Origin of the sequence: Campylobacter fetus subsp. fetus (assembly GCF_900475935.1) — a bacterium.
In the GTDB taxonomy this organism is placed as follows: Bacteria; Campylobacterota; Campylobacteria; order Campylobacterales; family Campylobacteraceae; genus Campylobacter; species Campylobacter fetus.
This window is the reverse complement of the sequence record NZ_LS483431.1, coordinates 1,323,537-1,381,207: the sequence shown is the minus strand read 5'-3', so window position 1 is coordinate 1,381,207 and position 57,671 is coordinate 1,323,537. Positions and strand designations below refer to the sequence as shown.

General features: G+C 33.0%; 57 protein-coding genes and 1 tRNA gene (2 of these 58 cut by a window edge). 42 read left to right on the top strand and 16 right to left on the bottom strand.

The genetic code is table 11. The features are described 5' to 3' along the window. Nucleotides 1-983: the 5' portion of a glycosyltransferase family 4 protein gene (locus DQN38_RS06865; RefSeq protein WP_002850277.1), read on the bottom strand. The gene continues 49 nt to the left of window position 1, outside the view; 983 of the gene's 1,032 nt are visible here — the first part of the coding sequence; the start codon lies at nucleotides 981-983; the stop codon falls past the left edge of the window. A gap of 87 nt (nucleotides 984-1,070) precedes the next feature. On the opposite strand from DQN38_RS06865, the gene DQN38_RS06860 reads away from it, so the two are divergent. Genes DQN38_RS06860 through DQN38_RS06840 form a run of 5 tightly spaced genes read left to right on the top strand, consistent with a single transcriptional unit; the run spans nucleotide 1,071 to nucleotide 6,494 of the window. Further along, nucleotides 1,071-2,378, top strand: coding sequence for a hypothetical protein (locus DQN38_RS06860; protein ID WP_002850276.1), 1,308 nt, complete (start codon nucleotides 1,071-1,073; stop codon nucleotides 2,376-2,378). Next, a complete protein-coding gene (locus DQN38_RS06855; RefSeq protein WP_011732193.1) occupies nucleotides 2,350-3,270 on the top strand; it encodes a glycosyltransferase family 9 protein in 921 nt (306 codons plus the stop codon). The genes DQN38_RS06860 and DQN38_RS06855 overlap by 29 nt, the downstream gene beginning before the upstream one ends. Then, on the top strand, nucleotides 3,267-4,322 hold the full coding sequence (locus DQN38_RS06850; protein ID WP_002850275.1) for a glycosyltransferase family 4 protein: 1,056 nt from the start codon (nucleotides 3,267-3,269) through the stop codon (nucleotides 4,320-4,322). The genes DQN38_RS06855 and DQN38_RS06850 overlap by 4 nt, the downstream gene beginning before the upstream one ends. Beyond that, complete coding sequence (locus DQN38_RS06845) at nucleotides 4,312-5,391, top strand: glycosyltransferase family 9 protein (protein WP_002850274.1); 1,080 nt, start codon at nucleotides 4,312-4,314, stop codon at nucleotides 5,389-5,391. The genes DQN38_RS06850 and DQN38_RS06845 overlap by 11 nt, the downstream gene beginning before the upstream one ends. Next, entirely contained in the window at nucleotides 5,388-6,494 is a 1,107-nt protein-coding gene (locus DQN38_RS06840; RefSeq protein ID WP_065843816.1) for a glycosyltransferase family 4 protein, read from the top strand. The genes DQN38_RS06845 and DQN38_RS06840 overlap by 4 nt, the downstream gene beginning before the upstream one ends. On the opposite strand, the gene DQN38_RS06835 is transcribed toward DQN38_RS06840, so the two are convergent. After that, nucleotides 6,439-7,557, bottom strand: coding sequence for a glycosyltransferase family 9 protein (locus tag DQN38_RS06835; protein ID WP_065843815.1), 1,119 nt, complete (start codon nucleotides 7,555-7,557; stop codon nucleotides 6,439-6,441). The two genes, DQN38_RS06840 and DQN38_RS06835, sit on opposite strands and share 56 nt — an antisense overlap. Before the next feature lie 56 nt (nucleotides 7,558-7,613). Between DQN38_RS06835 and DQN38_RS06830 the strand changes: the two genes are divergently transcribed. Then, nucleotides 7,614-8,384, top strand: coding sequence for a polysaccharide deacetylase family protein (locus DQN38_RS06830; RefSeq protein ID WP_002850271.1), 771 nt, complete (start codon nucleotides 7,614-7,616; stop codon nucleotides 8,382-8,384). Here the strand turns inward: DQN38_RS06830 and rfaQ are convergent. Genes rfaQ through waaC form a run of 4 tightly spaced genes read right to left on the bottom strand, consistent with a single transcriptional unit; the run spans nucleotide 8,363 to nucleotide 11,967 of the window. Next, on the bottom strand, nucleotides 8,363-9,433 hold the full coding sequence (gene rfaQ / locus DQN38_RS06825; protein ID WP_002850269.1) for a putative lipopolysaccharide heptosyltransferase III: 1,071 nt from the start codon (nucleotides 9,431-9,433) through the stop codon (nucleotides 8,363-8,365). The genes DQN38_RS06830 and rfaQ overlap by 22 nt on opposite strands. Continuing rightward, nucleotides 9,430-10,125, bottom strand: a complete 696-nt coding sequence (locus DQN38_RS06820; protein ID WP_065843814.1) for a glycosyltransferase family 2 protein — start codon at nucleotides 10,123-10,125, stop codon at nucleotides 9,430-9,432. The genes rfaQ and DQN38_RS06820 overlap by 4 nt, the downstream gene beginning before the upstream one ends. Then, on the bottom strand, nucleotides 10,122-11,006 hold the full coding sequence (locus DQN38_RS06815; protein WP_002850265.1) for a lipid A biosynthesis lauroyl acyltransferase: 885 nt from the start codon (nucleotides 11,004-11,006) through the stop codon (nucleotides 10,122-10,124). Before DQN38_RS06815 ends, DQN38_RS06820 begins: the two co-directional genes overlap by 4 nt. After that, on the bottom strand, nucleotides 10,999-11,967 hold the full coding sequence (gene waaC, locus DQN38_RS06810; RefSeq protein WP_002850263.1) for a lipopolysaccharide heptosyltransferase I: 969 nt from the start codon (nucleotides 11,965-11,967) through the stop codon (nucleotides 10,999-11,001). Before waaC ends, DQN38_RS06815 begins: the two co-directional genes overlap by 8 nt. Nucleotides 11,968-12,026: 59 nt before the next feature. On the opposite strand from waaC, the gene DQN38_RS06805 reads away from it, so the two are divergent. From DQN38_RS06805 to pglD, 17 genes are all read left to right on the top strand, one after another. Further along, complete coding sequence (locus tag DQN38_RS06805) at nucleotides 12,027-12,845, top strand: 3'-5' exonuclease (protein WP_065843813.1); 819 nt, start codon at nucleotides 12,027-12,029, stop codon at nucleotides 12,843-12,845. A gap of 41 nt (nucleotides 12,846-12,886) precedes the next feature. Continuing rightward, nucleotides 12,887-14,104: a nucleotide sugar dehydrogenase gene (locus DQN38_RS06800; protein WP_011732189.1), complete on the top strand. Its 1,218-nt coding sequence runs from the start codon at nucleotides 12,887-12,889 to the stop codon at nucleotides 14,102-14,104. Nucleotides 14,105-14,113: 9 nt separating this feature from the next. Continuing rightward, nucleotides 14,114-15,172: an NAD-dependent epimerase gene (locus tag DQN38_RS06795; RefSeq protein WP_065843812.1), complete on the top strand. Its 1,059-nt coding sequence runs from the start codon at nucleotides 14,114-14,116 to the stop codon at nucleotides 15,170-15,172. Continuing rightward, nucleotides 15,169-15,987: a DNA ligase gene (locus DQN38_RS06790; RefSeq protein WP_081303752.1), complete on the top strand. Its 819-nt coding sequence runs from the start codon at nucleotides 15,169-15,171 to the stop codon at nucleotides 15,985-15,987. Before DQN38_RS06795 ends, DQN38_RS06790 begins: the two co-directional genes overlap by 4 nt. A 10-nt stretch (nucleotides 15,988-15,997) precedes the next feature. Continuing rightward, entirely contained in the window at nucleotides 15,998-16,240 is a 243-nt protein-coding gene (locus DQN38_RS06785) for a hypothetical protein (protein WP_002850252.1), read from the top strand. A gap of 78 nt (nucleotides 16,241-16,318) precedes the next feature. Next, nucleotides 16,319-19,618, top strand: coding sequence for an N-6 DNA methylase (locus DQN38_RS06780; RefSeq protein ID WP_197711709.1), 3,300 nt, complete (start codon nucleotides 16,319-16,321; stop codon nucleotides 19,616-19,618). 5 nt (nucleotides 19,619-19,623) lie between these two features. Next, nucleotides 19,624-20,175, top strand: a complete 552-nt coding sequence (locus DQN38_RS09015; RefSeq protein ID WP_181913236.1) for a restriction endonuclease subunit S — start codon at nucleotides 19,624-19,626, stop codon at nucleotides 20,173-20,175. Between the two features lie 62 nt (nucleotides 20,176-20,237). After that, nucleotides 20,238-21,230 carry a UDP-glucose 4-epimerase GalE gene (gene galE / locus DQN38_RS06775; RefSeq protein WP_111738227.1) on the top strand — a complete coding sequence of 331 codons (993 nt, stop codon included), beginning with the start codon at nucleotides 20,238-20,240 and terminating at the stop codon, nucleotides 21,228-21,230. Further along, complete coding sequence (locus DQN38_RS06770; protein WP_038453992.1) at nucleotides 21,227-22,555, top strand: UDP-glucose dehydrogenase family protein; 1,329 nt, start codon at nucleotides 21,227-21,229, stop codon at nucleotides 22,553-22,555. The genes galE and DQN38_RS06770 overlap by 4 nt, the downstream gene beginning before the upstream one ends. Nucleotides 22,556-22,709: 154 nt before the next feature. Beyond that, complete coding sequence (locus DQN38_RS06765; RefSeq protein WP_065843735.1) at nucleotides 22,710-24,224, top strand: oligosaccharide flippase family protein; 1,515 nt, start codon at nucleotides 22,710-22,712, stop codon at nucleotides 24,222-24,224. Nucleotides 24,225-24,240: 16 nt separating this feature from the next. Next, entirely contained in the window at nucleotides 24,241-25,293 is a 1,053-nt protein-coding gene (locus DQN38_RS06760) for a glycosyltransferase (protein ID WP_011732183.1), read from the top strand. Beyond that, entirely contained in the window at nucleotides 25,290-26,330 is a 1,041-nt protein-coding gene (locus DQN38_RS06755; RefSeq protein ID WP_065843736.1) for a glycosyltransferase, read from the top strand. The genes DQN38_RS06760 and DQN38_RS06755 overlap by 4 nt, the downstream gene beginning before the upstream one ends. Next, complete coding sequence (gene pglJ, locus DQN38_RS06750; protein WP_065843737.1) at nucleotides 26,327-27,448, top strand: N-acetylgalactosamine-N,N'-diacetylbacillosaminyl-diphospho-undecaprenol 4-alpha-N-acetylgalactosaminyltransferase; 1,122 nt, start codon at nucleotides 26,327-26,329, stop codon at nucleotides 27,446-27,448. The genes DQN38_RS06755 and pglJ overlap by 4 nt, the downstream gene beginning before the upstream one ends. Further along, nucleotides 27,432-29,708 carry an STT3 domain-containing protein gene (locus DQN38_RS06745; protein WP_002850224.1) on the top strand — a complete coding sequence of 759 codons (2,277 nt, stop codon included), beginning with the start codon at nucleotides 27,432-27,434 and terminating at the stop codon, nucleotides 29,706-29,708. The genes pglJ and DQN38_RS06745 overlap by 17 nt, the downstream gene beginning before the upstream one ends. A gap of 4 nt (nucleotides 29,709-29,712) precedes the next feature. Further along, complete coding sequence (gene pglA, locus DQN38_RS06740) at nucleotides 29,713-30,825, top strand: N,N'-diacetylbacillosaminyl-diphospho-undecaprenol alpha-1,3-N-acetylgalactosaminyltransferase (RefSeq protein ID WP_011732180.1); 1,113 nt, start codon at nucleotides 29,713-29,715, stop codon at nucleotides 30,823-30,825. Then, nucleotides 30,818-31,423 carry an undecaprenyl phosphate N,N'-diacetylbacillosamine 1-phosphate transferase gene (gene pglC / locus DQN38_RS06735; protein ID WP_065844720.1) on the top strand — a complete coding sequence of 202 codons (606 nt, stop codon included), beginning with the start codon at nucleotides 30,818-30,820 and terminating at the stop codon, nucleotides 31,421-31,423. Before pglA ends, pglC begins: the two co-directional genes overlap by 8 nt. A gap of 8 nt (nucleotides 31,424-31,431) precedes the next feature. Beyond that, nucleotides 31,432-32,010 carry a UDP-N-acetylbacillosamine N-acetyltransferase gene (gene pglD, locus DQN38_RS06730; protein ID WP_038453984.1) on the top strand — a complete coding sequence of 193 codons (579 nt, stop codon included), beginning with the start codon at nucleotides 31,432-31,434 and terminating at the stop codon, nucleotides 32,008-32,010. A 54-nt stretch (nucleotides 32,011-32,064) separates the two neighbouring features. On the opposite strand, the gene nusA is transcribed toward pglD, so the two are convergent. Next, a complete protein-coding gene (nusA, locus tag DQN38_RS06725; protein WP_002850218.1) occupies nucleotides 32,065-33,162 on the bottom strand; it encodes a transcription termination factor NusA in 1,098 nt (365 codons plus the stop codon). Nucleotides 33,163-33,363: 201 nt separating this feature from the next. Between nusA and DQN38_RS06720 the strand changes: the two genes are divergently transcribed. The 6 genes from DQN38_RS06720 to DQN38_RS06695 all read left to right on the top strand — a co-directional run bounded on the left by DQN38_RS06720 (nucleotide 33,364) and on the right by DQN38_RS06695 (nucleotide 37,617). Further along, nucleotides 33,364-33,606 carry an HP0268 family nuclease gene (locus tag DQN38_RS06720; RefSeq protein ID WP_002850216.1) on the top strand — a complete coding sequence of 81 codons (243 nt, stop codon included), beginning with the start codon at nucleotides 33,364-33,366 and terminating at the stop codon, nucleotides 33,604-33,606. Beyond that, complete coding sequence (miaB, locus tag DQN38_RS06715) at nucleotides 33,603-34,907, top strand: tRNA (N6-isopentenyl adenosine(37)-C2)-methylthiotransferase MiaB (RefSeq protein ID WP_011732178.1); 1,305 nt, start codon at nucleotides 33,603-33,605, stop codon at nucleotides 34,905-34,907. The genes DQN38_RS06720 and miaB overlap by 4 nt, the downstream gene beginning before the upstream one ends. Beyond that, nucleotides 34,891-35,502: a lysophospholipid acyltransferase family protein gene (locus DQN38_RS06710; RefSeq protein ID WP_011732177.1), complete on the top strand. Its 612-nt coding sequence runs from the start codon at nucleotides 34,891-34,893 to the stop codon at nucleotides 35,500-35,502. Before miaB ends, DQN38_RS06710 begins: the two co-directional genes overlap by 17 nt. 66 nt (nucleotides 35,503-35,568) lie before the next feature. Next, nucleotides 35,569-36,570 carry a DUF8569 domain-containing protein gene (locus DQN38_RS06705; protein WP_002850207.1) on the top strand — a complete coding sequence of 334 codons (1,002 nt, stop codon included), beginning with the start codon at nucleotides 35,569-35,571 and terminating at the stop codon, nucleotides 36,568-36,570. Next, a complete protein-coding gene (locus DQN38_RS06700) occupies nucleotides 36,567-37,094 on the top strand; it encodes a hypothetical protein (RefSeq protein WP_011732176.1) in 528 nt (175 codons plus the stop codon). The genes DQN38_RS06705 and DQN38_RS06700 overlap by 4 nt, the downstream gene beginning before the upstream one ends. Beyond that, on the top strand, nucleotides 37,081-37,617 hold the full coding sequence (locus tag DQN38_RS06695) for a hypothetical protein (protein WP_002850205.1): 537 nt from the start codon (nucleotides 37,081-37,083) through the stop codon (nucleotides 37,615-37,617). The genes DQN38_RS06700 and DQN38_RS06695 overlap by 14 nt, the downstream gene beginning before the upstream one ends. Here the strand turns inward: DQN38_RS06695 and tilS are convergent. The 3 genes from tilS to panC are packed head-to-tail and all read right to left on the bottom strand — an operon-like array spanning nucleotide 37,580 to nucleotide 40,711. Beyond that, the gene (gene tilS / locus DQN38_RS06690) at nucleotides 37,580-38,590 is read right to left on the bottom strand and encodes a tRNA lysidine(34) synthetase TilS (protein ID WP_065843738.1); all 1,011 of its coding nucleotides are present in this window, start codon (nucleotides 38,588-38,590) and stop codon (nucleotides 37,580-37,582) included. The two genes, DQN38_RS06695 and tilS, sit on opposite strands and share 38 nt — an antisense overlap. Further along, nucleotides 38,578-39,888 carry a 30S ribosomal protein S12 methylthiotransferase RimO gene (gene rimO / locus DQN38_RS06685; RefSeq protein WP_002850202.1) on the bottom strand — a complete coding sequence of 437 codons (1,311 nt, stop codon included), beginning with the start codon at nucleotides 39,886-39,888 and terminating at the stop codon, nucleotides 38,578-38,580. The genes tilS and rimO overlap by 13 nt, the downstream gene beginning before the upstream one ends. 1 nt (nucleotide 39,889) lies before the next feature. Then, nucleotides 39,890-40,711, bottom strand: a complete 822-nt coding sequence (gene panC / locus DQN38_RS06680; protein WP_002850200.1) for a pantoate--beta-alanine ligase — start codon at nucleotides 40,709-40,711, stop codon at nucleotides 39,890-39,892. Nucleotides 40,712-40,882: 171 nt separating this feature from the next. Here panC and prfB point away from each other — a divergent pair, with 171 nt between their 5' ends. The 4 genes from prfB to DQN38_RS06660 are packed head-to-tail and all read left to right on the top strand — an operon-like array spanning nucleotide 40,883 to nucleotide 44,096. Beyond that, nucleotides 40,883-41,992 (top strand): peptide chain release factor 2, encoded by a 1,110-nt coding sequence (gene prfB, locus DQN38_RS06675; RefSeq protein WP_002850199.1) that lies wholly within the window; start codon nucleotides 40,883-40,885, stop codon nucleotides 41,990-41,992. A gap of 45 nt (nucleotides 41,993-42,037) precedes the next feature. Continuing rightward, complete coding sequence (locus DQN38_RS06670; RefSeq protein WP_011732173.1) at nucleotides 42,038-42,361, top strand: hypothetical protein; 324 nt, start codon at nucleotides 42,038-42,040, stop codon at nucleotides 42,359-42,361. A gap of 9 nt (nucleotides 42,362-42,370) precedes the next feature. Next, a complete protein-coding gene (locus DQN38_RS06665) occupies nucleotides 42,371-43,687 on the top strand; it encodes a dihydrolipoyl dehydrogenase family protein (RefSeq protein WP_065843739.1) in 1,317 nt (438 codons plus the stop codon). A gap of 10 nt (nucleotides 43,688-43,697) precedes the next feature. After that, a complete protein-coding gene (locus DQN38_RS06660; RefSeq protein WP_002850196.1) occupies nucleotides 43,698-44,096 on the top strand; it encodes an SEL1-like repeat protein in 399 nt (132 codons plus the stop codon). 35 nt (nucleotides 44,097-44,131) lie between these two features. On the opposite strand, the gene accA is transcribed toward DQN38_RS06660, so the two are convergent. The 5 genes from accA to gpmI are packed head-to-tail and all read right to left on the bottom strand — an operon-like array spanning nucleotide 44,132 to nucleotide 48,825. Then, a complete protein-coding gene (gene accA / locus DQN38_RS06655; RefSeq protein ID WP_011732172.1) occupies nucleotides 44,132-45,064 on the bottom strand; it encodes an acetyl-CoA carboxylase carboxyl transferase subunit alpha in 933 nt (310 codons plus the stop codon). Then, the gene (locus DQN38_RS06650) at nucleotides 45,064-46,278 is read right to left on the bottom strand and encodes a beta-ketoacyl-ACP synthase II (protein ID WP_002850194.1); all 1,215 of its coding nucleotides are present in this window, start codon (nucleotides 46,276-46,278) and stop codon (nucleotides 45,064-45,066) included. Before DQN38_RS06650 ends, accA begins: the two co-directional genes overlap by 1 nt. Nucleotides 46,279-46,299: 21 nt before the next feature. Further along, entirely contained in the window at nucleotides 46,300-46,533 is a 234-nt protein-coding gene (gene acpP, locus DQN38_RS06645; protein WP_002850193.1) for an acyl carrier protein, read from the bottom strand. Between the two features lie 60 nt (nucleotides 46,534-46,593). Beyond that, nucleotides 46,594-47,337 carry a 3-oxoacyl-ACP reductase FabG gene (fabG, locus tag DQN38_RS06640; RefSeq protein ID WP_065843740.1) on the bottom strand — a complete coding sequence of 248 codons (744 nt, stop codon included), beginning with the start codon at nucleotides 47,335-47,337 and terminating at the stop codon, nucleotides 46,594-46,596. A 24-nt stretch (nucleotides 47,338-47,361) separates the two neighbouring features. Next, on the bottom strand, nucleotides 47,362-48,825 hold the full coding sequence (gpmI, locus tag DQN38_RS06635; RefSeq protein ID WP_002850189.1) for a 2,3-bisphosphoglycerate-independent phosphoglycerate mutase: 1,464 nt from the start codon (nucleotides 48,823-48,825) through the stop codon (nucleotides 47,362-47,364). 98 nt (nucleotides 48,826-48,923) lie between these two features. Between gpmI and mraY the strand changes: the two genes are divergently transcribed. From mraY to DQN38_RS06620, 3 genes are all read left to right on the top strand, one after another. Then, entirely contained in the window at nucleotides 48,924-49,988 is a 1,065-nt protein-coding gene (mraY, locus tag DQN38_RS06630) for a phospho-N-acetylmuramoyl-pentapeptide-transferase (RefSeq protein ID WP_111738226.1), read from the top strand. Nucleotides 49,989-49,991: 3 nt separating this feature from the next. Then, nucleotides 49,992-51,188, top strand: a complete 1,197-nt coding sequence (gene murD, locus DQN38_RS06625; RefSeq protein ID WP_065843741.1) for a UDP-N-acetylmuramoyl-L-alanine--D-glutamate ligase — start codon at nucleotides 49,992-49,994, stop codon at nucleotides 51,186-51,188. A gap of 92 nt (nucleotides 51,189-51,280) precedes the next feature. Next, a tRNA-Phe gene (locus tag DQN38_RS06620) sits at nucleotides 51,281-51,356 on the top strand. A gap of 148 nt (nucleotides 51,357-51,504) precedes the next feature. Here DQN38_RS06620 and DQN38_RS06615 read toward each other — a convergent pair. After that, nucleotides 51,505-52,029: an NAD(P)H-dependent oxidoreductase gene (locus DQN38_RS06615; RefSeq protein ID WP_042960245.1), complete on the bottom strand. Its 525-nt coding sequence runs from the start codon at nucleotides 52,027-52,029 to the stop codon at nucleotides 51,505-51,507. Nucleotides 52,030-52,269: 240 nt separating this feature from the next. Here DQN38_RS06615 and pglE point away from each other — a divergent pair, with 240 nt between their 5' ends. The 6 genes from pglE to DQN38_RS06585 form a co-directional block, all read left to right on the top strand. Continuing rightward, entirely contained in the window at nucleotides 52,270-53,364 is a 1,095-nt protein-coding gene (gene pglE, locus DQN38_RS06610) for a UDP-N-acetylbacillosamine transaminase (protein WP_011732168.1), read from the top strand. Continuing rightward, nucleotides 53,361-55,148 carry a UDP-N-acetylglucosamine 4,6-dehydratase (configuration-retaining) gene (gene pglF / locus DQN38_RS06605; protein WP_111738225.1) on the top strand — a complete coding sequence of 596 codons (1,788 nt, stop codon included), beginning with the start codon at nucleotides 53,361-53,363 and terminating at the stop codon, nucleotides 55,146-55,148. Before pglE ends, pglF begins: the two co-directional genes overlap by 4 nt. Before the next feature lies 1 nt (nucleotide 55,149). Then, on the top strand, nucleotides 55,150-56,055 hold the full coding sequence (locus DQN38_RS06600) for a PDC sensor domain-containing protein (protein WP_002850175.1): 906 nt from the start codon (nucleotides 55,150-55,152) through the stop codon (nucleotides 56,053-56,055). Then, on the top strand, nucleotides 56,039-56,650 hold the full coding sequence (hisH, locus tag DQN38_RS06595) for an imidazole glycerol phosphate synthase subunit HisH (protein ID WP_002850173.1): 612 nt from the start codon (nucleotides 56,039-56,041) through the stop codon (nucleotides 56,648-56,650). Before DQN38_RS06600 ends, hisH begins: the two co-directional genes overlap by 17 nt. Next, nucleotides 56,650-57,360 (top strand): 1-(5-phosphoribosyl)-5-[(5-phosphoribosylamino)methylideneamino]imidazole-4-carboxamide isomerase, encoded by a 711-nt coding sequence (hisA, locus tag DQN38_RS06590; protein ID WP_011732167.1) that lies wholly within the window; start codon nucleotides 56,650-56,652, stop codon nucleotides 57,358-57,360. The genes hisH and hisA overlap by 1 nt, the downstream gene beginning before the upstream one ends. Before the next feature lie 65 nt (nucleotides 57,361-57,425). After that, on the top strand, nucleotides 57,426-57,671 hold the 5' portion of the coding sequence (locus DQN38_RS06585) for a chemotaxis response regulator CheY (protein WP_002850168.1). The gene runs 120 nt beyond the window's last position; 246 of the gene's 366 nt are visible here — the first part of the coding sequence; it begins with the start codon at nucleotides 57,426-57,428; the stop codon falls past the right edge of the window.

The window sequence follows — 57,671 nt, the reverse complement described above, 5'->3', positions numbered from 1 at the left end:
TCTATGCTGAATTTTTTTGATAATTCTAAATTTGAAGTTTGTATTTTTGAAAGCAGTTTGTTGTCTTTTAAGATTTTTTCTATGAAATTTGCTATCTCAAAACTCTTAGGTTGATCCATGATAAAATCTTTATCAAGTATCTCGCTAGCACCGTTTTGTCTAGTTGTTATGCAGACGCATCCATAGCTAAGGGCTTCTAAAATAACGTTAGAAAACGGCTCATAATGAGTAGGAAATATAAACATATCAGCACCTTCATAAAAGTCGTTTACGACTCTTTGTTTGCCTGTAAATATGGCGTTTATGCCTAGTTTTTTTGCTAGATTTTTATATTTTTTTATATTTTTATCACTACCTACTATAATTGTGTTTATGGCTAGTGATATTTTTGAGATAATGCTTAGAAACTCGCTTACTCCTTTTCTTTTAAAACCGCTTCCTACAAAAAGTAGTATAGGAAGCTCGTAATTTAGCCCGAATTTCTCGCAAAGTCGCATTTTTGCACTTCCTTTTTCTACTTTTGTCGGAAGATTTATACCGTTGTATATAGTTGTTATTTTATCTTTATCGATACCGTACGTATCTATGATTTGCTGTTTTATCAAATTTGAGTTTGTGATTATGCTTTTGGAATTTAAAAAGCATCTTTTCTCAAGATAAACATATACAAAATTTAAAGGATTAAAAAACCAAAATGGTTTTAAAGATCTATAAACTTTATGCACCCCATCGCCCGCCCTGTAGATATCGGCTGATGTGACTCTGTCTAAACTGAAGTATATTTCATCTTCGTTTTTTTCGTTTTTTACTTGAGCATTAAATTTAAGTGCTTTTAGCCATGAACTTAACTTTTTATTTCCTTTAAAACTTCTTATCTCTGAGTTTATGCCTGAGTTTTTAAGGGCGTTTTTAAGTCGTGTCAAGTACCTTTCAGCCCCACCAGTAGCACTTGGATCTGTTCTTAGAAATACTATCTTTTTCATTCAATCATTTTAACATAAAAATAGCTGTTTTTACATTATTTTTTAATATAATGTTGGTTATAATACAATTATTTCATAAGGAAAATCGTGAGCAAAACAAGGCTTTTTAAATATTTTGATATAGTTATTTTGATACTTTTGGCGCTATTTTTTATAACTGAGCATCATTTTAAATTTACCGCCGTTAAAAATATATCTCTTTACCTATCATTTTTGCTTGTTTTTTGCTTGTTTTTGATAGATAAAAAAGCACTATTTTTAAATTTAAAAACAAATTTCAATAGTGCAAAACCAGCATTTTTGGCTATTATATTTTTTATTATCTACGTTGCCGTAGTATCGTTTTTTCCATATGATCCTAGATTTAATTCGTTTAAAGAGGCTTTTAGCGAGTTTGGAAGAGGCTCTGTATTTTTGATAGTTATTTTATGCTGGTTTGATGGTAGCAAAGATAAGATAAAATTTATGTTTTATTCTGTTATTTTAGCTTTTATTTTTGTTACGATTTCTTACTCTAAACCTCTGTTTTTTAATTTCAATGATATCGATGCGGAGACGTTTGAGAGCGGAAGGATTATTAGCAGAGCTTACGCTGATTACGTAGATAGATTTTTAGCTTTTGGACTAATATCTATGCTGTTTTTTAGATCAAATTCGATACGGTTTTTATCGCTGATTTTATGTATAATTTTACCTATAATTATGGACGTTTTAGCCGGAGCCAGAGGTAGTTATTTGGCTGGATTTGTCTGTATCGTTCTATTTTTTATTATTAGTTATCAAAATGGATTTAAAGAGATTTATAAGAAAAATTTAAAATACATAGTAGTTTTTGCAGCCATCTGCTTTTCTGCTATTTTTTTGATACTTTTTGACTCATCTATCGCTAAATACAAGCTTTCGCAAGGATCATATAGTTCCGGAAGAGATCTTATACTAAAAGAGAGACTTCCGCTTTTGCTAAATAGCCCAAGAGCTTTTGTCGGATTAGGGTATGGCAAAGATCAGTATGACTCATTTTTACGTGATGAAAATGACAAAGGAGCAAATATCTCTATGATGCAAATTCATAAAGATAGCGGGGAGAGATTTTGGTGGAACGATGAACCTTTTTTTGTGGGAAAATACTATTATTACGGTGTATTCGGCACATCAATGTTGGTTTTTATAGTGCTTTGGCTTGTTTTGGTATCTTACTCTAAATTTAAAACAACAAGAAATCTTATGTATCTAGCTATATTTTTGTCGGTGATTGCATATTTTGGAGTGAGAGGGCTATTTGAATCAATTAACTTACGAATATTATATATGTTTTATATGGTTGGATTTGTGATGATGCTTAACTCATACTATAAAAAGGATAGTGATGAAAATTTTGCTTATAAGAAACGATAATATAGGTGATCTTATCTGCACGACTCCTGCTATAGAGGCGCTTAGAAAACATTTTCGTAACGATCAAATCGATATAGTAGTAAATAGTTATAATGAATGCGTTATAAAAAATAATCCATTTATAAATAAAATTTATAGTTATACAAAACCAAAGCATAAAAAAGGAATCCTCCAGAAGCTAAAAGCCGTTTTTGGTAAAGCTAAAATGCTGTTTGAAATTTATAAAACCGGTTATGACACTGCGATTATATTTCGCACCGGCTACTCCGCTTCTGCCGAATTATTCGCTATAACTAGTAGAGCAAAAAAAATAATCGGAGTAGGTGACAAAAATGGCAAATCACACGTTAGTGATAAAATATTATTTTCAGGTGAGCATGAAGTTATGTTCTGTTTTGAGTGTTTAAAGTCGTTTGGAATATGCTATAACGGTGAAAAAACACTTTTCGTACCAGATAGTATGAGTGAGCAATATAAAGATTTTGTATTTTTTCATATTAGTTCAAGGATCCCTCAAAATATGCTAAATGACGAGCAGATTTTGGGCATATCTGGGTTCTTAAAATCCAAATTCGATAATGTTGTTATAACGGCTGAAGATTCTGATTTTGGACAAAATATATCCAAGAAAAGCGGTATAAAATACCTAAAAACATCAAGTTTTAACGAGCTTGCGAACTTTTTAAGCGGCGCAAAGCTGCTTTTGTCGTGCGATGGCGGTGTTATGCATCTTGGACCGGCGCTCGGTGTAAAAACTATAGGAATACTCGGAAAAACAAATATAAATCGTTGGTCGCCGTGGGGAGCAAAATGTCTTCAAGATGAGAGCCTAGTAGCTTCAAATTTAAATATACAAACGGTATTTGACGCAGTTAACGAGGTGATAAAATGATAAATATATTAGAGCTTGAAAGCTCACTTGGATTTGGTGGGCAAGAGCATAGAACTATGCGTCTTATCAACGCGCTTGATGAGAGTAAATTTAAAGTATTTTACGGATTAAACAGAGGGTCAAAATCTCTTGAAAAACCTATAAAATGCAGCTTCGTGGAGTTTAATCTGAAAAAAGTTTATAATATTTTTACTGTTATTAAAATTTGCTGGTTTGTTAAGAAAAACGGCATTAAGATTATTTCTACACATTCTGGAAAAGATGGAAATATCGGCTCTATCGTTGGTAAAATTTGCGGCGTAAAAGTCGTGCGTACAAGACACTTGCAAACTCCTATAAAATCACCGTTTAGTTATAATCTTAGCTCAAAAGTAGTAGCCGTTTCAAATGCTACTAAAGAGTCTCTAGTAAGACGTGGTGTAAAAGAGAATTTGATAGAAGTTATCCGCACAGGTGTTGATACTCAAAAATATACTAAAAATTTTAAATTGAATTTAAAAAAAGAGTTAGGGTTGAGTGAAGAAACTGTATTGATAGGCATAGTAGCAGTTCTAAGAGCGGCTAAAAATCATAAACTTTTAGTAGAAGCTTTTAACGAGTTAAACTTACCTAAAACAGCTTTGGTTATTATCGGCGACGGGCCTCAAAAACAGAACTTAGAAAATCTTATAATCGGTAGAAATAACATATTTATGCTTGGAAATAGAGATAACGTGAGCGAGTTTTTAGGTTCGCTTGATATCTTTGTGTTGCCATCAAATATGGAGGCTCTGGGCACTGCTATCTTAGAAGCAAGTAGCGCAGGAGTTGCTTGCATAGGAAGTAGAGTCGGAGGCATACCAGAAGCTATCAAAGACGCTCAAACAGGACTTTTGTTTGAAAACGGAAATTTAGAAAGTCTAAAAACAGCTTTGAAAATTTTGATAGAAAACACAGATCTTAGAGCTGAGTTTGCAAAAAACGGTATAAAATATGTAAAAGATAGCTTTTCTACTGAAGTTATGGCAAAAAAGACGCAACAAATTTATGAAGAGCTGGTAAATGAAGATTAATTTTTATGAGTTGGTCGTTAAATTTTTACTTAGAAATAAAAAAGTTATAAAAACCAACTTGGTAAGCGAATCTTTTAAAACCGTCTGTTTTTTTAGTAATACCGCCATAGGAGACACGCTTTTTAACATTCCTGTTTTTAGGGAATTTAAAAAGGTATATCCAGATAAAAAAGCCATAGCTCTTTTAAACCCATCAAACGCGGATCTGTTTATAAATAGTCCGTTTATAGATGAAATAATTTTATACAATGGTAAATGGAGCGGTTTTTTCAAGACTTTAAATATATTGAAATCCAAAAATATAGATATAGCTTTTTTGCTTCATTCAAATGAGCCTCAAGCTACGCCATTAGCGGTTCTTAGCGGTATAAAATATATTTTTAAATTGCCAAATTCTAAAAATGAATTCAACCATTTCCACTCAAACTCTACCTTGGCTTATGGCAAACTTAGGTATATTGTTCTAAATAGACTGGAGCAGCTTAGTTTTATAGGAATTAACTCTGATAATACGAGACTTGAGCTATTTTTGGAAGATAGTTGTTATAAAAACGTAGATAAAATATTAAAAAGAAGCGGCGGCGAGAAATTTATCGGTTTTCAAATGGGTGCTAGTACGGTTTCTAGACAGTGGTTTTTACAGCGTTGGAAAGAGCTTGGAGATTTGATTTTAAAACAGACTAATGCAAAAATAGTTTTAACCGGAAGTCCCAGTGAAAAGCATATGTGCTACGCTCTTGAGAAATTGCTTGATAGTAAAAATGTTTTGAATTTAGCTGGCAAATTTAGTATAAAAGAAGCAGCAGCGTTGATAGATAGGCTTGATATTTTTATCACTCCAGACACGGGACCGCTACATATAGCAGCTGCACTTAGAACGCCTACTATAGCATTATTTATCGTAGCAGAGCCTGAAAATTCAAATCCAAATTTTGATACCGATATACATAAATTTATAAAAAAAGAAAGAACTTGTGAAATTTGCGTTTCAAAAAGGTGTAAATATCAAGCTTGCATGTTACAAATAGAAGCAAAAGAAGTTTTTGATATACTAAAAGAGATGATATGAAAAAGATTTTATTTATAGATACCGGGCTTGAATATGGCGGCGGAACGAAAAGTTTTTTATATCTTTTAGGTGCTTTATTAGGCAAAAATGAGTATAAAATTTATGTATATTTTGAAAATGATTATATGGTTGGTGATAAAAAAATATCGCAGATAATCGATAAAATGGGTGCTACTTTTATATATTTTAAGCCTAAAAATAGGATTTGTAAAATGAAAAGAGAGATTTTAAGGGTGTTTTCGAAAAAACTTTTGGATAAAGTTTTGTATACAAATGATCTAAAATTTGCTTTTGATCTGCTAAAAAGTCTGAGCATCCATGCCGTGCATCTTAACAATCATTTTTCAACGAATTTGGCTTACAATGAAGCTGCAAATTTGCTTGGCATAAAAGTTATCCAGCATTTAAGAAAGAATTCAAAAATAGAAGATTTTAAGCTATCTAAGCTGAAAAAACTCAATTTTTTAGCTATTAGCGTTTCAAATTCAACTTATGATTTTTACGCTAATCAGATAGAAATTTCTAAAAATATCGTTTATAATCCTGTTATTTGTAGCGGTTTAACCACGAATAAACACTCGGATAATTCTGATATTTCTATCATTATGCCGGCAAATTTCTTGAGTCTTAAAGGACACAGCCTTGTTTTCGATGCTTTTTTGAGTTTAAAAAGAGATGATATTAAGCTTTATCTAGCAGGAGGCGAAGTGGATAAAAAACTTATCCAAAAACTTCAGGTGTTAGAAAAACAAGGTAAGGTAAAATATCTTGGTTTTGTAAAAAATATGGATAAAATTTATGCAAAGAGCGATTATATTCTTGGATTTTCAAGTGATGAGGGATTGCCTAGAGTTGCTATCGAAGGACTTAGCATCGGACTTGGAGTGATATATTCTGATATATCAGTTATCAGAGAAATTTATAATATTTCGTCAAATAAAGATAATTTTCATATAGTAAAACGCGATAGTGTTTCTTTGTTAGAATGTTTGAAAAAGCTTAAAAAGCCAACATCCAAAGAACCAGATATGTCTATAATATCTAATTTCAGTTTGGAAAACTATCTTTGTCAGATAGAAAAGATTTATAAAGATTATTTATAAATTCATATATATTTTTTTCATCTTTTTGAGTGATTTCAAAATACTTTTTAGCATCCGCTTTATAAATCGTATCAAAAACAGCACTAAACGGTGGTAAATTTGATTTTATGATAAGCGAGTTAAATACGCCTCTTTGTTCGCTTGCAAAACAAGGCCCCATAAAACATATGGTAGGCACTTCCATAGTGTCTGCGATGTAGTAATTTCCGGTATCACTTGAGATATAAAGATTCATTTTTGATATGTAAAAAGGCAGTTCGTTAAGGCTGATTTTATCTACTAACGATACTATTTTTATATTTTTTGTGTCGGTATTTTTAAGTAAATTTATCTCATCTCCGACTCCAAAAATGTAAATTTCAACATCGAATTTGCTTAATATTTCAAATATTTTATCCCATGTTTGAGGAATTATCGTTTTCATTTTATTTCCGGCACTAAGACTCAATCCGATTTTGAATTTATTCTCATTTATAAATAAATTTTCATACTTTTCGGGTATAAATAGTGGTTTTTGAACTATTTTTTTAACTTTAATCATATCTTTTTGAAGCTCATTTTGAAAAAGTTCTAAATCAAGCATTTTTAAGTATGTTTTAAGCGTTAAATCTTCTTTTGTATGGTGAATAACCTTGGCATTTTTTGAAAGTAGGTAAAAAAGAGAACTGTTTTTGTAGTGACTGATCGTAATTATATGCTTTGAAAAAGCGAATTTAGCTAGAAATAAATTTAGATTATTCGGCATCAAAACATAAATTTTATCATAGCTTTTAAAAAATAGTTTAAAACCCAAAATAAACTTTTTAACCCCTTTTTTATATCGGTTTATTATAAATTTATTTTCTATTCTAGAGTCGTAATTTGCAAAATTAATATTAATTTCATCTAAAACAATATCAAATTTACCACCTTTAGTGCTGCTAGCTTCGCCAAAAATAATTGTAGAGTTGGCATAATCTCCGATTTTGGCTGTTTGAATAATTAATATTTTATCTGTTTTTTTGCGAAAAAATGCTAAAATCAATAAAAAAGGATATAGTAAAAAGTAGTATATAACGTACAAATTCAACCTCTGTTTTTTGTAAGAATACTATTTTTTTTATTATAAAAAGATTAGATATGAGTATAACCGTTCTTATGTATCATCATGTTTTGCCAAAATCAGGATTTATCGCTAGCAGTCTTAATGAATTTGAGTCTCAAATGAGGTTTCTTAGTCAAAATGGTTATAAAACTTTAAGTTCAGATGAGTTTTTGAAATTTAAAAAAGGTGAGCTTAAACTACCTAAAAAGAGTATTTTTATAACTTTTGATGATGGTTGGCGAGATAATTATTACTACGCTTATCCTATTTTGAAAAAGTACGGTTTAAATGCGACTCTGTTTTTAGTGACTAGCTGGATAGAAAAAGCAAGTGAGCAAAATGCACTTAGAAAAGCTGAGTTTAGACCGTTATCGCATAAAGAAGCAAAACAAAAAATTATCAGCGATACTGCTGGTTTGTTTTTAAACTGGGACGAGGTGGAAAAAATGAAAGATGTTTTTGATTTTCACTCTCATACTAATGGACACGATGATGCTTATTTTGGAAATTTAAGATTTGAAGATGATATTTTTGCTTGTAAAAAGATCATAAAAGATCGTTTAGGATTTGATGACGCCCATCTTTGTTGGCCGCGCGGGCAATATGATAAAAGCAGATTACAAGCTGCAAAAGAGATCGGTTATGAGATATTTTATACCACAAAACGAGGTATAAATAAACCTGACAATAATTTAAAATATATAAAAAGAGTTGCAGTTAAAAAAGATTATAAGTGGTTAAAAAAGACGCTATTCATATATCAAAATGATATTTTAGGAAGTTTTTACTCGGCTTTGAAGAATTGAGATATGCTGTTTTTTATTAAATTTAAATCTAAATTTATAAGACAATCGCTCCTTTTTGAGCCATTACAACCATCTTTTCCGCAAGGAACGCAATATAGGTTTTTTTGAATAACTTTGTGTTTGCCCATTGTTTGAATACCGTTTTTTTGCGTATATCCGCTTTTTAGACAAGAGTTATCCCAAGGTCCCCAATGAAATGCCCCGCTAGGTCCAAAAAACGCTATGCAAGGCACATTATTTGCCGCTGCTATATGCATGATCGCAGTATCTACTCCTATAAATAGTTCCGATTTTGAGCTTAAAAACGCTACTTCTTTTAAATTTAAATTTCCTAAAAATAGTACCGGTTTTGCACTGCAGTTCTTAAGTATATTTTGTATTTTTTCAAGTTCGACCGGGTTTTTATCACAGGTTAATACTACTTTGTGATTTAAATTTAGTTCACAAAAATCTATGATTTTAGCCAAAGTTTCATCATCTATACATTTAAAAAGCCATCTGCTCATAGGATGAATATGAATAAATCTATTTGGTATATTTTTAAATTTAGAATCTTGTGAATAGTCATCAAAATAGATTTTAACTCTAGCGTTTTTTGGCTCATATCCTAAAGCTTTGAGTGCGTCCAAATTCGCTAGTACCGTATGCGTAGATCCTTGTTCTTTTATTTTGTGAGTTATAAATTTATTAAAAATACGATTTTTAGCTAAGTATGATACGACTGTTTTTGCACAGCAAAATTTAGCTATGATGAGACCTCGGTCTCCTTTTGTAGTTTGGATAACGATATCGAATTTCTCATTTTTTAGAGATTTTGCAAATTTATACTCAAGATAAATACGCCTAAAAGCATTTTTCTTTTTTATTTCATTTCTATCGTAAATATGTATTTTATCTATATTTGGATTGCCTTCTATCATCGCCTCGCAGCCTTTATTTAAAGCAAAATGTATCTTTGAATCCGGATAATAGTGTTTTAAATTTTCTAACAAAGGAGTCGTGAGTAAGACATCGCCGATATTTCTAAATTTCATTACTAAAATTTTCATTTTATATACTTCCAAAATGTATATTCGCTATAAAGTTTTGCGATGACAAAGCCATTCCAGCCCTCTAAAAAACCGCCTTTTAAAATATATAATTTAAAAAACGTCCAGCAAGGATTAAGTACGGCTTTTATTTTATTTGATTTTTTATTTAGGCTTGAATAGCTATTTTGTTTATTTATAAACTGCTCCACGCTCTCATAGGCATGGTGGATGAAGTGATTTTTTAGTACTCCTATTTTTGAGTTGGTAATCACGCTTTCATGCACTCTTCTACCGTCAAATTTAGCATAATTTTTATTGAAAAATCTTATCGTATAGTCTGGATAAAGTCCCATTTTTCTAATCGGCTTACCAAAAAAATAGTTTAGTCTAGCAACTTTGTATACTTTAAATTTATGATTTTTAAGCTCGTTGGTAATTTCGTTTTTAAGCTCGTTGGTAACAACTTCATCGCTATCAAGCACAAATACCCATTCGTTTTTTGATAAATCAACACCGAGCTGTTTTTGTGCACTAAATCCAAGCCATTTTTGGTGAGTGATTTTAACGTTTTTAAATTCAGAACAAATACTTAAAGTTTCATCGTTTGAGCCGCTATCTACCACTACGACTTCATCGGCCCAAGATATGCTTGATAGCACTTCTTTTATGTATTTTTTACTATTGTAAGTCAGCACTACAAAGCTTATCATTTGTAAATTTCCTCATAAAAATGTTTAAATTTTTTATGCATCCAAAAGTATTCGTCCGGTTTTTCTTTTATCATCTGTTCAGTAGCATCGCTTTGAGCTTGAGTCGCTTTTTGAAGCTTATCCCCTTCATAATTTTCAGCTAAAATCTCTTTAAAAAAGCAAATTTCGTTTTTATCCCTTGAAATACGTTTTATAAAAGCAGGAATGATGATGGCTCCTGTTTTGTTAGCAAATATACTAGCAGCTGGGGTGTGCATGATCTTTTTGCCGAAAAACTCACACTGAACTCCATCTTTTTTGGCTGTATTTTGATCTACTAAAATTCCAAGCAGACGCCTATTTTTAAGAGCTTTAAGAATATCTCTAGCGCCGCCGTCTTTTGGTATAAGCTCTATGTCAAATTTTGTTCTATTTTTGCTTAAAATTTGATCCATAACACTGCTATCAAGGTTTCTGCCGACTATAGAAACACTACCAAACTTTGCTGCCATCGCAAGACTGAAAAGCTCCCAGTTTCCATAATGCGCTGTTTGTACTATGATAGGGCGTTTTGTGTCTAGCGCGTCTAGCAATATATCTTCATTTTTGAAACTAACTTTATTTAGTATATTTTCTTTTGTGCTATCTTGATTTCGTAAAAAATCAGCTCCGAAATAGCCGAAATTTCTGTACGTTGCTTTTATAATTTTTTCTATTTTTTGCCCTGTAAATTCCGGAAAACACATTTTTAAATTTACTCTCATGATGTTTGTATGTTTTTTATCGAATTTATAAAAAATATACGCAAGTGCCGTAAAAAACGGACTTTGCAATGATTGTGGTGTGTAAGTTACTACAAATTTAAAAAATTTATATAAAAACAGATAAATTATATCACTCATCAATCAGCCTTTTTGCCTCTTTTATAACTAAATTCGGATCTATATCACATACGCAAAAATCACTTTTATCAATGCATTTTGCATCTATCTTTTTTCCTGTGTCTAGTACTATATTTTTATCTGTTTTATAAGCGTTTCGTTTGCTTGGGCGATTTCCGAAAATAGTTATAGAAGCTCTATTTTGCGCCCACGCAATGTGAGTTATACCGCTATCGTTTCCTATGACTAAATCGACTTTGTTTATAAGATTTATCATACGATTTAAACTAAGTGCAGGAAGTAGTTTGGCGTGAGTATTTTTTGTAAGATCTAATGCTTCAGCCTTTTCTTTTTCTGAGCCAAAACTTATAAAGATATTATACTTTTTTAATCCGTTTATCACCGTTTTAAATTTGTCGTAGCGTTTGCTTTTTTCGCTTGCAAAAGGTGCTATTAGTAGATTTTTACTGTTTTTATCTAAAAAATCAAAATTATCGTCGTTTACTTTAAAGCATGGTATTTTATTATCTATTTGGCTTGTTGTAAATTTAAAATTAAGGGCTTTGCTGGCTAGAGTTAAATTTCTAATTATTATATTTTCATTATAATCGCAGTTGATTTTTGCATTATAAAACATGCTGCAAAGTGGCTCTTTTGCGCTAAACTTATCAAATCCTACCAAATTTTTTCCTAAAATTCGCCCGACGATAGCTGATTTTATAAGTCCTTGAAGGTCGATGATGATATCAAATTTATTTCTAAATTTAGATAAAATTTTGTAAGTTTTTACAAATTTTTTATCTTTTAAAGGAAGTTTTATAACTTCTTTTATATCAGGATGCGAGTCTAAAATAGAGCCGAATTTTTCATCTGCAAACCACGAAATTTCGGCTGCTTCGCAATATTTTTTTATAAATTGCAAAACTACGGTTGCATGTACTATATCGCCAAGGCTGGAGAGTTTTATGATGGCTATTTTCAACTATTTTTCCATTGTTTTTTGGTATGATTGTATAAAAAATATTCTAAAAAGTAGGTAAAATGGCAAGAAGTGAATATATATGCGTGTTTGATTGCGAGACCGTACCAGATAGCGATACTTTAAGACGTGTTTTTGGCTACGAAGGAAGTGATATAGAAGTAGCAAAAGAGGCTTTTAAAACTCAATTAGAAAAAAGCGGAAGCGAGTTTTTGCCTGTTTGTTTTCATGAAGTCGTTGCTATATCGGCTGTTATGGCGGATAAATTTGGTAGATTTTTACGAGTTTCTACGATGCAAGGTAAAAATGAAGAGGAGAAAATAACTAAATTTATAAACTTTATAAACGAGCATAATCCTCGTTTGGTAAGTTTCAACGGTCGCGGTTTTGATCTTCCTATGCTGATGGTGCGTGCTATGCGGTACAATCTTCAAGCCGAGCCGTATTTTAGTACAAGCGATAAAGAAAACGGGAAGGATAAATGGACAAATTACAGAAGCAGATATGATGGCATTTTTCATCTTGATTTGCTTGATCATATCAGCGATTTTAGAGCTGTTAGTGGACTAAAATTAGATACTCTTTGCGCCTCTTTAAATCTCCCTGGAAAATACGACGTGCATGGAGATCAGGTTATTGACATGTTTTATGAGGAAAAATTAGACAAAATAAATGAATATTGCGAGTCTGATACGCTAAATACATACTGGTTGTTTTTAAAATATGAGTTGCTGCGCGGAAAACTAACTAAAGATGATTATGCTAATTATTTATCTCAGATGAGCGATTATTTAAAAGAGAAAAAAACAGACATGAGCTATACGCCTGTGTTTTCTAAATTTATAGACGATGAATTAGATAGACTTAAAGATAGCTTATGATATTTTGGTGTATAATTTTCTAAATTTAAAAAAGGTTCGCGATGAGAGATATAAAAATAGGGATTATCGGTCTTGGATACGTCGGAATGCCTTTAGCTGCGGCATTTAGCGACGCTTTTAGCGTTGTAGGATTTGACCTTAATGAAAAAAGAATAAACGAGCTAAAAAACGGTATCGATAGAACTCTTGAATTAGATGAAGAACAGATGGCTAAAGTGCTAAAAAACGGTATGAAATTTAGCGTAAATTTGGACGATATAAAAGAGTGCAACTTTTACATAGTTACGGTTCCAACTCCGATCGATAAAAATAATCGTCCTGATCTTACTCCGCTTTATAAATCAAGCGCGAGTTTAGCCAAAGTGCTTAAAAAGGGCGATATAGTAGTGTATGAAAGTACAGTTTATCCGGGTGTCACAGAAGATGAATGCGTGCCTGTGCTTGAAACTAGCGGGCTGAAATTCGGTGTGGATTTTGAGTGCGGATACAGCCCTGAGCGTATAAATCCGGGTGATAAAGAGCACACGGTCACGAAAATCAAAAAAATCATCTCCGCAAGTAGTTCTGCAGCCCTTAAAACAGTAGAAGACGTTTATAGCAAGATCATTAAAGCAGGAGTTTATAAAGCTAGTAGTATAAAAGTAGCCGAAGCCGCAAAAGTCATAGAAAATACGCAGCGCGACATAAATATCGCCTTTGTAAATGAGCTATTGATGATATTTGACAAGATGAAGATAGATACCAACGAAGTGCTTGACGCGGCCGCGACTAAGTGGAACTTTTTAAATTTCCGCCCAGGACTCGTGGGAGGCCACTGCATCGGTGTAGATCCATACTATCTTACGCATAAAGCCGAAGAGATCGGCTATCACCCAGAGATCATTTTAGCAGGACGAAGAATAAATGATAATATGGGAATTTACCATGCAAATCAGTCTGTTAAAATGATGATAAAAAACGGATTAAAAGTAAATGGTGCTAAGGTTTTAGTGCTTGGAATCACTTTTAAAGAAAACTGCCCCGATATCCGCAATTCAAGAGTTATTGACGTGATAAAAGAGCTCAAAGAGTTTGGTTGTAACGTAGATGTTTATGATCCTTGGGCGGACGCAAACGATGTGAAAAAAGAGTACGGCGTAGAGCTTTTAGAGAGTTTAAATTTAAGCGGACACGACTGCGTGATCTTAGCTGTGGCACACAAAGAGTTCGCTAAAATAGACTTCGGCAGATGTTTATCTTATAAAATCAAACGAATTTAAAGGCATTTTATGAAAATTTTAGTTACTGGAACAGCCGGATTTATAGGATTTCATCTAAGCCGTGAGCTTGCAAAGCGTGGCGATGAAGTGGTCGGATTTGACTGTATAAATGATTATTACGATATAAATTTAAAATACGCAAGGCTAAACGAGCTTGGTATAAAACGTGAAAATATAGAAGAAAACATAGCAGTTAGATCCAGTATTTATCCAAATTTAAGCTTCATAAAAGCCGATTTAAGCGATCTTAAAACTATGCAAAAGCTTTTTGAAAACGGCTCGTTTGACTGCATAGTAAATTTAGCCGCGCAAGCAGGAGTTCGCTACTCTCTCATCAATCCGCACGCCTATATAAATAGCAATATTTTAGGTTTTACAAATATTCTTGAATGTTGTCGTAATTATGGTGTGAAAAACCTCGTATATGCAAGCTCAAGTTCGGTTTATGGGCTAAATGAAAAAATGCCGTTTTCCACTCACGAGAGTGTAAATCATCCCATCAGTTTGTACGCCGCGAGCAAGAAATCAAACGAACTTATGGCGCACACTTATAGCCATCTTTTTGGACTTAGCACGACCGGACTAAGATTTTTTACCGTTTATGGCGAGTGGGGACGTCCTGATATGGCTCTGTTTTTATTTACCAAAGCTGCCTTAGAGGGCAAAGCTATCGATGTTTATAACTATGGAAAGATGAAAAGAGACTTCACTTACGTAGCTGATATCGTAAAAGGCGTAATAAAATGCGTGGATAACCCGGCTATTGCGAATTTAGCGTGGGATGCAAGCCATCCTGATCCAGCTACTTCAAACGCGCCTTATAAAATTTATAATATCGGAAATAACTCTCCAGTCGAGCTAATGGACTATATAAAGGCGATCGAGATAAAACTAGGACGTGAAATTAAAAAAAATCTTATGCCGCTTCAAGCAGGTGATGTTCCTTCGACTTACGCCGATGTGAGCGATCTAGTAGAGGATTTTAACTATAAACCAAATACTAGCGTAAATGATGGAGTTGCAAGATTCGTGCAGTGGTATATGGACTATTATAAAGTAAAAATTTGAAGTTTTTAGCTCTATTATTAATCGCTTTTTTAATTTTAAAAGCCGAAGTTATGCTATTAAAAGAGTATAATGATGAAAATTTAAGCGGTTGGTTAATGAGCGAAAAGTATGATGGCGTGAGAGCTATCTGGGATGGCAAGAGTTTGAAAAGCAGAAATGCTAAGATCATCAAAGCTCCAAAATGGTGGCTAAAAGATTTTCCGAATTTCGCTATAGACGGTGAGCTTTGGAGCGGACGAGGCGAGTTTGAGTTTATCGGCTCCGTGATTAGTTCTTTTGATGATAAAGGTTGGGAAAATATCAAATTTATGATATTTGATGTGCCAAACGCTAAGGGAAATTTGCGCGATAGACTAGAAGTGCTGCGTGAGTTTTTAAGTCAAAATTCAAATGAGTTTATACGGGTAATAGAGCAGATAAAAATAGACTCAAACGAAGACGCTTTTGCGTTTTTAGATGAGGTCGTTAGAGGTGGTGGCGAGGGCATAGTCGTAAGAAATGAAAACGCACCTTATAAAAATGGTAGAAGCGGCGAAATTTTAAAGCTCAAAAAGTTTAAAGATAGTGAGTGTAAAGTCGTCAAACTGCAAAACGGTAAAGGTAAATTTGAAGGACTTTTAGGTTCGCTGATTTGTGTTGATATTTTTAGTAACATAGAGTTTAAGATAGGTTCTGGTTTTAGTGATGAGCAAAGAGCAAATCCGCCAAAAGTCGGCACTATCATTACTTATAAATATCAAAATTTAACTAAATACGCTAGGCCTAGATTTCCCGTATTTTTACGTGTTAAAAGCGATAATAATTTAACAAAATAAAGGATAAAATATGAAAAAAGTATGTTTTTTAGCTGTAGTATTTGTTATAAGCGCCGGCGCATGGCCTATAAACGAAGCGAGTAACGCTTTTGAGAGAAAATATCATAGAGAAGGCTCAATTTATAGACAATTAGGGCAAGGAAAATGGGAATGCACTGATAGATATTCTAAAGATTCAGCTGAGCTTGAGTGGTGTATAAAAGGCTGGGAATATATGGATGAAAAGCTGGAGAGCAAGAAGAGGGATTGGTGAGTTTAAAAAGATAAAAATCTCATCTTTGGCTCAATGCCTACTTAACTTATATGTGAAGTTAAAATAATAAGGTAAAAAATGGTAACAAAAGAGAATTTAGCCCAAGTACTAAAACTTTTAGAATTTAAACAAAACGGCGATATTTTTAGCAAAACTTATGCAAACGACGCAGTCATAAAAGTAGATTTTAAAAATTTTAAAATAATCTATCCACTAGAGATAAAAAAAGGCGATGAGACTACTTGCAACTTTTCTCATACTGAAAATTTAGTCGTTTTAGAGTGCGTAAATCGTCTGCTTGAAAAAGGCTATAAGCCTGCAAATTTAGAGCTTGAACCGCGTTGGCAGCTTGGGCGAGATGCCAAAAGCGGCAAAGCTGATATTTTAGTAAAAGATGAAAGCAATTTGCCATATTTAATAATTGAGTGTAAAACCGCCGGAAGTGAATTTAGCAAAGAGTGGAATAGAATGCAAAATGAGCCTAGCCAGTTAATCAGCTATCATCAACAAGAGCGTAGTGCAAAGTTTCTAGCACTTTATACAAGCGATTTTAAAGACAATGAGCTTAAATTTGAAAATTATATTTTAAATTTTAACGACAATGAAATCTACTTACAAAGTCAAGGCTTTGCCAAAAGTTACCAAACAGCCACAAGTGCCGAAGAGATTTTTAAAGTTTGGAGTGAAATTTACAAAGGCGATTACTCACAAGTTGGAATTTTTGAGATAAATATAAATCCTTATGAAGTTGGTAAAAGCGCACTTTGTTTTGATGATTTAGTAGAGCTTACTAGCCAAAACGAAGATGGCAAAAGCTATGAAGATGGCAAATATCACGATTTTGCCACGATTTTGCGTAAATACAACATAAGCGGTAAGGAAAACGCCTTTGATAAACTTGTAAATCTGTTTTTATGTAAAATTTACGATGAAACGCACAATAAAGAAAACTTACAATTTTGTTACCGTGGCGTTACGGCTGACAGCTTTGAAGCGATGCAAGAGCGTTTGATGAAGCTTTATAAAGATGCTATGAAAGAGTATTTAAACGAAGAAATCACATATGTAAGCGATGAACAAATAGATGAGCAGTTTAGCGACTTTAAACGAAACAAAATCAAAACTCAAACACTAAAAAACCAGATAAACGAATTTATCCGTATGCTAAAATTTTACTCTCATAGCGATTTTAGCTTTATTGAAGTACATAACAAAACTCTTTTTGAGCAAAACGCACAAGTTTTAAAAGCCATTATTAAGCTTTTTGAAAACCTAAGATTAACTCAAAATAAAACCAACCAGCTTTTAGGCAATCTTTTTGAGTTATTTTTGCAAAAAGGTATGAAGCAAGATGAGGGGCAGTTTTTTACGCCTATTCAAATTTGCGAGTTTATAGTGCATTCTTTACCGCTTAAAATGCTTTTTGATAATGGTATTCCAAAGGTGATTGACTATGCTTGTGGTGCGGGACATTTTCTAAATACGTATGCAAATATAGCTAAAAGTATAAGTAATGATTCTGAAGCTATAAACTCAAACATTTATGGCATAGAAAAAGAATATCGCCTAAGTAAAGTCGCAAAAGTAAGTGCTGCTATGTATGGGCAAAGTGGTGTTAAAATTTCTTATGCAGACGCTCTTGATGAGAGCAAATTTAAGGAGCGTGATTTTGACTTGCTTATAGCAAATCCACCTTATAGTGTAAAAGGTTTTTTGCAGACTTTATCAAAAAACGAATGCGAAAAATACGAACTTTTTAACTATATAAATTTAGAAAGTTCAAATGCTATCGAGTGTTTTTTTATTGAACGTGCAAACAGACTTTTAAAAAGCAATTCAAAGGTTGCTATTATCTTGCCTTCAAGCATTTTAAATAAAGACGGCGTTTATGAAAAAACTAGAGAGATAATTTTAAGAAATTTTGACATCATCTCTATAACCGAGTTTGGTTCAAATACCTTTGGCGCTACTGGTACAAATACCGTAATTTTATTTTTAAGTAAAAAGCAAACTTATGTAAATGGCTTTAATTCTCAAAGTTATGAAAACTTAAAAGAAAATATAGAAAGCTCGCTAGATTTTTCTAATCTTTATTTGCTTGAGGGCTTGCTAGCGTATTGCGAATTTATGGGTTATAAAAAAGATGAGTTTAGAGAGTTTTTAAGCGGTGGTTATGGAGAAATTTATAGCCACGATATTTTTAAAGAGTATTTAAACGAATTTAAAAACTCATCCGCGCTATCAAATTTAAAAAAATCTAAACGCTATAAAGATAGCAATGAAAAAGAAGCTTTAGAGCAAAAAGAATTTTTGAACTTTTGTCTAAATTTAGAAAAAGAGAAAATTCTCTTTTTTAGCTTATTAAAAGATACAAAAACTCTCATCATAAAAAGCCCGAGCGAAAACAAAGCTCAAAGCAAATTTTTAGGCTATGAGTGGAGCAATCGCAAAGGAAGCGAAGGGCTAAAAGAGCTACAAACGCCCTATTTTTCGCCGCTTTTCGAGCGTGAAAATTTAGATAATCCTGAAAAACTTTGCTTTTTAGTAAGACGTGCTTTTATCTTAAATGATGACTTTGAAAAACAAAAATCAAAAGATCCATATGTTAGTTTTAGCCAAAATTTACAAATTCCTGCGAATTTAAGCGAATTTGCCTTTACCACGCCGCTGTTAAAATGCCTTGATTTTACGAGTGCGAAATTTAATAAAGCCATAAATTTAAATATTGCAAGTAGCAAAAATGGCGTAAATTTAAATCCTTTTGAAGGGTCTAAATTTAAGCTTGTAAAACTTGGAGAAATTTGCGAAATTTTAACAGGTTCAACACCAAGCACACAAAAAAAAGAATTTTATGGTTCTGATTTTCCTTTTTATAGACCAGCGGATTTAATTAATGGTAGAAATGTTAATTCATCTGAAGTTATGGTCTCAAAACTTGGATATGAAAGTCAGAGAGCTTTACCCAAAAAATCTATCTTAGTTAGTTGCATTGGAACAATTGGAAGAGTTGGGATGATTGAAAAAAGTGGAATTTTTAATCAGCAAATTAATGCATTATTGCCAAATAATAATTATATAAGTGAATTTTTATTTTATTTGTTTGATACTAATTTTTTTAAACAATTATTAATTCAGCAGACACACAATACAACAGTTCCAATTATAAATAAAAGTAAATTTTCAAATATTAAAATTCCGCTTCCGCCGCTTGAGGCTCAAGAAAAAATCGTTAAAGAGTGCGAAGAGGTAGAAGAGAAATTTAAAACTATTAGAATGAGTATTGAAGAGTATAAAAGCTTGATTAAAGAAATTTTAATTAAAAGTTGTGTAATCACCGATGCTAGTTTAGAGATAGGGGGGGGTATGAGCAAAATTTAGCTCAAATTTTAAACGATTTACCATCACCGCAAAATTATGGCTTAAGCGAGTGGGAAAGCGTAAAATTAACAAATAAAGATTTTATATTAAAAATCGGTAAGCGTGTTTTAGATAAAGATTTAACGCAAGATGGCATAAATGTATTTAGTGCAAATGTTAAAGAACCTTTTGGAAAAATAAATAAAGATTTAATAAAAGATTTTAGTCTTGATAGTGTTTTATGGGGAATTGATGGAGATTGGATGACAGGATTTGTAAAAGCAAATGAACCTTTTTATCCGACTGATCATTGCGGAGTTTTAAGAAGTAAATCACATAAAGCAAAAATTTTAGAATTTGCTCTTTTTGAAGTTGGTGCTAAATTTGGATTTTCTAGACAAAATAGAGCATCAATTGAAAGAATTTCTAATTTAACTTTATCACTTCCGCCGCTTGAGGCTCAAGAAAAAATCGTTAAAGCCATTGAGTTTTGTGAGGGTGAAATTTCAAATTTAAATAATGAGTTAAAAACGCTAGAAAACGCCACAAGCAAAATTTTAAAACGTGAATTATTTTAGGCTATTTAAGTCTAAACTAGCTATAATAATCACTAAGATTTAAAGTAAAACGAAGGCGAAAAATGAATATCTTGATAACCGGAGGAGCTGGATATATCGGCTCTCACGTTTTAAAATCTCTGTTAGAAGAGGGTGGGCATAACATAACTGTCATAGATAATTTCTACACAGGAAGTAAAGAGGCGTTAGTAACGCTTGAAAAAGTTGGAAAATTCGAGTTTATAAAATGCTCTTTAGAAGACACTTCTAGCCTTAGGGAGATTTTTAGAGGGCGTAATTTTGAAGCAATCATACATTTTGCAGCATATATAGAAGTGTTTGAAAGTATGGTAAAACCACTGAAATATTATCTAAATAACACGGCAAACGCCGCAAATTTAATAAATTTAGCTGTTGAACACGGTGTGAGTAAGTTTATATTTAGCTCGACTGCTGCTACTTATGGGGAGCCTAGTAGCGGCGTAGTCGATGAAACAAGCGAGCAAAATCCGATCAATCCATACGGTAGAAGCAAGCTCATGACTGAGTGGATCTTAAAAGACGCCGCGCTTGCAAACAGGGATTTTAAATTTGGCATTTTGCGTTATTTTAACGTAGCTGGAGCAAGCACGGACGGGCTTATCGGTCAAAATTATCCAAACGCGACTCATCTTATCAAAGTAGCCACTCAAACGATTACTGGAAAAAGAGAAAGTATGAGTATTTTTGGGAGTGATTACGCTACAAAAGATGGAACTTGTGTAAGAGATTATATCCATATAGAAGATCTTGCAAATGCTCATTTGGCCGTACTTGAATATCTAAAAACAAATGATAGTGATATATTTAACGTGGGCTATGGTAGAGGATTTAGCGTAAAAGAAGTCGTTCAAACGGCTAAAAAAGTTGGCGGAGTGGATTTTAAAGTATTAAATGCCCCACGCCGCGAAGGAGATCCAGCTATGCTTATATCAGACGCAAGCAAGCTTAGAAATAAAACTAGTTGGAAACCGACTCGCGAGAGTTTGGAGCTCATCATCAGCTCAGCTTTAGAGTGGGAGAAGAAACTCAAATGAAAATAGCAGTAGTAGGCACAGGATATGTTGGGTTAGTCAGTGGAGCTTGTTTTGCGAAGATGGGTAATGATGTTATTTGTATAGACGTCGCAGAAGAAAAAATACAAAATCTAAAACAAGGTATTATCCCTATTTACGAACCAGGTCTTAAAGAGATAGTAATCGAGTATTATGAGAAGCAAAATTTAAGATTTAGCACGGATATCAAAGAAGCTTTAAGCTTTGCTAATGTTGTTTTTATAGCAGTCGGTACGCCTATGGGCGGAGATGGACAAGCAGATTTAAGATATGTTTTACAAGTTGCAAAAAGCATAGGCGAACATATGCAGCATCCCCTTGTCGTGGTCGATAAAAGCACTGTTCCAGTAGGAACAGCACATAAAGTAAGCGAAGTTATATCAAAAGAGCAGCAAAATAGAGGCGTGGAGATCAAATTTGAAGTAGTTAGCAATCCTGAGTTTCTAAAAGAAGGAGCTGCCGTTGAGGATTTTTTAAAGCCTGATCGTGTTGTGGTAGGAGCTAGTAGCGAGTTTGGATTTAACGCCTTAAGAGAGCTTTACGCGCCGTTTATGAAAAATCATAATCGTCTTATAGAGATGGACGTAAAAAGTGCTGAGATGACGAAATACGCCGCAAACTCTATGCTTGCTACCAAAATAAGTTTTATAAACGAGATGGCTACAATCTGCGAAAAAGTCGGAGCCGATATAAATATGGTTAGGCGCGGAATCGGAAGCGACTCTCGTATAGGGTATAGTTTTATCTATCCTGGATGCGGTTATGGCGGAAGCTGTTTTCCAAAAGACGTTGAAGCACTTATCTACACCGCTAAACAAAACGGTATAGATCCGCTAGTTTTAAAAGCTGTGGAAGATAGAAACAAAGCTCAAAAAAGAGTGATTTTTGATAAGATAAATGCATATTTTAACGGTAATTTAAAAGGTAAAACTATAGCGATTTGGGGGCTTGCGTTTAAACCAAATACCGATGATATGAGAGAAGCGACTTCTATAACTATTATAAATTTGCTTATAAAAAACGGAGCTAAAGTACAAGTTTTTGATCCAAAAGCTTACGCTGAAGCTAAAATTTATTTTAAAGATTTGGATGTGATTTATGCTCCAAACAAATACGACGCGCTAAACGGAGCTGATTGTTTGGCTTTGCTGACTGAGTGGAGTGAGTTTAGATCTCCTGATTTTATAGAGATGAAAAATCGCCTTAAAACTCCTACTATATTTGATGGGCGAAATCAGTATGATAGAAATATTTTAAAAGAGTTGGGATTTATATATTTTGAGATAGGTGTTGCCGATGAGTTTTGAATTTAAAAAAGCGTCTAAAAGATGAGTTTATTTACTCATAAACATAAGTTTCATTTGCAATATAAAATACATAATTCTATGGATTTTGAAAGTGTGAAGTCTTTTGCCTTAAAGACGAATTTATTCGTCGGTAAAATAAAGTGATCTGTTTGCAATGGCTTTAAATCTTATAGCAAGTATCGTAGTTTTCAGCCTTCAGATGCTTATAAATTTCTTTTTAACTCCTTTTATCTTAAAGGTTTTAGGAGATGAAGCGTACGGATTTTTAGGTCTTGCAAACTCATTCGTAAATTACGGTTATATCTTAACTTTGGTTATAAACTCAGTCGCGGGACGCTTTGTGGCGTATGAATACCACAGAGGAAATCTCTTACAAGCAAGTAAATATTATTCGTCCGTGCTCGCGGTAAATTTTATATTTTGCATTTTTATATGCGTGGTTTGCTCTGCTTTTATACTAAATTTAAAAGAGTTTATAAACGTTTCAGAAGCCTTAGTGGACGATGTTAAGCTCACTATGGCGTTTTATTTTATAAATTTTTGTTTGGGGCTTTTTAACGCGGTTTTAACTATAAGTGCTTTTGTGAAAAACAAGCTTTATATGATATCTGTTAGAAATGCCGTTTCAACTGCGATTTTTGCGTTTGTTTTGGTGGTACTTTTTTATATTTTTCAACCGATGATCTATTACACCGCGATTTCTGCGCTGTTAGCGTCGATTTTCGTATTTATTAGCGCGATTTATATAACGAAAAAACTGCAAACCGGGCTTAAGTTTAGGCTAAAGTATTTTAGGCTAAATCTTATCAAAAAACTCATAAGCTCCGGAACTTGGAATAGTTTTAATATGCTAAGTCATACTTTGATCAACGGTATTGACTTGCTACTTTGCAATATCTTTATAAACGCAGCTTCTATGGGAATTCTCTCGGTTTCAAAAGCCGCCATTTTGATAGCGGAGTCATTTATAGGTACCGTGGGCGCGACTTTTATGCCTAAATTTATAGAGCTATACTCAAAACAAAGTATAAATGATCTCATAAACGAAGTGAAGTTTTGCTTAAAAACGTTGTCTTTTATAAGTATCTCTCCAGTGGCTGTATTTGCAGTGCTTGGAAGTGAGTTTTACACTCTTTGGTTGCCTTTTAAAACTGATTATGAGATAAGTTTTATTTATAATCTTTCTCTCATCGCTCTAATGCCCGTGATTTTTATAGCGGCTATGCAGCCTCTTCTTAGTTTAAACACGGTCACAAACAAGCTTAAACGCCCGGCCGTTGCAAATCTCATCATGTCTTTTAGCGTTGTTGCTTTTCAGCTGATTTTCATAAAAGATTTCGGGCTTTACTCTATCGCGATTTGCGCAAGTGCTGGATATTTGGCTAGAATAATTTTGTTTGATATATCAAATGCCGGAGTAAATTTAAATCAAAAAATGAGTCTATTTTATCCGGTATTTTTAAGAAATGTTTTTGTTTTTGCCGTTGTTTTGGTATCTATATTATTGCTAAAAGATTTTGTAGAGATAAAAGGTTGGTTAAGTTTTGTTTTAGCGGGAACTATTTTTTTACTTCTTGGTTATGTAATTAGTTTCTTAATCGTTTTTAATAAAAATGAGAAACTGCTTTTAAAGCTTAAAATTTTGGCTATAATTTATAAATTTAAATAAGCAATCAAGGATTTTAATGAAAGTTTTATTTATCATCTCAACTCTTAGAGCAGGCGGCGCCGAAAGAGTGGCTAGTCTGCTTGCTAGCGAGTTTGCCATTGGTAATGATGTTAGCTTAGCTAGGTTTGATAATGAAAAACCTTTTTATGAGATGCATGATAAAGTAAAACTTTTAAGTCTTGATTTAGGTACTGGGGATTGTGGATTTTTTGGGAATTTTAAAAAGCGTTTTAGCAAGATTTTTACGATTAGAAAGCTTATAAAAAATGGTGAGTTTGACTGCGTGATATCTTTTATGGATAGTACGAATTTACTTGTTTTGCTTGCAGCTCTTTTTCTGAAGACCAAAATAATCATCTCTGAGCATAGTTATCATAAATTTTTAAGTTTTAAATGGAGAGTTTTAAAGCGCTTTATATATCCATTTGCAGATGGACTTTCAGTGCTTACAAAAGAGGATTTTGAGTATTATAAATTTGTAAAAAATAGATCCGTAATATATAATCCAATGTTTTTTAATGTAGATATAGACGCAAGTAAGCCTGAAAAAGAAAATATAATTATTTTTGTAGGAAGACTTATAAAAGCTAAAGGGTGCGATGTTTTTTTAGAAGCTTTAAGTCTTATAAAATATGAATTAAAAGATTGGAAAATTCTTGTTTTGGGAGATGGAGATGAGATTTTAAATTTAAAAAATTTAGCAAAAAATAGAAATTTAAATATAGAATTTTGCGGTATGGTAAATAATATATCTAATTACTATAAAAAAGCTAAGATTTTAGTTTTAAGTTCTAGGAGTGAGGGTTTGGGCAATGCTTTTATAGAGGCGATTTTTTATAATATTTTAAGAGTATCCACCCCTACAAGCGGTGCAAAAGAGCTTATAAAAGATGGATTTGACGGACTTATAAGCGAGGATTTTAGCGCTGAGAGTTTGTCTAAAAAGATAAAAATGTCTCTTAGCGGCTGTGATAGTTTAGTCGAAAATGCGAAATTAAGACAAAGTGAATTTGAGATAAAAAATATATATAATAGGTGGTTGAATTTGATAAAAGAAGCAGCAAATTGAATATAATCTTTTTTATTTCAGCTCTTAGAAACGGTGGAGCTGAGCGAGTATTGCAAGTTTTAAGTAGTGAGTTTAGTAAAAAACATAGTGTAGAAGTAGTCTACTTTGAAGAAGATAAAAAACACTATGAATTTTTAGTTAAGACAACTCATTTAAATATATATCATAATACTACAATATTATCTAAATTTAAAAAGTTTTTTACTATTAGAAATTTTATAAAAAGTAAAAAACCAGATCTTATCATAAGTTTTATGGATCAAACAAATATAAATTTAATAATATCAACTATGTTTATGTCTCGTACGTTGATAATAACCGAGCATGTTAGCCATACACTTTTAAAGTCTAAAATTTGGCGCTTTATAAGGGATTTTAGTTATAGATTTGCAAGTGGATTAACCGTTCTTACTAAAGAGGATTTTGAGTATTATAAATTTGTAAAAAATAGAGCTATAATGCATAATCCGATCTTTCATAAGCCAAAAAATACTAAATACTATAAAGAAAGTATAATTTTAAGTGTTGGTAGATTAGAAACAGTGAAAGGATATGAAAATTATTTTAAAGCTTTAAGTCTCATAGATAAAAATATACTTGATAAATGGGATATTATTATAGCCGGTAATGGTAGTTTGGAAAATAGCCTTCAAAATCTAGCTATAAATTTAAATTTAAAAATAAATTTTGTGGGTCATCAAAAAGATATAGGCAGTTTGTATGAAAGAGCAAAAATTCTAGCTTTGCCTAGCATGAACGAGGGATTTGGAAATGTTCTTATAGAGGCTTTATTTTACGAGTGTGCAAGAGTATCCACCCCTACAAGCGGTGCAAAAGAGCTTATAAAAGATGGATTTGACGGACTTATAAGCGAGGATTTTAGCGCTGAGAGTTACGCAATAACTCTTGAAAAACTTTTAAAAAATGATGGAATGTGTCAAAATTTAGTACAAAACGCAAATTTAAAAAAATCGAAATTCGAGATAGAAAATATCATAGATAAATGGTATAAATTTATAAAAGAGTGCGAACAATGAAAAAGTTAAGTGTTTTTATATATTCTATGGCGGGCGGTGGAGCCGAGAGGGTTGTAAGCAACCTTTTGACTGAGCTTATAAATTCGTATGAGGTGCATTTGATCCTTATGAACGATAGGATATTTTACGAGATTCCAAAAGATGTAAAAATTCATTATCTTGAAAGCTCAGAACCGTTTGAAAATGGACTTTGGAAACTTATCAAACTTCCATTTTTAGGGCTAAAATATAAAAAACTTTGCCAAAATCTCGGTATAGATTTGCATTTTGTCTGGATGAATAGACCTTGCTATATTGCTGGATTTGCCCGTATTTTCGGAGATAAAAAGCCGCTCATACTAAATGAATGTTCAACTCCTAGCGTGCTTTATAAAGATTCTAGTTTGAAGTCGAAAATAAGTAAATTTTTGCTTAAAAAACTTTATCCAAAAGCTGATTTTATATATCCAAATAGTATTGGAAATTTAAATGATTTAAGAGATAATTTCGATATAGATCCAAAAAAAATGCGCGTTCTTTATAATGCTTTAAATTTAGATGAGATAAGAGAAAAAAGCAGAGATTTAATAGATGAAAAAGAACCTTTTTTTCTAAGTGTAGGAAGACTTGATAGCGGTAAAAATCATGAGCTTTTGATAAGATCTTATGCAAATTTAAAAAATTGCGATAAAAATCTTTTGATATTAGGCGAGGGAGTTTTAAAAGAACATTTGCAAGGTGTTATAAATGAGTTAAATTTAGAAGGTAGGGTAAAGCTTTTAGGATTTGATAATAATCCGTATAAATATATGTCAAAATGCTATGCTTTTGTTTTCGTTAGCCTTTTTGAAGGTTTTTCAAATGCTCTTATAGAAGCTCTTGCTTGCTCTAAACTAGTTATTTCAAGTGAGCATAAAAGTGGCGCAAGAGAGCTTTTAGGTGATGACAAATGGGGAGTTTTGGTTCAGGTAAATGATGAAATTGCTACAACTAAAGCTATGCAAAAAGCTTTAGATGAGCCAGATTGGGTGAAAATTTATGAAAAAAACGCTATTATAAGAGCTTCATTTTTTGATAAAAGAAAAATCGCAGATGAACTTATAAAAGATTTAGAGGAAATTTATGAAAAACTTGGGTAATTTTTTTATGATATTTAGATCAAATACTCTGTTTTTGATCATTTTAGCATATATTTTTAGTGTAATTTGTAGATTTGAGTGGATATATTGGGCGAGCGGTTACGCTGAGTTTTTTTGGAACAACCAACTTATGATAAGTACAAATGACGGATATGCGTACGCTGAGGGCGCTAGAGATATGATAGCTGGCTTTCATCAGCCAAATGATCTTAGCTTTTATGGAACTCCGCTGTCTTCTATAACATATCTTTTGGTCGAGATTACGCCATTTTCTCTAGAAACCATTATGGTATATTTAAGTGTATTTTTAGGCGGTCTTGTGGTAATTCCTATCATACTAATGGCGCGTGAAATCGGTGAGATTAAAGCCGGATTTATCGCCGCACTGCTTGCTAGTATAGCAAATAGCTATTACAATAGAACAATGGCCGGCTATTATGATACTGATATGCTTATTATCTCGCTTCCTATTTTTACGTTTTGGGGTATTGTGAGATTATATACAAAGCGTGATTTGAAATCGTTTTTGATCATTTCATTTTCTATGCTTATTTATAGCTGGTGGTATCCATCAAGTTTCTCTTTGAATGTGGCTATCACTTTGTTTTTTGGACTTTATACTATTATTTTCGATAGAAAAAATATCTTAAATTATCAAGCTGTTTTATTTATGATTTTAGCTATTAGCGGGGCTGAGTATTTTATAAGGGCGATTTTGATTTTGGCTCTATTTGTATTTATTAAATTTAAACCAAATTTGATAAATACAAAAGTTATGATCTCTTTGTATGCCGCTGTTTTGCTGTTTTTTATATATTTTGGCGGATTAAATCCTATCTGGTTTCAGCTCAAATTTTACATATTTAGAAGCGTTAGCGATAGCGATGGCGTTATGTTTAAGTATTTTAACGTAAATCAGACTATTATGGAGTCTGGAATGATAGATTTCAGATTTTTCGCTCAGAGAATAAGCGGCGATATTTTCGTGTTTTTAATAGCGCTTATCGGATATGTTTTGCTTTGTTTTAAATATCGCATATTTTTAGTTACTTTACCTATGATCGGTCTTGGGTTTTTGTCTTTAAAGGGCGGACTTAGATTTACTATTTACGCTGTGCCTATGATGGCTTTTGGATTTGGATATGCTTTGAACTGGATTTCAAAATTTATAAAAATAGATAAAAAACATAGAAAAATATCTCTCTACGCAGTAACTTTTTTTAGCTTTTTACCTGTTATTTTACTTGTTTTACTGCAAATTTACGAGGGGATATATTTGGATGAATTTAAATTTTTATTTCCTATTTTTGTAGTTGCTTATATACTTTTTTACTTTAAATTTAGGCGTGAAATTGCCACTATGGTTCTATTCCCATTAAGTTTATTTGCACTTACGCCATCTCTTATACATATCTATGAATACAAGCCTCTAACCGTATTTATGAATAGCGAAGTTAAGGTTCTAGACAAACTAAAAACTATCGCAGACCCCGAGGATTACGTAGTAGCTTGGTGGGATTATGGTTACGCGATTCGCTATTATAGCGATACAAAGACTCTTATTGATGGAGGAAAGCATCTAGGTAGAGAGAATTTTGCCGTTAGTTGGGCTCTTAGCAGACCTTTTATCTCTTCGGCAAATATGGCGAGACTTGAGGTGGAATATACCGAAAGAGGATTTGAGCAGAAATTTAATTCAAATTTAAATGAGATGCTAAAAGATTATAATGCTTCAGACGTAAATGGTTTTTTGGCTAGTTTAAATGATCAAAATTTTACTCTTCCTGAAAAAACTAGAGATATTTATTACTATCTTCCAGATAGAATGATGGGCATTTTTCCTGTCGTGACTAAATTTTCTAGGTTGGATTTAGTAACTGCCAAAGAGTTTAGAGACGCATTTTTCATAGTATCTACTTCATTTGCTCAAGGCGGCGATGGAGTCGTACTAAGCGAAGGTATAACCATAGCAAATGATGGAACAAAGATATCTTTTAGCGGAAAAACATTTAGAGTAAATAGCTATATAGAGACAAAATACGATAAAAATATGAATTTAGAAAAACAAATTCATCATATAGATGATAACGGCGGCTTCTACGTAGTTTATATGGTTGATTATGGCAGATTTCTTATTATGGACAAGGAGATGTTTAATTCAACTTATATTCAGCTGTTTGTGCTTGAAAATTACGAAGGTTCGGACTACGAGCCTATTATATTAGATCCAAGCGCTAAGGTGTATAAACTAAAGAGATAATATTATGAAAATAGGTTTTTTATCACATTCGGATTTGAGTATTTATTATTTTAGAGCTCCTATAATGCGAGCTTTAAGGGACAGAGGACATAAAGTTTTTGCTATTGTTCCAAATGGTAGATATATAAATAAAATAAGCAGCGAGTTTCAAACTGTAATTTATGATCTTGATAAAGCTAGTTTAAATCCTTTTAGGGTTTTAAAAGACACAAAAGATCTTGCAAATATCTTAAAGCCTTTAAATTTAGATATGATTCAAACTGCAGCTCATAAATCAAATGTTTTTGGTACGTTTGCTGCTCAAAAAGCCGGTATCAGGCATATTTTAAATTTAGTAGAAGGAATGGGCAGCTTCTACACAAAAAGTGATATAAAGACTATAGTCGTAAGAAATGTTATAGAAATGTTATATAAACATGCGTTTAGTATAAGCGATGCTTGTATATTTGTTAATGACGCCGATCCTGATTATATGTTAAAAAAAGGAATTATAGACTCTTCAAAAGTAAGACGCATAAAAAGCGTAGGAATCGATGCTAACGAGTTTGATCCAAGTATAGTTAGCGCTCAAGAGTTTGGTCAAAAAAAAGTAGTTTTGATGGTTGGAAGAGCGCTTTTTGATAAAGGTATAAGAGAATTTTACGAGGCAGCCGATCTACTTAGTAGTAGAGATGATTGCAAATTTGTATTTGTAGGAGATACTTATGAGGGAAATGCTAGTAGCGCTAGTAGTTTATTTTTACAAAATCAAAATGTAACATGGATAAAGTGGAGTGATAGGATAAGAGAGATTTTAAAAGGATCATATATCTATGTATTACCTAGCTATAAAGAGGGATTTCCAAGAACTGTTTTAGAAGCTATGAGTATGGAAAAGGCTTGTGTGGTAAGCGGATGCGATGGATGTTTGGAGGCTGTAAAAGACGGAGTAAACGGACTGATTTGCAAAGTAAAAGACTCAAAAGATTTAGCTAGTAAGATAGAAACTCTTTTAGATAACGAACATCTTGTAAAAAAGATGGGGAAAAACGGTCGAAATTTAGTCTTAGAAAATTATGATGAACATATAATAACTAAACAATATCTCGAAGTTTATAAGGAATTTATAGATGTATAGAGCATTTTTTAAACGTTTTTTGGATTTTTTTGGATCTTTGGTTTTGATATTTTTAACGAGCCCTATTATGATATGGGCATATTTTGCTATAAAAAAGCGTTTAGGAAGTCCGGTGATTTTCACTCAAAATAGACCTGGGCTGGGCGAAAAAATCTTTCAAATTTATAAATTTAGAACTATGAGCGATGAAAAAGATGAAAACGGCAAACTTCTAAGTGACGAGCTTCGTTTGGGCGAATTTGGTAAAAAATTAAGATCTCTTAGTATAGATGAGCTACCGCAGCTTTTTAATGTTTTAAAAGGTGATATGAGTTTTATAGGACCAAGACCTTTGCTCATCCAGTATTTGCCGCTTTATAACGATGAACAAAAGCTTCGACACACGGTAAGGCCAGGTATAACCGGACTTGCTCAAGTAAACGGTAGAAACGGTATTAGCTGGGCGAAAAAGTTTGAATATGATAGCTACTACGCTAAAAATTTAAGTTTTTTAATGGATGTAAAAATAGCGTTTTTAACGGTTAAAAAAGTTATTAAAAAAGATGGTATAAGTAAAGAAGGTATGGTTACTACTGAAGAGTTCAACGGAAATAATTAGGTTGAAATATGAAAAAAATTTATATTTACGGTCATAGTGGACATGGCAAGGTAGTTTCTGAAATAGCAAAGTTAAATGGCTATGGCGAGATCATTTTTTTAGACGACGCAAGCGAGTTTAAATTTAAAAAAGAACTCCCAAAGCATGATATAATAATAGCCATAGGCAATGCTAGAATAAGACATAAATTACAAACAATGGTTTTACAAAATGGATTTAACGTAGTAAATTTAATCCATCCAAGCGCCGCTATCTCTCAAAGCGCTAAATTCGGAAAAGGTATCGTAGTAATGGCAAACGCAGTAGTAAATGCGAACGTTATATTAGAAGATGGAGTTATAATAAACTCAGGCGCGATAATAGATCATGACTGTTTTATAGGCGAATTTGCTCATATATGCCCGGGAGTTTCTTTGGCCGGAAACGTAAGCGTAGGGAAGTTTAGCTGGATAGGAATAGGAAGCTGTGCGATACAAGGCGTCAAAATAAAAAACGACATTATGATAGGCGCGGGAAGCGTAATTGTAAAAGATATTTTAATCGGAGATAAAGCATACGGAAATCCGTGTAAGGTAGTTTCAAAATAGTTTTTTAAATTTAAAAGCTGCACGGCGATCACGCAGCTTTTATTTGTATTTAAATTACATATCTCCAAAAAGAGCTTTTAGATTTTTTAAACCCTCTTCGTTGCTTACTTCTTGAGTAGGAGCGCCGATCTCATGAAGTATAATTTCAAATCCGCTTAACATACTTGCTAATCTTATATTTATACCGCTAACGCCGATAGCTTTACTTTTTTGTTCTGGCACTAAAGAAACAATGGCTTTTTTATCGTCTATTTTTACCGAGCTTACTATGGCAGGAGCTAGAGCTCTTGCAACAAATATGGCCGGTTCGCTGCTATACTCTATGGCGTCTATATTTTCTCCGTTTAATTCACTGCTTACGGCGTTTATTCTAACACCTTTTATCCCAACTGTAGCTCCGACTGCATCTATGTTGGGGGTTGTAGAAAATAGTGCGATTTTTGCTTTTTTACCTGGTATCCTAGCACTATTTTGGATTATAACGCCTCCATCTTTTATCTCTGGAACTTCTGCTTTTAAAAGTGCTTCTAAAAATTTTGGTGATGTACGCGAAAGTTCCACTTTTATACCATCTTTTTTATCTAAACGAACACTTTTTATGACTGCTTTTACTACATTTCCTACTTTAAATTTTTCATTTTTTATACGATTTTTCATACTCATTACGGCTCTTATCTCGTCAATCTCTACAAAAGTATTTTCTTCTGCGTCGACTCTTGTAACGGTGCCAAATACCAATGTGTTTATTTTAGAGTTATATTTTTCATAAATTTTTTCTTCAATCAATCTTTGAATATGGTATTCTATCTCGCGAGATAGTACCCCGGCTCCGGTTCTACCTAGTTCATCAATGTTTAGTTCATAGTTCAAGCTATCACCTATTTCGAGCGTGGCATCTAATTCGTGAGCTTTTTTGAGGCTGATAAAATGTTCTTCGTCTAGTCTCTCGTCACTATCTTCTACTACTAAAATTTTTTGATATAAATGTATAGCTTTTGTATTTGGGTCAAGACTAGCTTCATACTCACACTCATATCCGTACAATCTTTTTGCCGCATTTACGAATGCTCTTATGATTCTCTCTTTTACATCTTCGAAATTTAAGCCTTTTTCATTTGCTATAGATTCGATGATATCCGAAATTTTTTCCATAAAAAACCCTTTTGTTTATGCTGAAATTTGAAAATAATAAATTGGGGATTTAAAATTTGCAAGTGGACTGATTATAACTAAATTTAACTTTTATTTTCTTTAAAATTAATGTTATCAAATTCCGGTATTTTCAAATTTAAACGAATTTTTATCGCAATTTTGATATACTCACCAGCTTAAAACAGTAAAAAAGGACGGAAAATGGAGTTAAAGCTAGCCAGAACAGAACTTGATAATAAGCCAAAAACAATAAGTTTAGATAAAATAGAAGCAGCTATAGGCAAAGATGGCGGCAAAATTTTTTATTTCGATAAAGATAATTCGCACAAAGAGCTGATAGCTTTAGTAGAATATTTTGAAGAAAGAGGACTTAGCGTCTATCACCGTACAGTTAGATACGGACTTGATGAAAATGACTATATGTATGAGGTGCATATCCTTTGAGTGTCAAAAAGAAACTGTTTATAGAGACTTTAGGTTGCGCGATGAATGTTCGCGATAGTGAGCATATCATTGCCGAACTAAGTCAAAAAGAAAATTACGAAGTTACTAATATTATTGAGGATGCTGATCTCATACTCATAAATACCTGCTCAGTTAGAGAAAAACCGGTTCATAAGCTTTTTAGCGAGGTCGGAACATACGAAAAAGCTAAGAAAAAAGGGGCAAAGATAGGAGTTTGCGGTTGCACTGCAAGTCACCTTGGAAGTGAAGTTTTTAAGCGCGCTCCATATGTAGATTTCGTTCTTGGCGCTAGAAATATATCTAAAATAACAACAGCGCTTAATACTCCAAAATTCGTAAGCGTAGATATAAATCACGATGAGAGCGAGTATGCTTTTGGAGATTTTCGCTCAAGTCCTTATAAGAGCTTTGTAAATATTATGATAGGTTGTGATAAAAAATGTACTTATTGCATTGTTCCACAAACCAGAGGCGATGAGATAAGCATTCCAAAAGATATTATTTTAAAAGAGGTGAGAAAAGCAGCTTCTTCTGGCGCAAAAGAGATATTTTTGCTTGGTCAAAATGTAAATAATTACGGTAAAAGATTTTCAGGAACTCATGAAAAGATAGATTTTAGCGACCTTTTAAATTTAATAAGCGAAGTTGATGGCGTAGAGAGAATTCGTTTTACCAGTCCTCATCCGCTGCACATGGATGATAAGTTTTTAAAAGAATTTAGCACAAATCCTAAAATTTGTAAATCCATGCATATGCCTTTGCAAAGCGGCTCAAATGAGATTTTAAAAGCTATGAAAAGAGGATACACGAAAGAGTGGTTTTTGGATCGCGCTTTAAAATTAAGAGAGATTTGCTCCGATGTTACTATTTCTACAGATATCATAGTAGCGTTTCCAGGTGAAAGCGATAGGGATTTTGCCGATACTATGAGTGTTGTAGAAAGCATCAAATTTGAACAGATGTTTTCATTTAAATACTCATCTCGTCCGCTAACTCCTGCTGCAAGTATGACGAATCAAGTAAATAGCGATATAGCAAGTAGGCGCTTAAGTACGCTTCAAGCTAGGCATACTGAAATTTTAGATGAGATTGTAAAAGCTCAAAAAAACTCTATTCATGAGGTATATTTTGAAGAACTTAGAGCAAACAGTAGCGTAGCAGGGCGTACATTTAACAACTTTTTGGTGCAAACTAATGGCAGCGAAGAGTTACTTGGAAAGATACTAAAAGTAAAAATTACGGATCCAAAAAGAATGGTTTTATATGGTCAAATCATTTAAAGATAAATTTTTTATCAAATTTGTCGAGTTGTCAATCATATCTATTATGCATATCATATATATAACTTGTAAAAAAGAGTTTAAAGGCAAAAGTATCTCAAAAGAGCCTTGCGTAATTCTTTTTTGGCATGGAAAGCTTGTGATGCTTCCGTTTGTATTTAAAAAATGGTGGGATACTAAAAATGTAAAAGTCATGATTTCAGACCATAAAGACGGAGAAATGGTAAATGGCGTTTCTTATCATTTTGGCATAGGTACTATTAGAGGAAGTACTACAAAAGGGGCTTTAAAGGCACTTTTAGCTGCTTTTAGAACGATAAAAGAAGGAGCCGACGTTGCCATAACTCCAGATGGTCCAAAAGGTCCTAGGCATAGTATTTCAGATGGATGTGTCGCTATTCCTCAAAAGATGAATGTAAATATCGTAATTCTCAATTACGAAGCCAGTAAATTTTGGCAATTTGGCAGTTGGGATAAGATGGTTTTACCAAAACCATTTAGCAAAATAACCTATACCCTAAGTGAGCCGTTTAGCATATCAGGGCTTAGTATGGATGACGCTAAAGCACTTATATTAAGCAAAATGCCTAACTAAATTAGTGTATAATATAATTTTAATGCTAAATTTGATAACATATGTAATTAAATTTTAAGGCAAGGTATGGCTTCTTGGATTAGAAAGTTTTTATCAACTCTTTATGTAAGTGCGGTTATAAAAGATAATCAATGCTATACATATGCTAGAGCCATTAAAAATGGTAAAATTATAAAAAATTTAGAAGCCGTATTTGACTGTACAGATGGTAGAGTCGATATTAAATTTAACGAATATTTAAAAAAGCGCGAAAGCGAGTACCACTCGGTATATCTATCTGTTTTATTAAATAGTCCAAAGCAGTGGGCTATCCCTGCGGTTAGTAAGCAAGATTTTTCTAAATTTGCTATACAATACAATAGCGTAGATATAGTAGCTGTGGATAATAACTGGTCTATTGTAGTCCCAAAAGGTGAAATAGCAGCTTTTGATAGTTCTCTAAATAGAGCTGATGCAGATCTTATATATTCCCCGTTTTCTATCTTATATGAGAGTATCTTAAGAAATATGATAAAAGATAAATTGATACTATATATCTATAATATAGAAGATAGCATGACTATGATGATATTTCAAAATAAAGAAATGAGATTTTCGGCATATTTTGATACTAGAAAAGACAGTAGTCATTTGGTAGATGAAAAAGAGCTTAGTAAAGAAGATACTACAGATATAGACAATGTTATAGAAAAAGAAGAAGATAAGCTAAACGAATTAGACGGACTAGATGATTTAAGCTCCGTTATAAATAGTTCAAAAAAAGAGTCTTTTGAAGATCTGCAAAGCTCTGAAATAAATGATATCAATAGAAATTTAGAAGATAGCGTAAGAGATATCGGTAGAGAAACTTTGCTTTTAAATAATATACGTTTGGCGATTATGGAGTTTTATAAAAATGAAGCTTATAGAAGCGATTTTATAGAGCATATAATGATTTTTGATGGTTTGAAATTAGAAAAGTCATTTTTAAGCATCCTTGAATCAGAGCTTTTGATAGAAGCCGATATACAAGAGATAAATATTGAAAATGATATGAATGATATTATGATCAGAGAGCTTTATGTATGAGTTATAGCTTTATTAAACCAAAATTAAAACCGATATTTTCAATATTTTCTAAGATATGGATAGCTGCTATTTTGATAGTAACTTTTTCTTTGGTATGCGCTGATTTATTTATTAAATTTGAAACATATTCGCTTAAAAAACAAAACGACGAAAAACAAATCAGATACGACAAGATATTTGCACAGATTTCAAATTTAAAATCCGAGATGAAGACTCTTATGGTGCAAAGAGATGCTGCTCTTGATATATATTCATCAAATAATATTCTAAAAAAAAGTCTTCATAATCTATTTGATTTGGTGCCAGATGCTATCACGTTAAATGATGTTTATATTGATACAAACTCACTTATCGTCAAAGGACTTACTCCTACAAAAGATGTTTATAAGCTGCTACTAGAAGCTCCATTAAAATCTATCTTTAATAGCTCAAGTACTACTTTTTATCAGCTAGAAAATGGTTGGTTTAACTTCGTTAGTATAAATAAAATGGATAATTTAGAGGTCGAAAATGAGAAAAGATAGAAGCTTAGAAGAGATTGATATCGTAAAACTACTATTTTACGCATTAGTTTTTGCAATTTGCTGTATTATCATGATATTTGGTTTTATAGTACCTAGTATCAAAGAGTATAAAAATGCAAAAATTATCAACAATGATAAGATAATAAATTTAAACAAAATAGAACAATTATATAACAGTCAATTAGCAAATTTAACAAGCTTAAAAGATAAAAATATAAGACCTTTAGAAGCTATAGTTAGTCATTTTAACGAGATGAAATTCGTAACTGGAGCCGGAAAATATTTTAGCAATGTGAAGTTAAATAAACTTCCGCAGTTAGATAAAAACGAACATTTTTTGAGATATGAATTAAATGTCACCGGTCTTATAAAAAGCCCCCAAAATTTTTATAGTTTTATAGATTTTATAAATGAATACGAGAATATAATAAGGGTTGATTTTCCTATCTCTATGAAGGGAAACGGGGATAAGATAGATACGAGTTTTAAGATAAAGGTTTATGTTTCTCAAAAAGAGACATAAGATGTTGATTTTGACTTAAATATCCGCGAAGTAGTGGAGGAATGCGTAAAACTCTACACTTTTCTTTGAATTTTTTATCCATTTTTTTCTTTATAAACGGTGCTACGAAATAGTTCGTTTCATTAGAAGTTACACACACTTTGTGAGATATCACGCAATCGTTTTTTAAGCATTGTTTTCTTGAGCTTTGGCTCATTAAAACATCTAATTTTTTACAAGCCAAATCTACTAAATTTATAGAATTTATGCTTTTTTCTATGATAAAAAACTCCGAGTCTTCATAGATAAACTCCCCTAAAAGCGCAGTTCTATCTGCTCTTAAAAACTCAAAGCTTTTTATAACTCCTTTTTCAAATTTTTCTATAAAAGCATCACTGAAATTTGCTCTTATAAAGTTTCTTTTGAATTTAAAATCGAAATTTGAAATATCTGTGAAGTAGTTGATATTTTTCTGTTTTAAATAAGATATAATCTCATTTCTACTTACGTTTATCAGCGGTCTTATAACGCTAATTTGTTTTTTGATATTTTCAAATTCGGCTATTTTTGTATTTGTAGGCTCTAATCCACATAACTGCACTGTTCCAGAACCTTTGCTAAGCTGCATAAATAGCCACTCTAAGCAGTCATTTAGCTGATGAGCTAAAATCAGTGTGTCATAGTTAAATTTAATACAAATTTCATCAAAAAATTTATGTCTAATATCGCGTGCCTTTTTCTCAAAATTTGAGCCATTTTCTAAATTTAAAGGTGCTATTTTTATATGAATATTTTTATTAAATTTTAAGCAAAGTTCCTTTGCGCTAACTTCTTCTTCGTCACTTTGCACTCTGGTTTTATAATTTATAAATGCGCAGTCAAACTCGATATTTTTCTCATTTAATATATGAAAAAGTGCGGTACTGTCGGTTCCATATGAAAATGCTAACAAGCACTTTTTATGATGCAAACTATCTAAATTTAAGAGTTGCAAATAATCTCTCCGATAAGCTTGTCTTTGACAAATTCATTTATCTTGCAGTCATAAATTTCGCCCACTTTAGGATCTTTTATTTGAGTGTCATTTATGAGAATCTCGCCGTCGATCTCTCTATCCCATATTATGCTTTTAGCTCCAAAAAACATTTCTCCTTCGCTGCTTGAGCCGTTTATCTGGACTTTTATGACCTCGCCTACTAGACTTTTGAAACTACCTTCTATCTGTTTTTTTATAATTTTTTCTATCGTATTTAGTCTTTTTGTTATGGTTTTAGAAGGAATTTGCTCCATCTCATAAGCTAGAGTACCTTCTTCTTTAGAGTAAGCAAAAGCCGATATCCTATCAAATTTGAACTCGGTTAAAAAATCGCACAACTCATCAAATCGCTCCCCAGTCTCCCCCGGATGACCTATTATAATTCCTGTTCGCAAAAAGCTTTTAGGCGCTGCTCTCATCTTTGTTAAAAGCTCTTTTAAGCGCTCTTTTGAACTTCCTCGCCTCATTATCTTTAACATATCGTCATTTATATGTTGGATAGGCATATCAAAATAATTTACGAATTTAGGCGAAGCTATAATTTTATCTATAAGCTCCATACTCGCAGTTGTTGGATATAAGTAGAGAATTCTAGCAGATTTTACTGCTTCTATCTTTTCTACTTCATCTATGAGCTTTATGAGCCCATCATTTATCCCTGCGTCTCTTAAAAATGAGCTAGTATCTTGTGCGATGAAGCTAAAGTCGCTATATCCGTCTTTTGTTAGCTCTTTTACTTCTTTGATTATGCTGTTTATATCTCTGCTTTTTAGTTTGCCTTTGAAAGTGGGTATGGCACAAAAACTACATTTTTGATTGCAGCCTTCGGCTATTTTTATATATGCATGATAGCTAGAGCCGGTTATAACGCGTTTTGTGTCGCTTTTTTGCAGATAAACACCAGGACTAAACAGATTTTGCTTTTTTAGTATCATTTCATCTATGCTAGCATAGTCGCCCACTCCTGTAAATATATCTACTTCTGGAAGTTCTTTCATAAGCTCGTCGCGATATCTTTGCATAAGACAACCTGTGACTACCAATACGCTATTTTCTTTTTTATAACTTGCTAGTTCTAGTATAGTCCTTACGCTCTCTTCTTTTGCGCTCTCTATAAATCCACAAGTATTCACTATCATTACATCCGCATTATTTGGTTTATCTACTATATTATATGAGCTAAGACGTCCTAGCATTATCTCGCTATCGACTAGATTTTTATTGCATCCTAATGAAACTAAGTATAAATTTGGCATATTATATCCATATATTATCTATTAATCTGGTTTTACCAACATATGCAGCGACCAAAATTATGCTATTTCCTATCTCTACATTTTCTATCGGTTCGAAATTTCTATCTACAACAGCGATATAATCGACTTTTAACGGCTCTAAGCACTCACTCATAGATGATTTTATGATATTTGAGTTTAGCTCGTTTGCTTTTATTAAATTTGAAGCTCTCATAAGGGATCTTGATAACTTTAAAGCATAGCAAAGTTCGTCGTCGTTTAGATAACTATTTCTGCTTGAAAGTGCCAATCCGTCGCTTTCTCTTACTATATCACAAGGTACTATTTCTAAATTTAAAAAAAATCTTTTTACCATATTTTGTACAATTACTAGCTGCTGAGAATCTTTTTTACCAAAATACGCTCTAGTCGGAGATACAAGATTAAATAATTTGTTTAAAACCATACATACGCCATCAAAATGACCCGGTCTAGTAGCGCCCTCAAGTATGGTGGATATACGTTTTGGAGCGATTATGAGCGGTTCGTCTTTACTGTATATTTCATCTGCATTTGGAAAAAACAGCGCGCTTGCTCCGCACAATTCACATATTTTTATATCTCCGCTTTGATTTCTTGGATATTTTTCTAGATCCTCTCCGGGTAAAAATTGCGTAGGATTTACAAATACGCTTACTATCGTATCGTCGTTTTGCGAAACCGAATTTTTTATAAGCGTTGCATGACCGTTATGTAAAGCACCCATAGTAGGTACAAAACCTACACTGCCGCCGCAGTTATTGCGAAATTCTAAAAGTTCGCTAACACTTTTTAATATTTGCATTTTTGAATTACTCTTTGTAAGAATTTTTAATCTAATATTTTATCATAATTTTTCTAAAATGTGATATTTATAGTTTAGTTATCATATGCGTACTGAGTTTTACAACTAAAATCTCATAACCAAATTTTAACGAAAAATTTGATAAAATTACGAAAAAATTAAGGATATAATTTGGATAGTTACGAATATACAGAACTTTTAAAAAAATTAAATACTAAAGTTCAAAATATAAGTCGTGTTATAAAACCTCAAGATATAGAAATAAGACTTAAAGAGATAGAAGATATAGAAAACAGACCTGAGTTTTGGAATGATATCAAAAAAGCCGGTGAAATAGGAAAAGAAAAAACTAAAATTTCAAATATGCTTTGCAAATTTAAAAACGTAAAAAGTGCAATAAGTGATGCTTATGAGCTTTATGAATTAGCAAATGCCGAAGATGATGAGCAAACTATAAATTCGCTTTTTGAAGATGCACAAAATCTTGAAAATAAGATAACGAATTTAGAAATTTCTATGATGCTTAGCGGAGAAGACGACAGTAAAAACGCTATAGTAAGCATCCATCCAGGAGCCGGAGGAACTGAGAGCAATGACTGGGCAAGTATGCTTTATAGGATGTATTTGAGATTTTGTGAGAGAGAGGGATTTAAAGTTGAAACTTTAGACTTTCAAGAAGGTGATGAAGCGGGACTAAAAGATGTAAGCTTTATCGTAAAAGGCGAGAATGCTTATGGGTATCTAAAAGCTGAAAATGGTGTCCACCGCCTTGTTAGAACTAGCCCGTTTGATAGTGCAGGACGCCGTCATACAAGCTTTTCAAGCGTAATGGTAAGCCCTGAAGTTGATGATGATATAGCTATAGAAATAGAAGAAAAAGACCTTAGATTGGATTATTACAGAGCTAGTGGAGCAGGTGGGCAGCACGTAAATAAAACAGAAAGTGCGGTGCGTATAACTCATATACCAACAGGTATCGTTGTGCAGTGCCAAAACGACAGAAGTCAGCATAAAAACAAAGCTACGGCTATGAAAATGTTAAAATCAAGACTTTACGAATTTGAGCTTATGAAGCAGCAAGAAGCAAATAACGCCATAGAAAAAAGTGAAATCGGCTGGGGTCATCAGATACGCTCATACGTACTTTTTCCGTATCAGCAAGTCAAAGACACTAGAAGCGGCGAGGCGTACAGCCAAACAGACGCTATACTCGATGGCGATATAAAAAAGATAATAGAATCAGTACTTATAAGCCAAAAAAGTAGCGCAAACAAAGAGTAGTTTCATATATAAATTTAATAAATCAAACTAAAATAAGGAGAAAAAATGAGCTTAGATCTAGTTTTAACTGGTCTTGGGTATAACGTAAATAGTGCTTTGCTAGAGCAGGTTAAAAGAATTTTGTCTGCTTGCGACTTTGATGAGAATGAAATTTCTCATATTTTAAATTTAAATGAAAAATTAAAAATATATACTTCTTTCGTCGCTATATCAAATAGCGAAGATGTTTTTAAGATTAAATGTGAATCAAACGATGATGAAGTTAAACAAACCTTCAATGATATGGTTAACGAATGGGCGTTAAAATACAAGTTCAAAATCAAAAAACTAAACGGTAAGGAGACATATTATATCCTAAGCCGTGCGTAAAGGAGAGTCGTGAAGTATGATTTGATAATTATCGGATTTGGTAAGGCCGGAAAAACTTTAGCAGCTAAAGCCGCAACGCTTGGAAAAAAAGTCGCTTTGATAGAAAAAAGCGATAAAATGTACGGAGGAACTTGTATAAATATAGGTTGCATTCCAACTAAAAAGCTAGTTACTCTTAGCAAAGATGCTAAGTTTTTCAGCGATAGAAATGAGTATTTTTGCAAGTCTATGGAGGCTAAAGATACACTTGTAAGTGCGCTTAGAGCTAAAAACTATGGTATGTTAAACGACAATCCAAATGTAACGCTCATAAAAGCTACTGCTAAATTTAAAGATGAAAATACTATTTTAGCAGACGGTGAAGAGCTAAGCGCTCCTATAATTGTGATAAATACCGGAAGCAAGGAGAAAGATATTCCGTTTGAAGTTAAATCAAATCAAATTTATACTTCTACAGCTATTTTAAATTTAAAAACACTACCTAAGCATTTAATTGTTTTAGGTATGGGATTTATAGGGCTTGAGTTTGCTTCTATGTTTGCAAATTTTGGTTCAAAAGTAACTATTATGGCAAGAAAAAACGAGTTTTTACCCGACCTTGACAATGATACTTCAAGTAGCGTAAAAGAGGCTTTGCAGGCTCAAGGCATAGAAATTATCCTTGGTAGTAAATTTGAAAGACTTGATGGCGATACTCTTAGTTTTAATCAAAACGGTATAAGTAAAAATATAAAAGCAGATGCATTTTTAGCCGCATTTGGTAGAACTCCGGCGATAGATGAGTTGTCTTTACAAAATGCTAATATAGCAGTTGGTGATAAATGTGAAGTGCTTGTCAATGATCATCTTCAAACTACAATACCTCATATTTATGCTGTTGGAGATTGTAAAGGCGGACCGGAATTTACTTATATCAGCCTTGATGATTATCGTATAGTGTTTAATCATATATTTGGTGATAAAACTCGCAGCTCTGCTAATAGAAGCGTGTGGGCTACTACGACTTTTATGGATACCGAGCTTAGTCAAGTTGGCAAAAGTGAAAAGGAGCTATCAAAGCATGAGTTAAAGATAGCAAAAGTAAATTTGAGCTCTGTGCCTATGGCAAAAGTTCTAGCTCACGATACTGGTTTTATGAAAGCCATTGTGGATAAAAATAGCGATGAAATACTTGGTATCACGCTGCATTGCAAAAATGCGAACGAGATAATAAATATGTTTAGCTTAGCCATGGAGAATAAAATCAAAGCTTCTAAGTTTAAAAGCCAGATTTTTACGCATCCTAGTATAAGCGAAGCTATAAACGATTTGTTTAGTCAAATTTAAAAGGTAAAAGATGAATATCATGAAAGTTACTGCTTTGATCGGTGCTTGTTTCTTCATAGCAGGTTGTGCACAAGCTTCAGCTCAAAAACAGGTAGAGTCTAAAACACTTAGCGTTAGCCAAGATTCTAAAATAGAAAAATTAGATAAAGAGTGCAAATCGGGAATTCAAGCCAGTTGTAAAGATTTGGGCGATTACTTTTATGATAAATTGGATTTTAAAACAGCTGCTAGAGCCTATGATTATACTTGTGCTAAATTTCAATATTTACCGGCTTGTTTAAGGTTAGCTTATATGTTTGAATCTGGAAAAGGCATGGATAAAAATCTTGAAATAGCTAAAGATATTTACATAAGAGCTTGTCATAGCGGCGATAAAGAGAGCTGTAAAAAAGCACAAAATATAAAATAAGATTGGTTTGCAATGGTTGTTAAACCGTTGCAAATCTAAGCATAAGCTCCAACAGATAGTATCTTTTCTATACGATTTTTTACTACATCATTAATATCTTTTTTTTCTAATTCATCTAACTGTTTTAATATATATTCACCAAGAGCTTTTATGGCTCCTTCTTTGTCTCTATGAGCGCCCATAACAGGCTCATCTATTACATCATCTATAAGTTGCAGCTCTTTTAAGTCATCTGCGGTAATTTTCATCGCTTTTGTTGCAGCTTCATTTTTTGATGGATCATTCCATAATATGGCAGCGCATCCCTCAGGAGATATAACTGAAAATACCGAGTTTTTCATCATAGCCAATCTATCGGCAACTCCTATAGCAAGTGCTCCGCCACTTCCGCCTTCACCTATAACAACGGCTATTGTTCTAGTTTTTAACTCGCTAAATTCAAATAAATTTCTAGCTATCGCTTCACTTTGACCACGCTCTTCAGCTCCTACTCCTGGGTATGCTCCTGGAGTATCTATAAGAAATATAATAGGTATTTCAAATTTTTCTGCTAATCTAGCGATTCTTAATGCTTTTCTATACCCTTCAGGGTGAGGCATACCGAAATTTCTCATTATTTTATATTTTGTGCCTCTTCCTTTTTGTTCTGCTATAACTATAACTCTTTTACCGCCTATATATCCGATATAGCATACTATAGAAGGATCATCGCGAAATGCTCTATCGCCGTGTATTTCATAGCCATCTTTTAATAATGCTCTGATATAATCAAGAGCATATGGACGATCGGGATGTCTTGCTAAATTTAATCTTTGGAATTCATTTAAATTTTTATATGTTTTTGTTATTTCTTTTTCTAAATTTTTTCTTAAAATTTCTACGGCATGTTCGTCGCCTCTTATTTTTGCGTTTGCTATATCATCATCTATCTGTTTTATGCCTTTCTCAAAGTCGAGGTAGCTAGCCATTATTTTTCCAACTTTTTAAATATTACGGAGCCGTTTGTTCCACCAAAGCCAAAAGAGTTGCTCATAGCTGTTTTTAGCTCAGCTTTTCTAGCTATATTTGGAACATAATCCAGATCGCATTCATCATCTTGTTCTATCTGGTTTATGGTAGGCGGGATAATACTATTTTGAAGAGCCATTATAGATATAACAGCTTCTATAGCTCCAGCAGCTCCTAGACAATGGCCGATTTGACCTTTTGTTGAGCTAACAGGAGGAATATTTGAGCCAAATATTGCTTTTAAGGCATTAGTTTCATTTGTATCGTTTGCATATGTTGAAGTACCATGAGCATTTACGTAATCGATTTTTATATTTTCAGCCATTGATAGAGCTTTTTTCATAGCACGTTCCGGACCGTCTTGACTAGGACTTGTTATATGATGTGCGTCTCCAGTTTCTCCAAATCCAATTATTTCGGCATAAATTTTAGCTCCGCGAGATAATGCGCTTTCATACTCTTCAAGAACTAAGGCACCGGCTCCCTCTCCCATTACAAATCCATCTCTATCTTTATCAAAAGGACGTGAAGCATGCTCAGGGTCATCATTTCTAGTAGATAACGCTTTCATAGCGGCAAATCCTCCGATACCAACAGGGCATATTGCAGATTCTGCACCAACAACGAGCATAGCTTTAGCTTCGCCTATCATAATACTTTTTGCGGCTTCGCATAAAGCGTGAGTTGAGGCTGCACACGCTGTAACGCTTGATAAATTTGGACCTTTTAGATTGTGGTTTATGCTAACTAAACCGCCAAGCATATTTACAAGTGAGGATGGGATAAAAAATGGCGAGATTCTTTTAGGACCTTTTTCAAAACATATGTTTGAGTTTTTTTCAATATTTGGGAGTCCGCCTATACCAGCAGCCGAGCTAACACCAAATTCATTCGGGTCAAATTCACTTAAATTTGCGTCGTTTATAGCTTCATTTGCTGCTTTCAAGCCAAGATGTATGAATCTATCCGCCTTTTTTATCTCTTTTGCTTCCATAACAGTAGCTGGATCAAAGTCATCTATTTGTGCAGCTATCTGAACAGGAAAATCGGTAGCATCAAATAAGGTTATCTTTTTAACTCCGGTTTTACCATCGCAAATATTTTTAAAAGATGTCTCTTTATCAAGACCTAGCGCATTTACCATACCCATACCAGTTACTACGACTCTTTTCAATGCTACTCTCCTTGTTGAAATTTATTTTTTTAGACCATCTATATAATTTACAACATCAGATATGCTTATTAATTTCTCAGCTTCGCTATCTGGAATCTCTACTTCGAATTTCTCTTCTAAAGCCATAACAAGCTCAACAACATCAAGTGAATCAGCACCTAGATCCTCTATGATTTTTGATTCCATTTTAACCGCGTCTGGGGCAACACTTAATTGCTCTACAACTACATCTTTAACTTCATCAAATACTGCCATAATTTTTCTCCTAATAAATAAAAATGTGCAAAATAGTACTATATTTTTGCTTAAAGTTTGCTACATATATAAACCGCCATTAATCTTAAGAACATCCCCGGTAATATAGCTTGAGTAATCACTAAGCAAAAAAGCAACGCTATTTGCGACTTCTTTTGCTTCTCCTAGCCTTTTTAGAGGTATATTTGCTATATAGTTTGATTTTACTTCTTCAGATAGCACATTAGTCATATCGGTTTGTATAAATCCAGGCGCTACACAGTTATAACGTACGTTTCTAGCAGCTCCTTCTTTGGCAAATGATTTACTCATGGCTATCATACCGCCTTTGCTTGCGGCGTAGTTTGTTTGTCCTGCATTTCCCATTTCTCCAACTATAGAAGCGACATTTACAACTGCTCCAAAACGTTTTTTACTCATTACCTTTAGGGCTTCTTTACTACCTATAAACGCGCTTTTTAAATTTGCGTCTAAAATAGACACGAACTCTTCTGTTTTCATTCTAATTGCTAATTTATCGTTTGTAATACCGGCGTTATTTACAAGATAGCTTAACTCTGAGTCGCTTTGAACTATTAAATTTATAGCTTCTATAAATTCATCTTCATTTGCCGCATCAAATTTAATAACAGCCGCCTTTCCTCCGCTTTTTTCTATCTCGTCTTTCAATGAGTCCACAAGTTCTGGCTTACTTCTATAGTTTATCCATACTTTTAAGCCAAATCCCGCCAGGACTTTACAGATTTCTGCTCCGATGCCTCGACTAGCTCCTGTGACTAAGACGTTTTTTCCGCTGAATTTCATATTGTTCCTTTTATTTAAATTTGATTATATTAACGGTTTATCCATAACTTTTGGAATATTTATGTTCATAAGTTTTAAAATAGTTGGAGCTACATTACTAAGTCCGCCTGAATTTACTTTATTAACCCCATCTGCTAATATGAATGCAAATACGTCAAAAGTCGTATGATTAGTTAAAACTCCACCTTTTTTGTCTTGCATAGCTTCACAGTTTCCATGATCGCTTATTTGCATATAAGAGTAACCCTCTTTTTTTGCCGCTTTTATAACTAATCCTAAACATTCGTCTACCGCTTCTACTGCTTTAACAGCAGCGTCAAAATCGCCTGTGTGTCCTACCATATCGCCGTTTGCGTAATTTACGACTATAAAATCAATTCCGTCGTTTATCGCTTTTATGACAGCTTGAGTGACTTCGTATGCACTCATTTGCGGTTTTTCATCGTATGTTTTTACTTTTGGACTAGGGATTAAAACACGAATTTCATTTTCCACTAGCTCTTCTTTTCCGCCGTTAAAAAAGAATGTAACATGTGCGTATTTTTCAGTTTCTGCGGTGTGTAATTGACGAAGATTATTTCTAGCTATAATTTCTGCTAAAGTGTCTTTTATCTCTTCATTTTCAAACATTATAGGAAAGTTAAATTTATCGTCGTAATTTGTCATTGTTATAAGATTTTCGCAGATATTTTTTCTTTGAAATTCGTTAAAATCTTTTATACTAAGAGCAGAGCAGATCTCTCTTGCTCTATCGTTTCTAAAATTTACAAATATTATACCGTCTTCAGACCTGATACCGCCAAAATCGCTAAAGCTAGCTGGTTCTATAAACTCATCAAAAATCTTATTATTATATGAGTTTTGTATATATTGTGTTGGTGTTATGTTTTGCAAATTTGAGTTTTGAGAGATAACTTGATACGCTTTATTTACTCTTTCCCAGCGTTTGTCTCTATCCATAGCGTAAAATCTACCGCTTATAGAGGCGATTTTGAACTTGGATTCTAATTCTTTTATAAAACCTAGTCCAGAAGTGGGACTAACGTCTCTTCCGTCTGTTATGGCGTGAGCAAAAGTCTCTTTACCGTTTTGCTTGCAGATATTGCATATAACATCAAAATGTTTAAGATGAGAATGAACTCCTCCATCACTATAAAGACCGATGATATGTACTCTTTTTACTTTTTTAATTAAATTTAGAAGAACTTCATTTTTTTCTAAGCTTCCATCGTCTATAGCTTTATCGATTTTAACTAAATTTTGATATAGTATTCTTCCACTTCCTATCGTCATATGTCCAACTTCGCTATTTCCCATCTGTCCATCAGGAAGTCCAACGGCAAGTCCGCTTGTTTTTATATAGTTCATAGGTGCATTTTTAAACAACCAGTCATAAGTCGGTTTTTTTGCCGCGGCAAATGCGTTAAAATCACTACTTTTATTATAACCTATACCATCTGTTATCACTAATATGCATTTTTTATTCATACAAAAATCCTTTGTGTAATTCTATCAATTATTTCTAAATTTTAACTTACTTTTATCAATGCTTTTGTATAATTTTGACTTTTATATAAGGGCTTAATGTGTTTTATTATTTTTATGAACTTTTTGGGATAAATTTCTTTAGTTATATCACTGTTAGAGCTGGTATTAGCTTCTTTTTGGCTTTTGTTTTGACTGTATATTTTATGTCTAAATTTATATTGTGGGCAAAGGCTAAAAATGCAAATCAGCCTATCTATGAATTAGCACCGCAAAATCATAAGAAAAAAAATAAAATACCGACAATGGGCGGCGTAGTATTCGTACTTTGTGCTATTTTTGCTACGCTTTTTAGTGCTAAATTAGATAATAATTTTGTTCTTATAGGAATTCTCGTACTTGCTAGCTTTAGTCTGCTTGGATATATTGATGATAGAGGTAAAATTTTGGGCGCAAAAAATCACGCCGGATTGCATGCTAAAATTAAGTTTATTTTGCAGTGGATTATAGGTATTATTTGTGCTTGTTTGCTGCTTTTTTTTACTGATTTAGACTCACTTTTTTATATTCCTTTTTATAAATATTCTATTTTTGATATGGGTTATTTCATAATTTTATTTTGGGCTCTTGTGATAATTTCAGCTTCAAATGCCGTAAATTTGACTGACGGTTTGGACGGTTTAGCGACTGTTCCTTCGATATTTGGACTTGTTACATTAGGTGTTTTTGCTTATTTGATGGGAAATGCAGTTTATAGTTCATATCTGCTTTTACCTAAATTTGTAGGAGTAGGCGAGTTACTGATTTTAGTTACTGCTCTTATAGGTGCTTTACTTGGATTTTTATGGTTTAATTGCTATCCTGCCGAAGTTTTTATGGGCGATAGCGGCAGTCTTAGCGTAGGCGCGTTTATAGGATATATGGGCATAGTAACTAAAAATGAGATTTTACTTATAGTAATAGGATTTGTTTTTGTGATGGAAACCTTATCTGTTATATTGCAAGTAAGTAGTTTTAAAATACGCAAAAAACGGATATTTTTAATGGCGCCAATTCATCATCATTTTGAGATAAAAGGGTGGAGTGAAAATAAGATTATTGTTAGATTTTGGATGATAGCTCTTTTGGCAAATTTAATAGCGTTAATTGCTTTAAAATTAAGGTAAATTATGAGAAGATCACTATTTGGTTATGGGAAAACAACAAAAGCGATATCTAAAAGCGGCGGTTGGGATATTTATGATGATAGCTTTAAAGATGATAGTCTCGACGAGTTTGGCAATAGGCTTTTAAATCCTAGTAAATTTAAAGCTCAAAATAGCTCTTTAGAAATTCCAAGCCCCGGATTTCCGCGCAACCATGATCTAGTGAAATCGGCTTTAAATTTAATAAGCGAATATGATTATTTTATAAACGATACACCAAAATCAATCTGGATTAGCGGAACTAATGGTAAAACTACAACTACAAAGATGACCGAGTGGCTTTTAGAAGATAGAGGTTGCGTTATGGGCGGAAATGTCGGAACTCCGCTTGCTGATCTTTTAAATTTAAAAGCTAAAGTTTGGGTTTTAGAAACCAGCTCTTTTACTATTCATTATACTAAATTTGCAAAGCCCGATATCTATGTTTTGCTGCCTATAACTCCTGATCATTTAAGTTGGCACGGTTCTATGGAGGAGTATGAAAAAGCAAAACTTAAACCACTTAGTATGATGCGAGAAGGAAGCGTGGCTATTATTCCTAAAAAATACGCAGATATAAGCTCTTGTGCTAAAATCATAGGGTATGAAAGCGAAGAGGATTTAGCAAGTCAATTTGATATTGATTTAAGCAATATTTCGTTTAAAACCCCGTTTTTGATAGATGCTCTTTTGGCTTTGTGTGTTGAAAATATAATTTTTAGTAAAGTTAGCTATGAGCTTTTAAATAAATTTCAAATAGAAGCTCATAAGCTTGAGGAGTTTAGAGACAGATTGGGTAGGCTTTGGGTGGATGATACAAAAGCTACAAATATCGACGCGGCATTACAAGCTTTAAAACGTTATAAAAATGATAAACTTCATATAATTCTTGGTGGAGATGATAAAGGCGTGAGTTTAGATCCTTTATTTGATGAGCTAAGAGGTATGAGCGCTACTATTTATGCGATCGGTTCAAATGCAGGTAAAATAGTCTTCTTAGCAGATAAATTTGGTATTAAATGTATAAATTGTGAGTTTTTGAACAAAGCCGTAGAAAACATAAATACCGTTATGAAAACAGATGAAATAGGGCTTTTAAGTCCGGCTTGCGCAAGCTTGGATCAGTTTAAAAGTTACGCTGAACGCGGAGATATGTTTAAAAAATATGTAAATTCCCTTTGATATTTAAATTTAATCGTTAAATTTAAATATTTTTACATCTTTTTAGCTATTTTTAAGTATTAAATAAATATAATAACACTTCTTTTTTAGGTGGTTGGATAGCTCAGTCGGTAGAGCAGCAGACTGAAAATCTGCGTGTCGGCAGTTCGATTCTGCCTCTAACCACCATCTTTAAATTTCACATTTAATCAACATTAATTTAAAATCTTTTTAAGATTATTTTTTATAAATTATATTATGTATAAATTCACAATAGATATTGGGAATTTATACTTTAGAACTGTTTTTTTTGATGTTGTAAATTTAAGTATAAGAACTATTTTTTAAGATATTCTAAATACTCTTTTGCTCGAGTTTTTAATTTTTCTTCACTCATTTGAGGCTCTACTTCAAAAGTTATGAAAGAGTTTATAAATTTAGCTCCGACAAATTTAGCAGTAGCTTTAAAAGGAGTTAATATCTCTTCCATGCTAAATCCTACTTCGCCGCTTTTATCAAAGTCTTGTTTGCTTCCGCCAGCGCTTATGCATAGCCCGAAAATTTTACCTTTTAATTTATCTGCGTTGCTTCCATATGCCCAACCATGCTCAAAAATGTCATCAAAGTATTTTTTAAGTAAAGAAGGACAAGAGTACCAATATAGCGGAAATTGGAAAATAATTTTCTCATAGCTTTCTAAAAGTTTTTGCTCTTTTTTTATATCGAAATCAAATCCTGTATAGACTTTGTAAAGTTCGTGTATTTGTACGTCTGAGGTGTTTTTTAGAACTTCGTTTCTTAGTTTTTTGTTAAAAACTCCGTTTTCTATATCTGGGTGCGATAAAATGATCAAAGTTTTCATTGCTTTTCCTTTTTTTTATAGATTGATGTTTGAATTATACTTTAAAAATATATACTATTTAAAATATATATTTAATATATAAAAACATATAACAAACTAACAAATACCGATATTCTTAATTCTTATTTAGTTATTTTTTATATTTTTAAATTTATATAATATTAGAGAAAATAGTTCATGTTTTAACTTCAGTTTATGCTATCTTTGATAAAATACACAAAAAATTAAAGGAAGTGTTTTATGGCACGTGTTTTTTTGAGCCCTCCATTTATGGGCGGTAATGAAGAAAAGTATGTTAAAGAAGTTTTTAAAAGCAATTATATAGCCCCTCTTGGCGAATATGTAAATAAATTTGAAGATAGTATAAAAAACTATAGCGGTGCTAAATCTGCTCTAGCGTTGAACTCTGGAACCGCAGGATTGCATTTGGCTCTTAGAGTTATAGGCGTTAAAGATGCGGATGTGGTTTTAGCTTCATCTTTTACGTTTGCGGCTAGCGTAAATCCTATAATGTATGAGAGATGCATTCCTATGTTTATAGACTGTGATGAGAGTTGGAATTTAAGCCCAAAACTGCTTAAAGAGGCGATAAAAAATGCACCTAAAAAACCGAAGGCTCTTATAGTAACTCATCTTTACGGACAAGCTGCAAAGATGAACGAGATACTTGAAATTTGTAAAAATGAAGATATAAAAGTTATCGAAGATGCTGCTGAGGCTCTTGGAGGATTTTATGAAGATAAAGCTCTTGGAACTTTAGGCGATATTGGAGTTTATAGTTTTAATGGCAATAAAATCATTACGACAAGCGGCGGGGGAATGCTGATTTCAAATGACGAAAATTTAGTCGCTAAAGCTAGATATCTAAGTACTCAAGCAAGAGAACCGCTTTTGCATTACGAGCATTTGGATTATGGATATAACTACAGACTTAGCAATGTTTTAGGCGCTATAGGCTTTGGTCAAATGGAAGTTTTGGCTAGCAGGGTAAAAAGAAAAAGAAAGATTTTTGAAATTTATAAAAATTTGTTAGAGGATTGTTGTGAGTTTATGCCTGAGGTCGCAAACTCAAGAGGAAATCGTTGGCTTACGACTTTGCTTTTCAAAGAGAAAAATGCGCATTTAAAAGTTATAGAAGCATTAAATAAAAATGATATAGAAAGCAGACCGCTTTGGAAACCTATGCATATGCAGCCTGTGTTTAAAGATACTTTAAGAGTTGTTGATGGAACTAGCGAAAATTATTTTAATAGAGGTATATGTTTGCCAAGCGGAGCTGATATGAGCGATGATATGATCGGCAAAGTAGCAGGTATAGTAAGGAAATCGCTTTGATATTAAGAGCTACAAAAAATAGGCGTACTATATTTTTTCTAATATTTGATACTATTATATTTTGTCTCAGTATATATTTTGCATTTTTGCTTAGATTTAGTGGAGAAATACCTGAGATATTTGAGCGAGGAATGATATATGGCGGAATTATTTTAGTATCGTCTAAATTAGTTTTAATGTGGATTTTTCGTCTTTATAAAGTTCCCTGGAGGTTTTTTGGACTAAATGAAGCTAGAAAAATATTTTTAGTTACTATACTATCTGCCGGAATATTTTATACTATTTTTATATCTTACGATGAGTTTTTTAACCCATTTCCAAGAAGCGTTATCATAATAGACGCTATTTTATCGGCTTTGATGGTTGGAAGTTTAAGAATAGTAAAACGTATATTTTTGGATTTTAAAAAATCACATAATGGCGAACCTTGTGTTATTATAGGAAGCACTAGTAAAACTTTGCAGGTATTAAAAGGATTAAAAAGCGGATATGCGGATTACTATGCTACTGGGATAGTAGATGGCAGAAGCGATGTGGTAGGAACTTATTGTGATGGATTTTTAGTAGGAAATAAAAGCGAATTAAAAAATTATGTAGAAGATGGCGTAAAAACCGCGATTATAGCTTTAAAACTGCGTCCAAATGAGCTTAAAGAGCTTTATGACGAGCTTGATGAGATAGGTTTTAAAGATATCAAGATATTCTCTTTGCTTGACGGAAAAAAAGAGGGTATTACCGATATTAGTATTGAGGATTTGCTTGCTAGAAAGCCAAAAGATTTAGATAGCAAGGTTGTTGAGAAGTTTATCGGCGGTAAGGTTGTTATGGTGACCGGAGCCGGTGGAACTATAGGAAGTGAAATTTGTAAGCAGTGTTTGAAATATGGCTGCAAAAATCTTATAATGGTTGAGCATAGCGAGTATAATCTATATCAGATAAACGAAGCTACGAAAAGTGATATGAGAAACAAGCTTGTAATGTTAAATATAATGCATTTAAAAGAGTTTGAAGAGATATTTGCTAAATTTAAGCCAGATATTGTTATACACGCAGCTGCGTATAAACATGTTCCGCTTTGTGAGTTTAATCCTATAAGTGCAGTTCAAAACAATATTTTAGGTACAAAAAACGTTGTCGATCTCTCAAAAAAATACGGAACAAAAAGAGTCGTGCTTATCTCTACCGATAAGGCAGTACGACCTACAAATATAATGGGAACGACAAAACGTGTTTGTGAGTTGTACGCTTTAAATTCAAATGAAAGCGGCAAAACCGAGATAGTGGCAGTTCGTTTTGGTAATGTTTTAGGTAGCAGCGGTAGCGTTATACCTAAATTTAAAGCTCAAATAGCGGCAAACGAGCCCCTAAGCGTAACTCATCCAGATATCACAAGATATTTTATGTTAGTTAGCGAAGCCTGTCAGCTTGTGCTACAAGCAGCGAGTATTGCCGATGGCGGTGAGCTTTTTGTTTTAAATATGGGAGAACCGGTTAAAATAGCAGACCTTGCGGCAAGAATGTTGAAATTAAGCGGTAAAGAGGAGCTCGGTATCAAATTTGTCGGACTTCGTCCCGGAGAAAAACTTTATGAAGAGCTACTCATAGATCCGGATGACGCGGCTACTAAATTTGAGAGTATTTTTGTGACAAAATCCGGAGAGTATGATCTAAATCTACTCAATTCGCAGATAAATAAACTTATAAATTTAGAAGATGAAACGTTAATAGAAACAGAGCTAAAAAATATAGTTCCAGAGTTTCATCATTCATTAAATAAGGATTAAAATGCTTATAAAAGAGATTCAAGAATTTAGCGATATAAGGTATAAAGCAAGAGCTTATTTGTGTTATCTTTTTGATAGGAATATACCAAATAACTTGCCTGGAGTTAATCTATCTTTGGTAAAAGACGGCTTTGATAAAATAGCTCATGAAATAGAGTATTTTGAAGCATTTTATATACTTGATAAAAACGGCGTTCAAATAGAAAACAATATAAGTTTAGACTCAAAAAAGATGATAGGAAAAGGCGATAACAGAAGTAATAAAGCATATTATTACAGAGCAGTTAGAGAAAAACGCTGCGTACTAACTGATCCATATCCTTCAAGCCTTACAAACGGACTTTGCGTGACCGCTTCTATGCCGGTTTATGACGATAAAGACGAGCTTAAATATATAGCTTGCATGGATATAAGCCTTGTTGATATCTTAAAACTTGTTCATCCAAGTTCCGTCGACGGATTATTCGGTAAATTTAGTAAATTAGTATATTCTATATTTTCACTTGCTTTATTTATAGTTGCCGTTGTACTTTTCATACACGGTATAAAAGGTTTTGTGCTAAAAAGTTTTCATGATATTAATATAAGCGAAGTATTTGAATCTACCATAGTTTTGACACTTGCTTTGGCTATATTTGATCTGGTGAAAGCTATATTTGAAGCCGAGGTTTTAGGTCGATCAAATCACGATAATAACGGTGGTAGCAAGACTATGGTGAGATTTATAGGAAGTATCATCATAGCACTTGCGATAGAGTCGTTAATGCTTGTTTTTAAATTTGCAATTACAAATCCTAGCGGAGTAGTATATGCTATATATTTAATAGGCGGTGTCGCCATGCTCATGGTAGCTTTAAGCCTATATCTTTGGGTGCTAAAAAGGAGCAGCTTTGATAGGGATTATTGACTATGGTGCAGGAAATATAAAAAGTGTAAAAAATGCTTTTGAGTATATAGGTTCAAAAAGTGAATTGATTAGTTTTGGTGATAATTTAAAAAAATATGATAAACTTATACTTCCAGGAGTAGGAGCGTATGGAGTCGCTATGCAAAAACTAAGAGCAAATGGCTTGGAAGATGGTATTTTGGAGTTTATAAAAAGCGGTAAGCCGTTTCTTGGTATATGTCTTGGAATGCAGCTTTTATTTGAGCGAGGATTTGAGTTTGGTGAGCATAAAGGACTTGGAGTTATAAAAGGTGATGTTATTAAATTTGATGAGAGTAAATTTAATAAGCATCTAAAAGTTCCCCACATAGGGTGGAATAGCTGCGAATTTAAAAAAGAATGCAGTATAAACAGAGGTTTGCCAAAGAGTTCTTATCTCTATTTTGTGCATTCATATCACGCTGTTTGTGATGATGAGTCTGTTTTGGCTGTTACTACTTATGGATACGAGTTTGTGAGTGCAGTTTGTAAAGATAATGTTTTTGGATTTCAGCCTCATCCTGAAAAATCACATGAAAACGGGCTTAAGATTATAAAAAATTTTGTGGAGTTGTAATGGAGATAATACCCGCTATTGATTTAAAACAGAGTAAAGCAGTAAGACTCACTAAAGGTGATATGCAAACTGCTAAGATCTACTCAGATAAACCTTGGGAATTAGCTAAAGAATTTGAAGATTTGGGTGCTAAATGGTTGCATATAGTTGATTTAGACGGCGCATTTGCCGGAGATGCTATAAATTTAAAAACTATTGAAAAGATAGTTTCTACTACAAATTTACAAGTAGAAGTAGGTGGCGGTATAAGGACAAAAGAGCGTATAAAAAGCTATTTGAATTCTGGAGTCAGCCGTATTATATTAGGTTCAATCGCTCTGAAAAATCCCGAATTTGTAAAAGAAGTAGCAAAAAATTATAGAGTAGTAGTAGGCATAGACGCTATAGATGGATTTGTAGCTATAGAAGGCTGGGCAAATGTAAGTAAGATGCAAGCCTCTAACCTTGCAAAACTATATGCAGATGCAGGAGTTGAAGCCATCATCGCTACTGATATAAGTAGAGACGGTATGCTTAATGGCGTAAATGTGGAATTTAGCGCTTCTATAGCAAAGGCTAGCGGTATCGATACTATAGCGAGCGGCGGCGTTAAAGATATAAATGATATAAAATGTTTAAAACTAAATGGTAATATTGCAGGAGTGATAGTAGGAAAAGCGTATTATGAGGGTAAATTAGATTTAAAAGAAGCTTTTAAGTCTAATTTTTAATTCTGTTAAAGTTTTTTTAAAACTAAATTCTGATAGAATAATAGAAATTTGAGAAAGGATGATTAGTGAAGTTATTGGTTGTTGATGATAGCTCTACTATGAGAAGAATTATTAAAAATACTCTCCAGAGGCTTGGTCATAAAGATATATTAGAGGCTGAGCACGGGCTTGAAGCATGGGGTCTTTTGGAACAAAATCCAGATATAGGCGTTTTAATCACAGATTGGAATATGCCTGAAATGAATGGCTTGGAACTTGTAAAAAAAGTAAGGGCCGAACAAAAATACGAAAATATGCCTATTATAATGGTA

Bases quoted from the DNA above. Each gene is read 5' to 3' on its own strand.
- DQN38_RS06820 (WP_065843814.1), bottom strand. From the start codon at position 10,125: ATGATAAGCTTTGTAGTGCTGACTTACAATAGTAAAAAATACATAAAA.
- acpP (WP_002850193.1), bottom strand. From the start codon at position 46,533: ATGGCAGTATTTGATGAAGTTAAAGATGTAGTTGTAGAGCAATTAAGT.
- rfaQ (WP_002850269.1), bottom strand. From the start codon at position 9,433: ATGAAAATTTTAGTAATGAAATTTAGAAATATCGGCGATGTCTTACTC.
- pglC (WP_065844720.1), top strand. From the start codon at position 30,818: ATGTATAGAGCATTTTTTAAACGTTTTTTGGATTTTTTTGGATCTTTG.
- accA (WP_011732172.1), bottom strand. From the start codon at position 45,064: ATGGCTAGCTACCTCGACTTTGAGAAAGGCATAAAACAGATAGATGAT.
- DQN38_RS06805 (WP_065843813.1), top strand. From the start codon at position 12,027: ATGGCAAGAAGTGAATATATATGCGTGTTTGATTGCGAGACCGTACCA.
- panC (WP_002850200.1), bottom strand. From the start codon at position 40,711: ATGCAAATATTAAAAAGTGTTAGCGAACTTTTAGAATTTCGCAATAAC.
- DQN38_RS06855 (WP_011732193.1), top strand. From the start codon at position 2,350: ATGAAAATTTTGCTTATAAGAAACGATAATATAGGTGATCTTATCTGC.
- DQN38_RS06770 (WP_038453992.1), top strand. From the start codon at position 21,227: ATGAAAATAGCAGTAGTAGGCACAGGATATGTTGGGTTAGTCAGTGGA.
- DQN38_RS06760 (WP_011732183.1), top strand. From the start codon at position 24,241: ATGAAAGTTTTATTTATCATCTCAACTCTTAGAGCAGGCGGCGCCGAA.
- DQN38_RS06705 (WP_002850207.1), top strand. From the start codon at position 35,569: ATGGCTTCTTGGATTAGAAAGTTTTTATCAACTCTTTATGTAAGTGCG.
- fabG (WP_065843740.1), bottom strand. From the start codon at position 47,337: ATGAAATTCAGCGGAAAAAACGTCTTAGTCACAGGAGCTAGTCGAGGC.
- DQN38_RS06830 (WP_002850271.1), top strand. From the start codon at position 7,614: ATGAGTATAACCGTTCTTATGTATCATCATGTTTTGCCAAAATCAGGA.
- pglE (WP_011732168.1), top strand. From the start codon at position 52,270: ATGGCACGTGTTTTTTTGAGCCCTCCATTTATGGGCGGTAATGAAGAA.
- DQN38_RS06670 (WP_011732173.1), top strand. From the start codon at position 42,038: ATGAGCTTAGATCTAGTTTTAACTGGTCTTGGGTATAACGTAAATAGT.
- gpmI (WP_002850189.1), bottom strand. From the start codon at position 48,825: ATGAATAAAAAATGCATATTAGTGATAACAGATGGTATAGGTTATAAT.
- DQN38_RS06700 (WP_011732176.1), top strand. From the start codon at position 36,567: ATGAGTTATAGCTTTATTAAACCAAAATTAAAACCGATATTTTCAATA.
- DQN38_RS06845 (WP_002850274.1), top strand. From the start codon at position 4,312: ATGAAGATTAATTTTTATGAGTTGGTCGTTAAATTTTTACTTAGAAAT.
- DQN38_RS06815 (WP_002850265.1), bottom strand. From the start codon at position 11,006: ATGAGTGATATAATTTATCTGTTTTTATATAAATTTTTTAAATTTGTA.
- DQN38_RS06600 (WP_002850175.1), top strand. From the start codon at position 55,150: ATGCTTATAAAAGAGATTCAAGAATTTAGCGATATAAGGTATAAAGCA.
- DQN38_RS06800 (WP_011732189.1), top strand. From the start codon at position 12,887: ATGAGAGATATAAAAATAGGGATTATCGGTCTTGGATACGTCGGAATG.
- hisA (WP_011732167.1), top strand. From the start codon at position 56,650: ATGGAGATAATACCCGCTATTGATTTAAAACAGAGTAAAGCAGTAAGA.
- pglJ (WP_065843737.1), top strand. From the start codon at position 26,327: ATGAAAAAGTTAAGTGTTTTTATATATTCTATGGCGGGCGGTGGAGCC.
- DQN38_RS06840 (WP_065843816.1), top strand. From the start codon at position 5,388: ATGAAAAAGATTTTATTTATAGATACCGGGCTTGAATATGGCGGCGGA.
- DQN38_RS06745 (WP_002850224.1), top strand. From the start codon at position 27,432: ATGAAAAACTTGGGTAATTTTTTTATGATATTTAGATCAAATACTCTG.
- DQN38_RS06785 (WP_002850252.1), top strand. From the start codon at position 15,998: ATGAAAAAAGTATGTTTTTTAGCTGTAGTATTTGTTATAAGCGCCGGC.
- DQN38_RS06795 (WP_065843812.1), top strand. From the start codon at position 14,114: ATGAAAATTTTAGTTACTGGAACAGCCGGATTTATAGGATTTCATCTA.
- DQN38_RS06765 (WP_065843735.1), top strand. From the start codon at position 22,710: ATGGCTTTAAATCTTATAGCAAGTATCGTAGTTTTCAGCCTTCAGATG.
- nusA (WP_002850218.1), bottom strand. From the start codon at position 33,162: ATGGAAAAAATTTCGGATATCATCGAATCTATAGCAAATGAAAAAGGC.
- pglD (WP_038453984.1), top strand. From the start codon at position 31,432: ATGAAAAAAATTTATATTTACGGTCATAGTGGACATGGCAAGGTAGTT.
- DQN38_RS06695 (WP_002850205.1), top strand. From the start codon at position 37,081: ATGAGAAAAGATAGAAGCTTAGAAGAGATTGATATCGTAAAACTACTA.
- DQN38_RS06615 (WP_042960245.1), bottom strand. From the start codon at position 52,029: ATGAAAACTTTGATCATTTTATCGCACCCAGATATAGAAAACGGAGTT.
- rimO (WP_002850202.1), bottom strand. From the start codon at position 39,888: ATGCCAAATTTATACTTAGTTTCATTAGGATGCAATAAAAATCTAGTC.
- DQN38_RS06660 (WP_002850196.1), top strand. From the start codon at position 43,698: ATGAATATCATGAAAGTTACTGCTTTGATCGGTGCTTGTTTCTTCATA.
- DQN38_RS06780 (WP_197711709.1), top strand. From the start codon at position 16,319: ATGGTAACAAAAGAGAATTTAGCCCAAGTACTAAAACTTTTAGAATTT.
- DQN38_RS06720 (WP_002850216.1), top strand. From the start codon at position 33,364: ATGGAGTTAAAGCTAGCCAGAACAGAACTTGATAATAAGCCAAAAACA.
- galE (WP_111738227.1), top strand. From the start codon at position 20,238: ATGAATATCTTGATAACCGGAGGAGCTGGATATATCGGCTCTCACGTT.
- DQN38_RS06850 (WP_002850275.1), top strand. From the start codon at position 3,267: ATGATAAATATATTAGAGCTTGAAAGCTCACTTGGATTTGGTGGGCAA.
- pglA (WP_011732180.1), top strand. From the start codon at position 29,713: ATGAAAATAGGTTTTTTATCACATTCGGATTTGAGTATTTATTATTTT.
- murD (WP_065843741.1), top strand. From the start codon at position 49,992: ATGAGAAGATCACTATTTGGTTATGGGAAAACAACAAAAGCGATATCT.
- DQN38_RS06710 (WP_011732177.1), top strand. From the start codon at position 34,891: ATGGTCAAATCATTTAAAGATAAATTTTTTATCAAATTTGTCGAGTTG.